General features: G+C 34.1%; 41 protein-coding genes (1 of these 41 running past the window's edge). 18 read left to right on the top strand and 23 right to left on the bottom strand.

What is annotated here, in order from left to right; genetic code table 11:
* Positions 1–217: 217 nt before the first annotated feature.
* Positions 218–1,759, bottom strand: a complete 1,542-nt coding sequence (locus ACGK9U_RS10260) for a glycine--tRNA ligase (protein WP_394466283.1) — start codon at positions 1,757–1,759, stop codon at positions 218–220.
* 189 nt (positions 1,760–1,948) lie between these two features.
* Here ACGK9U_RS10260 and ACGK9U_RS10255 point away from each other — a divergent pair, with 189 nt between their 5' ends.
* Together ACGK9U_RS10255 and ACGK9U_RS10250 are read left to right on the top strand one after the other, a co-directional pair.
* Entirely contained in the window at positions 1,949–2,626 is a 678-nt protein-coding gene (locus tag ACGK9U_RS10255; protein WP_394466282.1) for a ComF family protein, read from the top strand.
* Positions 2,627–2,684: 58 nt separating this feature from the next.
* Positions 2,685–4,292 (top strand): Ig-like domain-containing protein, encoded by a 1,608-nt coding sequence (locus tag ACGK9U_RS10250; protein ID WP_394466281.1) that lies wholly within the window; start codon positions 2,685–2,687, stop codon positions 4,290–4,292.
* Here ACGK9U_RS10250 and ACGK9U_RS10245 read toward each other — a convergent pair.
* The 7 genes from ACGK9U_RS10245 to ACGK9U_RS10215 all read right to left on the bottom strand — a co-directional run bounded on the left by ACGK9U_RS10245 (position 4,279) and on the right by ACGK9U_RS10215 (position 10,744).
* Positions 4,279–5,058: an amidohydrolase gene (locus tag ACGK9U_RS10245; RefSeq protein ID WP_394466280.1), complete on the bottom strand. Its 780-nt coding sequence runs from the start codon at positions 5,056–5,058 to the stop codon at positions 4,279–4,281. The two genes, ACGK9U_RS10250 and ACGK9U_RS10245, sit on opposite strands and share 14 nt — an antisense overlap.
* Before the next feature lie 14 nt (positions 5,059–5,072).
* On the bottom strand, positions 5,073–5,540 hold the full coding sequence (locus tag ACGK9U_RS10240) for a hypothetical protein (RefSeq protein WP_394466279.1): 468 nt from the start codon (positions 5,538–5,540) through the stop codon (positions 5,073–5,075).
* 7 nt (positions 5,541–5,547) lie between these two features.
* Entirely contained in the window at positions 5,548–6,066 is a 519-nt protein-coding gene (locus ACGK9U_RS10235; RefSeq protein ID WP_394466278.1) for a hypothetical protein, read from the bottom strand.
* Positions 6,067–6,149: 83 nt separating this feature from the next.
* A complete protein-coding gene (locus ACGK9U_RS10230; protein ID WP_394466277.1) occupies positions 6,150–7,295 on the bottom strand; it encodes a methionine aminotransferase in 1,146 nt (381 codons plus the stop codon).
* 88 nt (positions 7,296–7,383) lie between these two features.
* A complete protein-coding gene (locus tag ACGK9U_RS10225; RefSeq protein WP_394466276.1) occupies positions 7,384–9,153 on the bottom strand; it encodes a DNA mismatch repair protein MutS in 1,770 nt (589 codons plus the stop codon).
* Between the two features lie 81 nt (positions 9,154–9,234).
* The gene (locus ACGK9U_RS10220) at positions 9,235–9,939 is read right to left on the bottom strand and encodes a Bax inhibitor-1 family protein (protein WP_394466275.1); all 705 of its coding nucleotides are present in this window, start codon (positions 9,937–9,939) and stop codon (positions 9,235–9,237) included.
* 106 nt (positions 9,940–10,045) lie between these two features.
* Positions 10,046–10,744: a zinc metallopeptidase gene (locus ACGK9U_RS10215; protein WP_394466274.1), complete on the bottom strand. Its 699-nt coding sequence runs from the start codon at positions 10,742–10,744 to the stop codon at positions 10,046–10,048.
* A 484-nt stretch (positions 10,745–11,228) separates the two neighbouring features.
* Between ACGK9U_RS10215 and ACGK9U_RS10210 the strand changes: the two genes are divergently transcribed.
* Genes ACGK9U_RS10210 through ACGK9U_RS10200 form a run of 3 tightly spaced genes read left to right on the top strand, consistent with a single transcriptional unit; the run spans position 11,229 to position 13,691 of the window.
* Positions 11,229–12,200: a hypothetical protein gene (locus ACGK9U_RS10210; RefSeq protein WP_394466273.1), complete on the top strand. Its 972-nt coding sequence runs from the start codon at positions 11,229–11,231 to the stop codon at positions 12,198–12,200.
* A gap of 55 nt (positions 12,201–12,255) precedes the next feature.
* Entirely contained in the window at positions 12,256–12,951 is a 696-nt protein-coding gene (locus ACGK9U_RS10205) for a glycosyltransferase family 2 protein (RefSeq protein WP_394466272.1), read from the top strand.
* Positions 12,948–13,691 (top strand): class I SAM-dependent methyltransferase, encoded by a 744-nt coding sequence (locus ACGK9U_RS10200; RefSeq protein ID WP_394466271.1) that lies wholly within the window; start codon positions 12,948–12,950, stop codon positions 13,689–13,691. The genes ACGK9U_RS10205 and ACGK9U_RS10200 overlap by 4 nt, the downstream gene beginning before the upstream one ends.
* Positions 13,692–13,700: 9 nt before the next feature.
* Here the strand turns inward: ACGK9U_RS10200 and ald are convergent, their stop codons facing one another.
* The 3 genes from ald to ACGK9U_RS10185 all read right to left on the bottom strand — a co-directional run bounded on the left by ald (position 13,701) and on the right by ACGK9U_RS10185 (position 18,887).
* Entirely contained in the window at positions 13,701–14,804 is a 1,104-nt protein-coding gene (gene ald, locus ACGK9U_RS10195; RefSeq protein ID WP_394466270.1) for an alanine dehydrogenase, read from the bottom strand.
* 204 nt (positions 14,805–15,008) lie between these two features.
* On the bottom strand, positions 15,009–15,269 hold the full coding sequence (locus ACGK9U_RS10190) for a SemiSWEET family sugar transporter (protein ID WP_394466269.1): 261 nt from the start codon (positions 15,267–15,269) through the stop codon (positions 15,009–15,011).
* A gap of 132 nt (positions 15,270–15,401) precedes the next feature.
* The gene (locus ACGK9U_RS10185) at positions 15,402–18,887 is read right to left on the bottom strand and encodes a leucine--tRNA ligase (protein ID WP_394466268.1); all 3,486 of its coding nucleotides are present in this window, start codon (positions 18,885–18,887) and stop codon (positions 15,402–15,404) included.
* 111 nt (positions 18,888–18,998) lie between these two features.
* Here ACGK9U_RS10185 and ACGK9U_RS10180 point away from each other — a divergent pair, with 111 nt between their 5' ends.
* The 3 genes from ACGK9U_RS10180 to ACGK9U_RS10170 all read left to right on the top strand — a co-directional run bounded on the left by ACGK9U_RS10180 (position 18,999) and on the right by ACGK9U_RS10170 (position 21,352).
* Complete coding sequence (locus tag ACGK9U_RS10180; RefSeq protein ID WP_394466267.1) at positions 18,999–19,946, top strand: DMT family transporter; 948 nt, start codon at positions 18,999–19,001, stop codon at positions 19,944–19,946.
* 102 nt (positions 19,947–20,048) lie between these two features.
* Positions 20,049–20,927: a cell division protein FtsX gene (locus tag ACGK9U_RS10175; protein ID WP_394466266.1), complete on the top strand. Its 879-nt coding sequence runs from the start codon at positions 20,049–20,051 to the stop codon at positions 20,925–20,927.
* Positions 20,928–21,094: 167 nt separating this feature from the next.
* Positions 21,095–21,352 (top strand): DUF3098 domain-containing protein, encoded by a 258-nt coding sequence (locus tag ACGK9U_RS10170; RefSeq protein ID WP_394466265.1) that lies wholly within the window; start codon positions 21,095–21,097, stop codon positions 21,350–21,352.
* Here the strand turns inward: ACGK9U_RS10170 and ACGK9U_RS10165 are convergent.
* Complete coding sequence (locus ACGK9U_RS10165; protein WP_394466264.1) at positions 21,349–22,473, bottom strand: glycerate kinase; 1,125 nt, start codon at positions 22,471–22,473, stop codon at positions 21,349–21,351. The two genes, ACGK9U_RS10170 and ACGK9U_RS10165, sit on opposite strands and share 4 nt — an antisense overlap.
* A gap of 121 nt (positions 22,474–22,594) precedes the next feature.
* Between ACGK9U_RS10165 and ACGK9U_RS10160 the strand changes: the two genes are divergently transcribed.
* From ACGK9U_RS10160 to ACGK9U_RS10145, 4 genes are read left to right on the top strand one after another with little or no spacing between them, the layout of a single operon-like run.
* On the top strand, positions 22,595–23,407 hold the full coding sequence (locus ACGK9U_RS10160) for an undecaprenyl-diphosphate phosphatase (RefSeq protein WP_394466263.1): 813 nt from the start codon (positions 22,595–22,597) through the stop codon (positions 23,405–23,407).
* Entirely contained in the window at positions 23,407–24,096 is a 690-nt protein-coding gene (truB, locus tag ACGK9U_RS10155; RefSeq protein ID WP_394466262.1) for a tRNA pseudouridine(55) synthase TruB, read from the top strand. Before ACGK9U_RS10160 ends, truB begins: the two co-directional genes overlap by 1 nt.
* Positions 24,097–24,140: 44 nt before the next feature.
* Entirely contained in the window at positions 24,141–24,701 is a 561-nt protein-coding gene (locus tag ACGK9U_RS10150; protein ID WP_394466261.1) for a hypothetical protein, read from the top strand.
* Between the two features lie 58 nt (positions 24,702–24,759).
* The gene (locus tag ACGK9U_RS10145) at positions 24,760–25,482 is read left to right on the top strand and encodes a hypothetical protein (RefSeq protein ID WP_394466260.1); all 723 of its coding nucleotides are present in this window, start codon (positions 24,760–24,762) and stop codon (positions 25,480–25,482) included.
* Here the strand turns inward: ACGK9U_RS10145 and ACGK9U_RS10140 are convergent.
* A complete protein-coding gene (locus ACGK9U_RS10140) occupies positions 25,466–26,083 on the bottom strand; it encodes a thioredoxin family protein (RefSeq protein WP_394466259.1) in 618 nt (205 codons plus the stop codon). The two genes, ACGK9U_RS10145 and ACGK9U_RS10140, sit on opposite strands and share 17 nt — an antisense overlap.
* A 94-nt stretch (positions 26,084–26,177) precedes the next feature.
* Between ACGK9U_RS10140 and ACGK9U_RS10135 the strand changes: the two genes are divergently transcribed.
* Positions 26,178–26,744 (top strand): DNA-3-methyladenine glycosylase I, encoded by a 567-nt coding sequence (locus ACGK9U_RS10135; RefSeq protein ID WP_394466258.1) that lies wholly within the window; start codon positions 26,178–26,180, stop codon positions 26,742–26,744.
* A 2-nt stretch (positions 26,745–26,746) separates the two neighbouring features.
* Here ACGK9U_RS10135 and aat read toward each other — a convergent pair whose 3' ends face one another.
* From aat to ACGK9U_RS10120, 3 genes are all read right to left on the bottom strand, one after another.
* Positions 26,747–27,376 (bottom strand): leucyl/phenylalanyl-tRNA--protein transferase, encoded by a 630-nt coding sequence (gene aat / locus ACGK9U_RS10130; protein WP_394466257.1) that lies wholly within the window; start codon positions 27,374–27,376, stop codon positions 26,747–26,749.
* A gap of 134 nt (positions 27,377–27,510) precedes the next feature.
* Complete coding sequence (locus ACGK9U_RS10125) at positions 27,511–27,888, bottom strand: DUF3127 domain-containing protein (protein WP_394466256.1); 378 nt, start codon at positions 27,886–27,888, stop codon at positions 27,511–27,513.
* A gap of 38 nt (positions 27,889–27,926) precedes the next feature.
* Complete coding sequence (locus ACGK9U_RS10120; protein ID WP_394466255.1) at positions 27,927–28,796, bottom strand: flavin reductase family protein; 870 nt, start codon at positions 28,794–28,796, stop codon at positions 27,927–27,929.
* Between the two features lie 121 nt (positions 28,797–28,917).
* Between ACGK9U_RS10120 and ACGK9U_RS10115 the strand changes: the two genes are divergently transcribed.
* Both ACGK9U_RS10115 and ACGK9U_RS10110 read left to right on the top strand, forming a co-directional pair.
* Positions 28,918–30,066 (top strand): sensor histidine kinase, encoded by a 1,149-nt coding sequence (locus ACGK9U_RS10115; protein ID WP_394466254.1) that lies wholly within the window; start codon positions 28,918–28,920, stop codon positions 30,064–30,066.
* A gap of 3 nt (positions 30,067–30,069) precedes the next feature.
* Complete coding sequence (locus ACGK9U_RS10110) at positions 30,070–30,420, top strand: hypothetical protein (protein WP_394466253.1); 351 nt, start codon at positions 30,070–30,072, stop codon at positions 30,418–30,420.
* Here the strand turns inward: ACGK9U_RS10110 and ACGK9U_RS10105 are convergent.
* Both ACGK9U_RS10105 and greA read right to left on the bottom strand, forming a co-directional pair.
* Positions 30,415–30,804, bottom strand: a complete 390-nt coding sequence (locus tag ACGK9U_RS10105; protein WP_394466252.1) for an HIT family protein — start codon at positions 30,802–30,804, stop codon at positions 30,415–30,417. The two genes, ACGK9U_RS10110 and ACGK9U_RS10105, sit on opposite strands and share 6 nt — an antisense overlap.
* Before the next feature lie 90 nt (positions 30,805–30,894).
* Positions 30,895–31,368: a transcription elongation factor GreA gene (gene greA / locus ACGK9U_RS10100; RefSeq protein WP_394466251.1), complete on the bottom strand. Its 474-nt coding sequence runs from the start codon at positions 31,366–31,368 to the stop codon at positions 30,895–30,897.
* Positions 31,369–31,537: 169 nt separating this feature from the next.
* Between greA and ACGK9U_RS10095 the strand changes: the two genes are divergently transcribed.
* Complete coding sequence (locus ACGK9U_RS10095; RefSeq protein WP_394466250.1) at positions 31,538–31,975, top strand: hypothetical protein; 438 nt, start codon at positions 31,538–31,540, stop codon at positions 31,973–31,975.
* A 54-nt stretch (positions 31,976–32,029) separates the two neighbouring features.
* Here the strand turns inward: ACGK9U_RS10095 and ACGK9U_RS10090 are convergent, their stop codons facing one another.
* From ACGK9U_RS10090 to pnuC, 5 genes are all read right to left on the bottom strand, one after another.
* Positions 32,030–34,207: a TonB-dependent receptor gene (locus ACGK9U_RS10090; protein WP_394466249.1), complete on the bottom strand. Its 2,178-nt coding sequence runs from the start codon at positions 34,205–34,207 to the stop codon at positions 32,030–32,032.
* 333 nt (positions 34,208–34,540) lie between these two features.
* On the bottom strand, positions 34,541–34,948 hold the full coding sequence (arfB, locus tag ACGK9U_RS10085) for an alternative ribosome rescue aminoacyl-tRNA hydrolase ArfB (RefSeq protein ID WP_394466248.1): 408 nt from the start codon (positions 34,946–34,948) through the stop codon (positions 34,541–34,543).
* 2 nt (positions 34,949–34,950) lie between these two features.
* Positions 34,951–36,492, bottom strand: a complete 1,542-nt coding sequence (locus ACGK9U_RS10080; RefSeq protein ID WP_394466247.1) for a DUF4301 family protein — start codon at positions 36,490–36,492, stop codon at positions 34,951–34,953.
* Complete coding sequence (locus tag ACGK9U_RS10075; protein WP_394466246.1) at positions 36,492–37,061, bottom strand: AAA family ATPase; 570 nt, start codon at positions 37,059–37,061, stop codon at positions 36,492–36,494. Before ACGK9U_RS10075 ends, ACGK9U_RS10080 begins: the two co-directional genes overlap by 1 nt.
* Complete coding sequence (gene pnuC / locus ACGK9U_RS10070; protein ID WP_394466245.1) at positions 37,022–37,654, bottom strand: nicotinamide riboside transporter PnuC; 633 nt, start codon at positions 37,652–37,654, stop codon at positions 37,022–37,024. Before pnuC ends, ACGK9U_RS10075 begins: the two co-directional genes overlap by 40 nt.
* A 419-nt stretch (positions 37,655–38,073) precedes the next feature.
* Between pnuC and ACGK9U_RS10065 the strand changes: the two genes are divergently transcribed.
* Together ACGK9U_RS10065 and ACGK9U_RS10060 are read left to right on the top strand one after the other, a co-directional pair.
* Positions 38,074–40,245 (top strand): T9SS type A sorting domain-containing protein, encoded by a 2,172-nt coding sequence (locus ACGK9U_RS10065; protein WP_394466244.1) that lies wholly within the window; start codon positions 38,074–38,076, stop codon positions 40,243–40,245.
* A gap of 111 nt (positions 40,246–40,356) precedes the next feature.
* Positions 40,357–40,687 carry the beginning of a rhamnogalacturonan lyase gene (locus tag ACGK9U_RS10060; protein ID WP_394466243.1) on the top strand. 1,496 nt of this gene lie beyond the right edge of the window, so the window shows 331 of its 1,827 coding nt (coding positions 1–331); the start codon lies at positions 40,357–40,359; its stop codon lies beyond the right edge, outside the window.

Genomic DNA, 40,687 nt, shown 5'->3' with positions numbered 1-40,687 from the left:
TTAACACCAGTACAAATGCACGAACAAAATCAATTGAAAAGAAAACAATACAAATCAAAAAAGCTGAACAATGATAATATTGTTCAGCTTTAATTTATAAATTTAATCCTTTAATAATCTGTATCGGTTATTTAGGACTAGACAGAAATGAGATGTTAAAAACAATCTTTCGACTGCGCTCAAGGTGACACATCAAGCATGACAAACTCTGCGTTCGTTACATTTTCATTAACCAAGAGCGTACATCCACTTCTTGTTTGATAATGTCTCTTAAATCTTCAATTTTCACACGTTCTTGCTCCATAGAATCTCTATGACGAATGGTAACGGTATTGTTTTCTAAAGTATCATGATCTACAGTAATACAAAACGGCGTTCCGTTGGCATCTTGCCTTCTGTAACGACGCCCCACGGCATCTTTTTCATCATAATCTACGCTGAAATCCCACTTTAAATCATCCACAATTTGTTTTGCTATTTCTGGCAAACCATCTTTTTTAACCAATGGTAACACCGCTGCTTTTATTGGTGCTAAAACTGCTGGTAATTTTAAAACGGTACGTGTGGTGTTGTTTTCTAATTCTTCTTCAACCAAAGAGTTTGAGAAAACCGCTAAAAACATACGGTCTAAACCAATAGACGTTTCTAATACATACGGGGTGTAACTCGCATTGTCTTCATGGTCAAAATACTGTAATTTTTTACCTGAATATTTTTCGTGTTGGCTTAAATCAAAATCGGTTCTAGAGTGAATTCCTTCCAATTCTTTAAACCCGAATGGGAATTTAAACTCAATATCGGTAGCAGCATCCGCGTAATGTGCTAATTTTTCGTGGTCGTGAAAACGGTAATTATCGGTACCCATGCCCAAGCTTAAATGCCATTTCATTCTGGTTTCTTTCCAGTGCTCAAACCATTCTTTTTGGGTTCCTGGTTTAATGAAAAATTGCATTTCCATTTGTTCAAACTCACGCATTCTGAAAATGAATTGTCTTGCTACAATTTCATTTCTAAAGGCTTTACCTGTTTGTGCAATTCCGAAAGGAATTTTTAAACGGCTTGTTTTTTGAACGTTTAAAAAGTTAACAAAAATACCTTGAGCCGTTTCAGGACGCAGATATAAATCCATTGCATTTTCAGCAGACGCCCCTAGTTTTGTTCCAAACATAAGGTTGAATTGCTTTACATCGGTCCAGTTTCTAGAGCCCGTAAGCGGGTCGGCAATTTCCAATTCTTCTATTAAGGCTTTAACATCGGCTAAATCTTCGTTTTCCAAGGATTTTGCCATACGTGAAAGCGTTGCGTTTATTTTTTCTTGATATTCTACAACACGGGTGTTTGTAGTAACAAACTCTTCTTTATTGAAAGCATCGCCAAAACGTTTGGCAGCTTTTTCAACTTCTTTGTCAATTTTAGCTTCAATTTTAGCACAATAGTCTTCAATTAACACATCGGCTCTGTAGCGTTTTTTGGAATCTTTATTGTCAATTAATGGGTCGTTAAACGCATCAACGTGCCCTGAAGCTTTCCAAGTGGTTGGATGCATAAAAATGGCTGCATCTATACCTACAATATTATCGTTCATTTGCACCATGGCCTTCCACCAGTAGTCGCGAATGTTTTTCTTTAGTTCTGCACCGTTTTGTGCGTAGTCGTAAACTGCACTTAATCCATCGTAGATTTCACTACTTTGAAACACGTAACCATACTCCTTTGCGTGAGAGATTACTTTTTTAAATTGATCGTCGTTATTTGCCATGGTGCAAAAATAAAAAACCGCACCAAACTAAATGCGTTCTTTAGTAAAAATTACCTGTGAATTTGCTTATTTTTAAATGCGTTAGGGATTGAAGCATTTGTTTGAGCTCTTTTTGCGACGGTAGGAGCAAAAAAGCGAGTGCGGAAAGCCCGACCCTTGTGGTAACGCCCAAATAATAATTGTTATATTATGCTTAAATATGTCATTGATTTGCTATTCCCAAAAGTATGTTATGCGTGCCTTAACCTATTGCATGACCATGAAGATACGATTTGTGTGAGTTGCAGACATGATTTGCCCGTTACCAATTTTCATTTTGACGGTGACGATGCGGTTAAAAAAGTGCTTTATGGACGTGCTGAAATTGAAAACGGCACGGCGCTTTTTAGGTTTGAAAAAAAGGGATTGGTACAGCAGCTTGTGCATAATTTGAAGTATAAAGGCTACGAAACAATTGGATATGCCTTAGGAAATTGGCTTGGTGGTGAACTAAAATCTTTAGATGGCTATAAATCTATTGATATGGTTATCCCGGTGCCGTTACATAAAAAGAAGCTTAAAAAGCGGGGGTACAACCAGGTTGCCAAATTCGGACAACAAATTGCTAAAGCTTTGGATGCTGATTATGTAGACGATGTACTTATAAAAGTGACCAATACCCAATCTCAAACCATTAAAAGCAGGTTGTCACGTTGGAACAATACCGATGAATTGTTCGCTATAAAAAATCCTGAAACCATAGAAAACAAACACATTTTGTTGGTTGATGATATTATTACCACGGGCGCTACTTTAGAAGCTTGCATAAGCATATTGAACCATGCTAAAAACATAAAAATAAGTGTTGCCACCATAGCAATAGCCTAAAGAGTTAACCGTTATATCTTTAAAATTATGTAGGTTTGTACAAAATTTAAAATTGGCGATGAACAAAACCCTTTCAAGTTTTATTTTATTGATTTTTTTAGGCCTTGTTTTCGTAAACTGTGCCAATAGAGGAACGCCCGATGGAGGTCCAAAAGACGAAACGCCTCCTAAAATTGTAGACGAGATTCCTGAAAATTTTAATACAAACTTTAATGGCAAGGTGATTAAAATTTATTTTGATGAGTATGTAAAAATTAAAGACGTACAGAAGCAGCTTATTATTTCGCCACCCATGAACACCCAACCCGAAATTACGCCACTTGGTGGTGCTAGTAAATACATTACCATTAAAATTTTTGACACCCTGCAACCTAATACAACGTATGCGTTCAATTTTGGAAATAGCATTACCGATAACAACGAAGGAAATCCATATCCATATTACAGATATGTATTTTCCACAGGAAGTTATATTGACTCGCTAAGTGTAAAAGGGAATATTGTTGACGCTTTAAAAAGGCAACCTGAAACGTTTGTAAATGTGGCACTTTATGAGGTAGACTCCACCTTTACCGATTCTATTATTTACAAAGAAAAACCGAAATACATTACCAACACTTTAGATAGTGTTACCACCTTTTCTATTGATAATATTAAAGCTGGAAGATACATGCTTATGGCATTGAAAGATGGCAATGGCGATAATAAATTTCAGCAAAAAACCGACCAAATAGGTTTTTACAAAAGCTTTATTACGGTTCCTACCGACTCGAGCTATACACTTAGATTATTTAATGAAGAGCTGGATTTTAAAGCCAACAGACCACAAATAGCTGCTACACAAAAAATAGCTATTGGTTATGAAGGCGATTTTAGCAAAATGAAGGTGAACATTAAATCTGAAATCCCTGCAGATTTTAATGCGCGTATTACCAAAGATGTAAAAACGGACACGCTTTATTATTGGTATAAACCTAAACTAGAAGTGGATTCGCTTATTTTAAACATAACGCATAGCAATTTTGATAAAGATTACACTGTAAAAATTAGAAAACAGAAAAAAGACTCGTTAACCATTAACGCGATGCCTTCTGGAACTATTGGTTTGGAAGAACCTTTTAAAATACGAGGAAGCATTCCTTTTGTTCATTTTGATGCTTCAAAGGTGAATCTTATCAATAAAGATTCTACAAAAGTTGATTTCACTACCGTTTTTGATTCTATAAATAATTCATATGTTTTCAACTTTAAAAAAACGGATGACAATAGCTATAAAATGATGGTTTTACCAGAAGCTTTTACCGATTTTTTTGACAACAAAAACGATACTTTAAAATATTCTTTAAGTACCAGAAAAGCATCTGATTTTGGCTTTGTGCGTTTCACTTTGGTGAATGCAAATTATCCGCTTATTATTCAGTTAACTACAGAAAAAGGTGATATAAAAGCCGAAAGGTACACGACAAAACAAGAAACTGTCGATTTTTTAAACTTGCAACCCAGCACGTATTACATAAGAGTTATACACGATACTAATGGCAATGGTAAATATGATACGGGTAGCTATCTTAAAAAAATACAACCCGAGCGCGTAAGCCATTTTAAAGAAATAGAAGTGCGTGCCGATTGGGGGTACCCCGAAACTTTGGAGTTTACTTCAGAGTAAATACATCTTTATCGTCTAAAAACTTGAGTTTATTACGGTAAAAATTGATGTGGTTGCGCTCTAAAGTAACCACATCAGTTTGTTCTTTATTTGGTTTAATAGCAGAAATATCTGTGCCTAAAACATCATACACCGCCGAATTTCCTGAATATTCGTTTTGGGCTTCATCTAAACCTACACGATTTACGCCCACTACGTAACTCATATTCTCTATAGCACGTGCTTTTAATAAGGTATCCCAAGCTAAAATTCTTGCTTTTGGCCAATTGGCCACGTACAATAATACATCGTAATTCTCTACGTTTCTTGCCCAAACGGGAAAACGCAAATCATAACAAACCATGGGGCAAATTTTCCAACCTTTATAGTCTACAATAACTTTCTGTTTGCCTGCCGCATAAACTTTATCTTCTCCTGCCAAGGTAAACGTATGTCTCTTATCGTAAATTGAAATACTACCTGAAGGTTCTACAAAAAGCAGTCTGTTATAATAATTTCCATCTTCCGAAATAACAAGACTTCCAACAATGGCTGCGCCTGTTTTTAAAGCTTGGTTTTGCATCCAAACAACCGTTTTTCCATCCATGGTTTCTGCTACACGCTCTGGTTTCATTGTAAACCCAGATGAAAACATTTCTGGCAATATAATAACATCTACGCCGTTGGAAATACTTTCCATTTTTTCTGCAAAGTTTTTTCGGTTTTGCTTCGGGTTTTCCCAAACCAAATTGGACTGTATTAAGGTTACTTTAAGTTGGTCTTGCATATTTTAACTAAAAACTAAAGCTTACGTTTTGCTTTTTCAATATCTTCTTTTAAATCTTTTATTTTCTCAAGGTGTTTTTCTTCGTCGTTAGGCGATAATTTACCCTTCTTTTTTAGCTTTTCATATTTTTTTACAGCATCGGCATGATCATCATTTGCATCTTCAAATTTAGACTGTGCTTTTTCTTTGGCTTTTAATTCTTTTTCGGCCTTTTTCTGCTTCTTCTCTGCTGCTTTTTGTTCCTTTTCAGCCTTTTTTATAGCTTTTTCACCATCTTTTCGTTCTTTATCCAACGCTTTTTCCTTATTAAATGCCTCCCAAACGCCTGCTTGGTCTTCAACAGAAAGTGTTGTTGTTACATCTACCCCATCTTGTAAAATGGTTTTTCCCTTAATTTTATAAGTGGTGTCTTTAAAATTAACTTCTTGTGCATTTAAACTAATGCTAAATATAAATAATAAAATGGTGGTAAAAATTTTCATTGCTGTGTTATTTTAAGTTTTTAAGTATTTGATTGGCTTCTTCTATATCTGCTTCTAAATCTAAGAATCTGGCTTTCCATTTTTCTTCATCCAATGGTGATAGCTTTCCCTTATCTTTTAGCCTTTGATATTTTTCTTGTTTGCTCTGTAAACGTTCTTTAGCTTCTAAAAAATCATTTCGAGCATCTTCTTTTGCTTCCAATTTTTCTTCCAACAACTCTTGCTCTTTTTCTAATACTTTTTGTCTTCTCTTTGCTTCTTCTTGTATGGTTTCAAGCCGTTGTTGCTCAGCTTCAATAGTTTCTTGTTTTTCATTGGCAATTTTCTCAGCCTCCAAACGCTTTTGCAAATTTGTTTTTATAATTTCTTTCTCATTGGCTGTTAACTGCTCAGTTACATTTACACCATTGCTAAAAAACTTGCTGCCTTTAACCTCGTAAACCCTTCCATCTTCCATAATGACTTTTTCACTGCTTCCGCAAGCCATTAAAAGCACTAATGACAATATTGATATTATTTTTTTCATTCTCATATATTACGTTTATAATTCTATTATTTTAGACTTATAAAAGTTAGGGAAGTCACTAATATTAAGACTAATTTAACACTCTAGATACTATTTAAAACATCTGCAGCTCTTTTTAATGTGTCGTCTTTTTTAGCGAAACAAAATCGAAGTACTTTATTATCTAAATTATTGCTATTGAAAACAGATAAAGGAATTGAGGCAATTCCAGATTCCATGGTTAGTCTTTTAGCAAAATCCACATCGTATTCTTGGGTTATTCCTGAATAATCTAGCACTTGAAAATAGGTACCTTTTGATGCTGTAAATTTAAACTTGGAATCTTTGATTAAATTAAGAAATAAATTCCGTTTTTTCTGGTAAAATCCTGATAATTCCAAATAATATTTTGGCTCTTGCATATAATCGGCAATCCCTTTTTGAGTGGGATGGTGAATGCAAAACACATTAAACTGGTGCACTTTTACAAATTCCTGCATAAGTTCCTTTGGCGCACAACAATACCCAATGCGCCAACCCGTATTGTGAAAGGTTTTACAAAACGATGCCACTACAAAACTTCTTGCTTTTAAACCAGGGAACAAACAAGCACTTTGGTGTGATTCGTGATCGTAAATCATATGTTCGTAAACCTCATCACTTAACACCATGATGTTAGTGTTTTTGGTTAGATTTTCCAACTGAAGCATATCGTCTTTTGAAAAAACGGTTCCCGTTGGATTATGGGGCGTATTAATAATAATCATTTTAGTTTGATTATTGATTTTCTCTTTCACTTCATGCCAATCTACCTTAAAATCATTGGATGCTTGCAATTGTATAGGCACTACCACACCACCGTTTAATTCCACATTGGGCTGGTAACTATCATAGGCTGGTTTAAAAATAATAACCTCATCACCTGGTTTTATATACGTTGAAATGATGGTAAAAATGGCTTGTGTTGCACCTGCTGTGACCGTTATTTCATTTTCTGGATGGTACGTTGTACCATAAAGCGAATCGATTTTTTTAGAGATGGCTTCGCGAAGCTCTAAATTACCTGACATAGGCGCATAGTGGTTATAACCAGAATTCATAGCACGATTTACCAAATCAATTAATTTTTGGTCGCTATCAAAATCTGGAAAACCCTGCGACAAATTAATGGCATTGTGCTTGGTTGCCAAAGCACTCATTACCGAAAAAATGGTGGTGCCCACATTAGGAAGTTTAGATTTAAAGTTCAATGTTTCAAGTTTAAGGTTAAAAGTTTCTCACAAAGTCGCAGACACATCCTCCTGTCTTCCATCTTCGGTCTCCTTCCTGCCCCCTAAATTAAACAATATTCATCTTTTTCAATAAAAAAGAGGCATTCATATTTTTACAAACACCTTCTTTTAAGGTATAATCAAAATGAAGTTCGTCGTTAATTATTTCGGCATCAAAATAATAGTTTTTAACGTCGTCCAACTCCTTTTCAATCTCACACAAACTTAAATCGTGTGTTGCTATAATGCCCGTGGCATTTGAAGCTACTAATTTTTCAACAAACTTTCTAGAACCAATGGCTTTATCGGTACTGTTGGTGCCTTTTAAAATTTCATCTAAAACAATAAAATGAGGTTCTTTTTCAATGGCATCTACAATATACTTTAAACGCGTTAATTCTGAAAAGAAATATGAACTCTCATCGGTTAACGAATCGGTGGTACGCATGCTGGTAATCAATTTTACTGGTGAATAGCGGCTCGATGTTGCACAAACGGGCAAGCCAACATTTGCCATAACAATATGCAAAGATACAGTTCGTAAAAAAGTACTTTTCCCAGCCATATTGGCGCCTGTAACTATAAAAAATTGTTCATGTTCTATGGTTAAATTACTGTCCACACGTTTGTTTTTTTTCAATAACGGATGCCCTAAGTTTTCAGCTTTAATCACGACTTCACTTGCTTCAATACTTGGAAAAACAAATTCGGGATGATTAAACACAAAATTTCCTAAGGAATTATAGGCATCAAAAAACGACACCACTTCAAACCAATCCGCTACTTTACTTGCATGTTCTTTAATCCACTGTTCAATAAAAAAACTGTTTTTGATATCTAATAAAAAGTAACCATTTCCGAAGATAATCGATATTAAATTAATTCGGTTATCTAAAGCATCCATCGCCTTTGAAAGTTCTTTGAAAATGTCTGAAGCTTTTTTTCCTTCCTGTTGAATTTGTTCTTCTTTTTGTTTTAGAATATCTGATGAAAACGATTCATTTTCAATCAATTTTAAAAGTGCTGCGTATTGGCGAAACGTTTCTTTCACCTTATCGGTATTGGATGCCAACTCATTTATTTTCTTTAAGTAAACCCCTGAAATCCCCAAACCTAAAACCAACCAGGACCCCATAAAAACAGCGTTTAATATATTGAAAACACCTAATACAATAACACTTATAGACCCCAAGGCAAAAACTAAAGGCAACCATTTGAAAATTCTTGGCAAAAAGGACTTGTAACCGTGTAACCAATTAATAATTTGTTTAGCAGGGGTTTCAACTGATACCAAATTTGATGTTGCCGAATAATGTTGATGCCATTGGGGTTTTGAACTTAATTCTTTAATGGCTTCTTGACGTGAAACAATATCCTTAATATGATTTGCTTTTAAAGCATTGGCAAGGTTTTGGGTGCCTTCGTTGATAGTGGTTCTATTTATAAATTGAAAAAATGAACCACGCCCAAACAAATCGATATCCAAACTATAAAAATGATTGGGGTCTTGAAACTGCAAACCAGCATCTCTGTTGTGAAAATTACCTGAAGCGATTTCAATTTCATCTTCATTAATGATTGTTAAAGCTTCATTAAACTGCTTTTTCATTTTAACATCGTTGTATTTTGACAATAAATACAGAAAAACAGCAATACCAACAACACCAATAACTACTGCTACTTGCCAAATTCCATACATGACATAAATGCCAAAACCTGTTAGTACAAAAACCAAAAGACGATAAACACTTAACATAGTCATGTCTTTATATCGTTTTTGAACCTCTGCTTTATAGATTTTTGAATGCTTATTATAATATTCTAAAGGATTGTTCATTATTGAAATTTAATAGAAAAAGTAAAGAAACAAAAAAGCCCTGAAACATATCAGAGCTTTAAAGTTATAATTTATCTGGTTTTAGTCTCTAGACATAAAAATACTAAGCACATACCAAAACAGAAGCATCAACGAAGCAAACAAGCCCAACGCTGCTGGAATATATTGATCGTTTGAATATTTATTCACCAAGTTTGAAGTTTGATATAAAATAGAACCCGCAGCCAATACACACATACCAACCGAGAACCAAAGCCCTAAATTAAACCCGAATAATGAGCCTGCTAAAATTAGCCCAATAGCTATAAAAAACCCAACAGTTAAACCTGCTTTTAAAAAGGAAAAATCTTTTTTAGTTACAAAAACGATGGCTGACAAACCTGTGAATAATGCCAAAGTTACAATAGCTGCTTGGTTTAAAATTTCCGGACCCGATTCCATATAAAATGCAGCAATATAAATAAGCGGTACAAAAATAAAGGCTTCAGCAAGGATATAAAGACCATACGCAAGGTACTGCTTGTTTTTATCGGGTGTTTTCAAGGTCATTCTTTCAGCGTAATTGGTTATAAACATAAAACCACCTAACATAATTAACCAACGCCACCCTTGGGTCATAGATAGCGCAAAGCTCACAACCGCTTCGCTTTGAAGCAGTAGGTATTCAAAAAGAATAAACACCAAAACACCACCCGCCACATGCGAATAGGTTTTCTTATAAAAAGCAACCTTATCAGCTTCTGAAAGTTCGCTTACCATTAATTTGTTTTCAACTAAGTTTTCCATAAATACTTATTTAGTTAAGATTTCTAAATTAAAGATATAAAAAAGAACCGAATTCTTACATTAAAATTAAGAATTCGGTTCTTTTTAATTATTTGTATAAAATTATTTAGTCTCTAGAGCCTCCAAATACCTGAAGCGCCCAATAGATTAATGATGCCAAAGCACCAATAGCGGCCACTAAATAAGTTCTTGCTGCCCATTTAAGTGCATCTTCCGAACCTGCGTATTCTTGTTGGGATACCATATTTTTATTTTTTAACCAAGCAAGGGCACGATTACTGGCATCGTACTCAACAGGTAATGTTATAAAACTAAAAGCCGTTGCAAATCCCATCATGATCAAACCAGCAACCGCTACATAATAACCAATTCCTATTCCTGCAGCAGCACCTAACAGCAAGCCTCCAATAACCACCCATTGCGACATTCCTGAAGTTACACTAACTACAGGCACCAATGCAGATCGCATTTTTAACCACTCGTACGCCTGCGCATGTTGCACAGCATGTCCACATTCGTGTGCTGCAACCGCTGCCGCAGCTGCGTTGCGTTGGTTATAAACCGATTCACTTAAGTTTACGGTTTTATTTTTTGGATTGTAATGGTCCGTTAACTGTCCTGGGGTTGAAATAACCTCAACATCGGTAATACCATGGTCTGCCAACATTTTTTCGGCAATTTCGGCACCACTCATTCCATTTCGTAATTGTACTTTAGAATACTGCTCAAACTTACGCTTCAACTTACTGCTAACCAACCAGCTTACAAGCGCAATAGCTCCTATTAATATATAATATCCTATCATTATTTTCTTTTTTAAATTTTAATAATCCTAAAACCAATATAGCAAAAATAACGCCAAATTGGTATATATGATATTATGTCAGTTATTTAAACGAAAATTTAATACTTTTGAATTTTATAAGAAAATGAGCTTTTTAAAAAACAACCGTTCCGTATTAATTTTTCTAATTGTTATACACCTCATTTTTTTTATTACAAAAGTTTTTCTTAGCAATTTTTTTCTTGAAGATTCTTACGATTACTGCAACCTAGTTGAAAATATAAAAAATCAGTTTATATTTTATTGTGGTAACTTAAACGAGCCTATTGTATTTGAAAACTTTACAAAAAGGCCACCCGTTTATGGACTCTTTATACTACTTTTTTCTTTTTTTACTAAATCTAAAATATTGGTGCTACTTGTTCAAAATGCACTTTCAATATTTAGTGTTTTATTGACTATTCGTATTTTTAACAAACACTTCAACATTGCTAACAAGCATAAAATGTTTGTAGTATTAATAGCAGTATCTATAAGCCAGTTTATTTACGCAAATTATTTAATGAGCGAGATGCTTTTACAATTTTTAATTATTCTTTTGTGCTATGCCTTTCAAAATTCAATTGCAAAAAAATCTTTGGGGTGGCTATTAGGTTTTCAATTTATCATTGTACTATTGTTTTTAACCAAGCCCGTATTTTATTTGTTTGTTATCCCTAATATTTTTATTTGCATATGGCTTTCTAAACATATATCAAAAGCATCTTTTTTTAGTTTAATTCCAATTTTAGCTTTAGTAATGTATATGTCTTGGAACAAGCATAGGACAGGGCATTTTGAATTTTCCAGTATCCAAAATTTGGCTTTAAAAAACTACAATTTATTGTATTTTCAAACCAACAAATATAATGAAGATTATGCCTATAAAGTAAATGACAAAATAAACAAAGAGATAGCTCAATTAGATTCTTACAAAGAAAAACAACAAGCAATAAAATCGCTTTCTATGCAGTATATTAAAAAAGATTTTTTAAGCTACACTTGGTTTCATCTTAAAGGCTGCTTTAGAATGTTTATAGACCCGGGCAGATTTGATTTGTATAACTTTTTTAATTTTAACAGCAAAAGTGAAGTAGGTTTTTTGGAGCATCTTAACAGCAACGGCGTAACTGGAGCGTTCAATTACTTCAAGAAACAACCAATAATAATCATATTGTTTTTACCAATAATTCTTATCTTTAATTTACTTAAATTATACGGTTTTAGTAAATTTTGGATTACTAATTACAAAACTGCTCCCCCTGTTTTATGGCTTTCTTTTTTTATAATAATTTACATCACATTATTAACAGGTCCATTATCAGCATCTCGTTTTTTAGTCCCACTACTTCCACTTTATTGTATGTTTGCATCTCTAGGGCTTTTAAGTCATTTTAATAATTTTAAATCCCTAAATAAATTGAGCCTTACTGTTTAATTTATAATTGTTAAATTCTAAACTTGTACTTGTGAATAAAAAATTATCTATAATAATGCCCACTTTCAATGAGCAGAATACGATTGAATTGATTCTTGAAAAAATAAAACAAGTAAAACTTATTGAAAATGTAGATAAAGAAATCATTATTATTGATGATTGCTCAAGCGATAATACACTTGCTTACATTAACAACTTTCAAGTAAAGAACCCAGACATAGCATTAAAAATTTTAAGCCATGAAAAAAACAAAGGCAAAGGAGCCGCTATACATACGGGTATTTTTGAAGCTCATGGCGATTTTATAATCATTCAAGATGCCGATACCGAATACAACCCAAAGGAATACAACCTTCTATTAGAACCCATGCTAGCCGGTTTTGCCGATGTTGTTTACGGCTCTCGTTTTGTTGGCGGAAAACCCCATAGAGTTCTTTTCTTTTTCCATACCATAGGAAACAAATTCCTAACATTTATTTCAAATTTATTTACAGGAATAAATATTACAGATATGGAAACCTGCTACAAACTCTTCAAAAAAGAAGTTATTAAACCTTTGGTTTTAAAAGAAAAACGCTTTGGTTTTGAACCAGAAGTTACAGCTAAAATTTCAAAAATAAAGAATATTAGAATTTATGAAGTAGGCATATCTTACTACGGAAGAACCTACGAAGAAGGAAAAAAAATAGGCTGGAAAGATGGTGTACGTGCCATTTACTGTATTTTAAAGTATAACATATTTAAAGCATGACAGAAAAAATAAAGTTTGAAGAAGAAGATGTGTTTGGGGCTATGACACTTGATGTTATTTCTAAAGCAAACAAGTTTAACCAATGGATGTATCAAACTATTAAACCTTTCTGTAAAGGAAATATATTAGAAATAGGAAGCGGTATTGGCAATATTTCCAATTTCTTTATACATGACAATTTCAACATTTTCCTAAGCGATATTAGAGCGAATTATTGTTTAGAATTAGAGAGGAAATTCCATACGTTTGAAAATTTTTCAGGAACAGAAATGATAAATTTAACCGATCCTGATTTTGAAAAAAATTACGCAAAACATCTGCAAAAATACGACACTGTATTTGCCCTTAATGTGGTAGAACACATACATAATGATGAACTTGCCATACAAAATTGCCATAAATTACTTGCGCAAAACGGACATGTAATAATACTTGTTCCTTCATATCAAAGCCTTTTTAACCAATTTGACAAAGAACTGGGACATTACAGAAGGTACAATAAAACTTCTCTTACCAATGTATTTTCAAAATCGAGTTTTGAAATAATGCACAAACAGTATTTTAATTTTATAGGCATATTTGGATGGTATATTAGCGGAAAAATTTTAAAGAATAAAACAATCCCTAAAGAACAAATGAAACTTTATAACACACTTGTACCCATTATAAAAATTATAGACAAATCCATCTTTAACCTCATGGGTTTATCTACCATAATAGTTGGTAAAAAAACATTGTAAACTTAAAGCTTACAATGTTTCAGCAAACTCTAAATCAAAGGCTTCCGCTATTTCTTTGTAAACAATATCTCCTTTTACAATGTTTAGTCCTTTTGCTAAAGACGGATTGTTTTCACAGGCTTTTTCCCAACCTTCATTTGCCAATTTAATAACATAAGGCAACGTCACATTGGTTAACGCCATGGTTGACGTATAGGGTACAGCTCCCGGCATATTGGCAACACTGTAATGTACTACATCATCAATAATATATGTTGGGTCTTGGTGGGTTGTAGGTCTGGTAGTTTCAAAACAACCACCTTGATCTACCGCCACATCAACCATTACGGTTCCAGGACGCATGTCCTTAAGCATGTCTTTAGTGATTAATTTTGGTGCTTTGGCGCCTTTTATAAGTACACCGCCAATAATTAAATCAGAATCTACAATATGCTTTCTAATGTTATATTCACTTGAAAATTCGCTAACTACGTTATTTGGCATCGAATCGCTCACATAACGTAAGGCTTTCATATTAATATCCAAAATATGAACGCTAGCCCCTAAACCTGCAGCCATTTTTGCAGCTTGGTAGCCGACCACACCAGCACCTAAAATAAGCACTTTTGCTGGTGGTACTCCCGGAACACCACCCAATAAAATACCACGTCCCATAATAGGTTTTTCTAAATATTTGGCACCTTGCTGTACAGACATTCTTCCTGCTACTTCAGACATAGGTATTAAAAGTGGCAATGTACCATCAGCATCTTCTACCGTTTCATAAGCAATGCAAATAGACTTACTTTTTATCATGGCATTGGTTAGCGTTTCGCTAGATGCAAAATGAAAATATGTAAAAACTACTTGGTTTGGTTTTATAAAAGTATATTCTTGTTCAATAGGCTCTTTTACCTTAACAATCATCTCCGCAACCTCATAAACTTCTTCAATAGTATCTAATATAGTTGCACCAGCACCTACGTAATCTACATCTAAAAAACCACTGTTATAACCCGCATTTTTCTGTACGTAAACTGAATGATTTCTTTTAGTTAATTCGAACACTCCAGAGGGCGTCATCCCCACTCTGTTTTCATTGTTTTTAATTTCTATTGGAACACCAATTCTCATAGTATTTTTATTTTAAGTTAGTCTAAAAACCTTTGCAATATTAAAACAATAGATTGAATATAATATATAAAAAGCTATTTTTGATGAATAATTATCATCAAATTTAACTTTTTATTAGGAATAAAATAAAACACATCAATTTAATAGGAAATACCAAACTACTCTGAAAAACAAAAACAGAGCACCAAAAGAATTGTTTTCTAACTATTTTTTACCGTATTTAATTTTGAAGTAGACTAAGAAAAAAGCAGATACTACAGTTACTGCATTGGCGGAAATCATAGACGGACTTTCTTTGTAAACACCATAAACAAGCCACAAAAAAACACCAATAAAAAACATGAATAGCATGGGCAAGGATAAACCTGAAACATCTTTGGTTTTCCATGTTTTATAAACTTGAGGCAAAAATGCCGCTGTTGTTAATGTTGCTGCTGAAAAACCAATGATTTCTATATAGTCCATTTAATGTGATTTTTTGTTGAAAAGCCAATTATTTATCATGTCGAAATGAAGAACGATTGAGACATCACATCATGAATTAAAAGATTCTTGTTATGTGATGTCTCCTATCGTCGACATGACCAGTAGCTAACGTTAGCCTACGATATTTACAATTTTACCAGGAACAATAATGACTTTTTTAGGGGTTCTACCTTGCAATTGTTCTTGGGTTTTTTCGTTTGCCATAACCGCTTCTTCAATTTGCTGCGCGTTAAAATCCATAGGTAATTCTAAAGTAAAACGCATTTTTCCGTTAAAAGAAATTGGGTAATTTTTGCTGCTTTCTACTAAATGGCTGGCATCAAATTTTGGGAAAGGTGCCGTTGAAATGGATTCGTTATGCCCTAATTGATTCCATAATTCTTCGGCAATGTGTGGTGCATAGGGCGATAATAACACCAATAAAGGTTCTAAAATTTCTTTTGAAGTACATTTCTGAGCCGTTAATTCATTTACAGCAATCATAAACGTTGAAACCGAAGTATTGAATGAGAAATTCTCGATATCTTCCTGTACTTTTTTAATGGTTTTATGAAGCGTTTTTAATGCCTCTTTTGATGGTTCTGCATCATTAACAAGCAATCCGTTTTCGCCAACATACAATTTCCATAGTTTTTTAAGGAAACCATGCACGCCTGTAATACCAGCGGTATTCCAAGGTTTATATTGTTCTAATGGCCCTAAAAACATTTCGTAAAGACGTAAACTGTCAGCACCATAATCAACACAAATTTGGTCTGGATTGACTACGTTGTATTTGGATTTGGACATTTTTTCGACTTCGCGTTTTACTTTATAAACACCTTCCTCTAATACAAATTCAGTATCTCTAAAATCTTCACGCCAATTTTTAAATGCTTCAATATCTAATTCGTCCGATGAATTTACAAAAGCAACATCTGAATGTATTTCAGAAATATCAAACATAACCCCTCTTAGTATTTCTTCATAACCAGAACCTTTAAAAGTTTCTTTTAATCCTTCGTAAACATTGGGATAATGAGTGTGTAAAATCCCTTTACCATCTTTAGGAATTATATTTTTCAAAGGATGATCCTTCAAAAATCCATAAGAAACAAAAACTTTTCTACTATATTTTGCTATAAATTCTTCAATTTTTTCTTTTTGTTCTTCACCGAAAATAAGACCTTCAAATTGATTTATAATATCATCTGATACATTTTCAAATGTCAACAAGTATACAAAAGCACTAGTCCCCAAAATCATGCCTTGGTTAATCAGCTTTTTAGCATATTCATCTACAGGCACCAATCCTTTATCAAACAAGAATTTTTGCCAAAAACGAGAATACAGTAAATGCCCTGTGGCGTGCTCGCTTCCGCCAATGTATAAATCGATATCTTTCCAATAATCCAAGGCTTCTTGACTAGCAAATGCTTCGGTATTATCCGGATCCATGTAACGGTTAAAATACCAAGAACTTCCTGCCCACCCTGGCATGGTGTTCAACTCTAGTGGGTGAATGGTTTTATTGTCTATTAAATCGTTGGAAACAACTTCATTTTTATTGGTGTCCCAAGCCCAAACTGTGGCGTTACCTAAAGGGGGTTCGCCGGTTTCGGTTGGTAAATATTTTTCAACTTCGGGCAAACGTATTGGCAAATGTTTCGCATCAATCATTTGTGGCATGCCGTTTACATAATACACCGGGAATGGTTCACCCCAATAACGTTGTCGAGAAAAAACAGCATCGCGCAAACGGTAATTTGTTTTTCCTTGTCCTTGACCTAATTTTTCAAGCTCTTGAATGGCTTTTTTGGTGGCTTCTTTATAGTTTAATCCGTTAAGGAAATCGCTATTGGCAATTACCACATTGTCTTTTGAAGCGTATGCTTCTTTTGAAATATCAACCCCTTCAAAAATATTTGGAATTGGGATATTAAAATGTTTTGCAAAATCGTAATCGCGTTGGTCGCCACATGGAACGGACATCACCGCACCTGTTCCGTAACCCGCTAAAACATAATCGCCAATCCAAACCGGAATAGGTTGTTTGGTAAAAGGATGTTCGGCATACGCCCCTGTAAACGCTCCTGAAATGGTTTTTACATCGGCCATTCTATCGCGCTCACTACGTTTTGCGGTTGCTAAAACATAGGCTTCAACCTCCGCTTTTTGTGCTGGGGTGGTAATTTGTGATACTAACTCGTGTTCTGGAGCCAATGTCATAAAACTTACACCGAAAATGGTATCGGGTCTTGTGGTGAATACCTCAATCCCCCTAACCCCCGAAGGGGGAATTTGCTCACTCAAATGCGAATCATTTTTAACAGATTCTCTTTGAGATAATTCCTCTTTTATTTCATTTAAAACCCTATCAATATTTCCTAAAACCTCTTCATTTGAAAAACGAATGACTTTGAAATAATCATTTTCAAGAATTTCAGTTCGCTTTGCATCCTCTTCCAATTGATTTTCATGGATTTTGCCATCTACTTCAACAATCAATTTTTTATCCAAACAAACAAAATCAACAATATAATCACCAATTAAATGCTGTTGTCTAAATTTTGCATCTAAGTTTTTATTCCTTAGCTGTTCCCACAATGCAGCTTCTGCCTGAGTTGGATTTGCTCGCATTTCTTTAGCGCGTTCCAATAACAAATGCGAATTATTTCCACCTGTCATATACCCCGCATGAGTAAGCGAACCTGCTTTCTCTTCCCCTTTGGGGAAGGATAGGATGGGGAAAAACACCGATGCTCCAACCGATTTCCCTATCCAATTTCGTTGGCTTTCCTTTAAAGAATCGGTCCAATCTATTTTCTCTAAACCTTGAAGCAAACGTTCGGCATACGCCGAAATACGCATACTCCATTGGGTCATTTTTTTTCTAATTACAGGATGTCCACCACGTTCGGATACACCATTTACAATTTCATCATTTGCCAATACAGTTCCTAATGCAGGACACCAGTTCACTTCAGTTTCGGCTAAATACGTTAATCTATATTGTAATAAAATTTGTTGTTGTTTTTTGGAATCAAAAGCGTTCCAATCTTCAGCAGAAAATGAAATTATATCAGCATCGCAAACCGCATTTACTTTTGAATTTCCTTCCGAAGCAAATATTTTTATCAATTCTGAAATATCTTCCGCTTTATCAGCATCTTTATTATACCAAGAATTAAACAATTGAATGAAAATCCACTGTGTCCATTTGTAATAACTTGGGTCGGATGTACGAACCTCACGCGACCAATCGAATGAAAACCCGATTTGATCTAACTGTCTGCGGTAGGTTTTGATGTTTTCAGCAGTTGTAATTGCAGGATGTTGCCCTGTTTGAATGGCATATTGTTCTGCCGGTAACCCGAAAGAATCATAGCCTTGCGGATGCAATACATTAAACCCTTGATGACGTTTGTAACGCGCATAAATATCAGAGGCGATATAACCCAACGGATGCCCAACGTGCAAGCCCGCACCACTGGGGTACGGAAACATATCCAACACATAAAATTTTGGTTTTTCTGAATTATTCTCTGCTTTAAACGTTTGGTTTTCCGCCCAATATTTTTGCCATTTGGCTTCTATATCGTTGAAATTGTATGTCATCTCTCTGTATTTCTGCTTTTGAAAGCGCAAATTTACGCTTTCTACAGAAAACTGAAAGCGTTTCCCTTTTTATATCTATAAATATAACAGCTATTTAAGGTTTTGTTTAAAATGCAATTTGTAATTTCGCCGCTTAAACCGCATATCAGATTGATTAAAGATACCACCAAAGCACATTTAGCATTGCTAGGGGCCAACATAATTTATGGGGCCAACTACATTATTGCTAAGGGCATTATGCCTGATAAAATTGGTCCGACTGCTTTTGTTATTATTAGGCTTTCATGTTGTGTACTTCTTTTTTGGGCCATCAAACTATTATTTGTTAAAGAGAAAGTCGAAAAGAAAGATTTTTTAATGTTGGCCCTTTGTGGTTTGTTTGGTGGTGCCGCCAATCAATTGTTGTTTTTTCATGGTATTAATTTAACATCGCCTATTGATGCCTCTATAATTACAACCACAACCCCTGTAATTGTTTTAATTTTTAGCTACCTAATTTTAAAAGAACGCATTACCCAAAACAAAATATTGGGCATCACTTTGGGCGCTATTGGCGCTATACTTTTAATTATATATGGTAACAAAACCGTTGGAACAAGTTCTTTTTTAGGCAATTTGTTTGTGCTTTTAAACGCCTCTAGTTATGGATTGTACCTGGTATTGGCTAAAACCTTAATGAAAAAATACCATGCCATAACCGTAGTGAGCTGGATATTTTTGTTTGGTTTTCTTTATGTGTTTCCGTTTGGAATTTCAGATTTTTTAAACACCGATTTTAAAGCCTTTACCACCAGCACCTATTTAACTATTGGTTATGTGGTTTTGTTTACCACGTTTTTTGCTTACTTATTCAACATATATGCGCTTAACCATTTGGCGCCTTCGGTAACCAGCAGTTATACCTACCTGCAACCAGCAGTTAGTTTTATTTTGGTAAGCTTATTGGCGTATGTTTTTGTACAAAGCCAATATGCCCAAGACATTAATTTAATTAAAATAGCAAGCTGTATTTTGGTGGGTGTAGGCGTTTATATAACCAGCAAACCACAAAAAAATTAGGCGTATATTTATTTATTGTAAAACAATCTTAAAACTTTAAACGTTGTAATACTTAGCATAATAGAATACTTTACTATTTTTACACCGTTAATCCTATACTTTATGAGTTCATCTTTTGAAAAAGACCAAAAACGACGACTGATTTCCTCTTATTTTTCAGTGGTACTAAGCATTGCACTGGTACTGTTTTTATTGGGTTTATTGGGCATGCTGGTTTTAAACGCTAAAAAAGTATCCGACCATTTTAAAGAACAAGTTGTTGTTACCATATACTTAAAAGAAACTGCCAAAGAAGTTGAAATAAAACAACTTGAAAAAAGTTTGGCAATGGCCGATTATGTAAAAAGCATTGAATATGTTTCAAAAGAACAAGCTGCCGAATTTTTAAAAGCCGAAAACGGTGAAGATTTTATGGATTTTGTAGGCTACAATCCGCTACAAAACTCGATTGATGTACACTTAAAAGCCGATTTTGTAACTTCAGAACATCTTGAAAAAATATCGGAAGAAGCTACTTCAAAAAACTTTGTAGATGAGGTAACTTATGACAACGACCTTGTAAACCTTATGAACGAGAATGTTAGAAGAATCAGTTTCTGGGTATTGGTTATCAGTGGTATTTTCACAATAATAGCCGTTTTATTAATCAATAGTTCCATAAGGCTTGCCGTATATTCAAAACGTTTCACCATAAAAACCATGCAAATGGTAGGTGCCACAAAACAATTTATTCGCAGACCGTTTGTTTGGAAAAGCATCCGTTTAGGCATTATAGGTGCCATTATCGCTTTAATAGGCATGGCTATTGTGTTGTATTACATCAACAAAACATTCCCAGAACTAGGCTTGCTAAACGCGCCAGTTTTAGTCGTGCTGCTTTTCGCTACTATATTTGCCTTAGGCATTTTAATTACTTGGATAAGTACACACATAGCCACACAACGTTTCTTAAATTTAAAAACGGACGCGTTGTATTATTAATTTGGGCGTTACCCTAAGGGGTCGGGTTTTCCGCTATATCTTTTTTGCTTTTAATGGCAAAAAAGGATGCCGCTGCAACCCCTAACGCAAAAACCAACAATTTATAATTGCCTTAACGTATCGTATTTAAATAATTATGTTAATTTGCAGTATTACTTTTAACAATCATGGGAGAACAAAAACAAAAAGAAGCTAAAAAGGCTGTTTTTATATTCGGAAAGAAAAACTATAAATTCATGTTTATAGGTTTAGCGTGTATTGCACTAGGATTTATTTTAATGTCTGGTGGCGGTAGCGACGACCCGAACGTTTTTAACCCAGAAATTTTTAGTTGGAGACGCATCAGGCTAGCACCTATGTTAGTGCTTTTAGGTTTTGGTATTGAAATTTATGCGATTCTTTTAAATCCGGATAAGAAATCTTAAGCAATAGTCTCTGCAAACTTTACTGCCATTTTCTTTACATAATCATATCCATTTTGCAAAGCATCATCCAACGATTTTGCTTGTTCCATAACGGCATCTATATAAGAAATACCGAATTTTTCAGCATCTGTTTTAGAAAGCGAAATACTGCCACATAAAGTAGCTACTGGAATATTTTGTTTTTTAGCAGATGTAATAACCCCGTCAATCGTTTTTCCGGAAAGTGTTTGCAAATCCAATTTCCCCTCACCAGTAACAACCCAATCGACTCCTTTTATTTTAGTATCAAACCCTACTAAATCTTTTACCAAATCAATACCCGATTTCAATTCAGCATTTAAAAACACAAAAGTTCCCGCGCCCATACCGCCTGCAGCACCAGCTCCTTTTATATTTTGAACATCTATATTGAATTGTTTTTTAAAAATGGACGCCATGTTTCTTAAGCCTTTATCTAACTGCTCAATTTCATCACCCGACGCTCCCTTTTGTGGTCCATAAACATGAGCCGCACCATTTTTTCCGTATAATGGATTTGTAACATCGCAAGCAACTTTAAATTCAATCGATTCTAAATAGCCTACAGCACTACTACTATTAATCAACTTTACTTTTGATAAATTTTTCCCAATCGGCTGCAACTCCTTACCATGTGCATCTTCAAATTTATAACCCAATGCCGTTACCATACCCATACCACAATCGTTGGTGGCGCTACCTCCAATTCCTAAAATAATGGTTTTAGCACCTTTATGAATGGCATCTAAAATAAGTTCACCTGTACCCAAGGTTGTGGTATTAAAACAATTCTGTTCTTCTTTTTTTAAAAGGTGCATACCAGAAGCCTCTGCCATTTCAATAAATGCCGTTTGTATGGATTCCATATAAAGGTAAGACGCTTCAATATCCCTAAAAAGTGGGTCGTTTACTTTTACTTTAACACGCTTTCCTTGTAAATGGTAATCCAGAATATCAATAGTACCATCGCCACCATCAGCCAATGGCATTTTGATAATTTCCGCCTTAGGCAAAACTTCCTTAATACCTTCTTCAACAGCATTACAAAATTGCAACCCTGTTAAAGAGCCTTTAAATTTATCGGGTGCGAGAACAATTTTCATTATTAAAAAGTAGAATATACTGCTAAGATATAAACTTCCACAACGCTTAGGCCGTCTATATTTACAATAAATTCAAACAGTATTTCGCTATTTGATTTATGTATTTTAATACATTTGCCCCATGAATTACATTGAAGCCATTATTTTAGCTATTATTGAAGGGATTACCGAGTATTTACCCGTATCATCCACAGGTCACATGATTATAGCATCGTCCTTTATGAAAATAGCCTCAGACGATTTTACAAAGCTTTTCACCATTGTTATTCAGCTTGGTGCTATTTTATCGGTAGTTATTTTATATTGGAAACGCTTTTTTCAAAGTTTAGATTTCTATTTCAAATTACTGGTTGCTTTTATTCCCGCTGTCGTTCTAGGATTGTTATTGAATGATGTGATTGACGAATTATTGGAAAGTCCCGTAGTGGTTGCCATTACCTTAATTTTAGGTGGATTTATTTTATTGAAAGTTGATGATTGGTTTAAAGCCAACGAAGTATATGATGAAGCAAACCCTGACGCACATACGAAGATAACGTATGCAACTGCTTTAAAAATTGGCTTTTTTCAATGTCTTGCCATGATTCCTGGAACCTCCCGTAGTGGTGCTAGTATTGTTGGTGGTATGACCCAAAAATTAAACAGAAAAACAGCCGCCGAATTTTCGTTTTTCTTAGCTGTTCCAACCATGTTTGGAGCGACCGCAAAAAAACTTTACGATTATTATAAAGCTGGATTTGAATTGAGCAGCGACCAAATAAACTATCTAATTATCGGGAATGTTTTGGCATTTATTGTGGCGCTTATCGCTATAAAATCGTTTATCGATTATTTAAGCAAAAAAGGATTTAAACTTTTTGGCTACTACCGTATTATACTTGGTATTGCTTTGTTAATCATTCACTTTTTTATTTATAAATTAACTATTGTTTAATGCTTAAAGTTGAAGATTATCAATCTGGTCAAGTTCTTTTAATAGACAAACCACTGCATTGGACCTCGTTTCAAGTAGTTAACAAACTGCGTTGGGAAATTCGTCAAGCCTTCCATATTAAAAAAATAAAAGTAGGGCATGCAGGCACTTTAGATCCGTTGGCAACAGGCCTATTAGTGCTGTGTACAGGAAAAATGACCAAACAAATCGATTCCTTTCAAGCACAAATAAAAGAATATACAGGCACCATTGTTTTAGGCAGCACGACGCCTTCATTTGACTTGGAAACTGAAATTGATGAAACCTTCTCCACTAATCATATTACTGAAGCTTTAATAAAGGAAACTACCAAGCAATTTATTGGAGAAATCCAGCAGTTCCCTCCTGTGTTTTCGGCTATAAAAAAAGATGGCAAACGCTTATACGAATTTGCTAGAGCTGGCGAAGATGTAGAAATTAATGCAAGAACTGTAAATATTTCAGAGTTTGAAATTACCAACATTGATGGTTTAGAAGTTGATTTTAGAGTGGTTTGCAGCAAAGGGACTTACATCCGTTCCTTAGCTAACGATTTTGGTAAAGCATTGCAATCTGGCGCACATCTTTCAGTTTTAAGACGTACAAAAATTGGCGATTTCCATGTAGACAATGCTGTAACTATTGAAAGTTTTATCGAAGGTTTAAAATAGATATTGGAATATATACTATATTTACCTTAATAAACATATCTACTATGAAGCAAGTACGCCTGTTTCTGATATTGGTTTTATCCACTTTTCACCTCGGTTTTGCTCAACAACCTGAAGCTCCAAAACCAGAAAAAACAAGTGGCATTTTTTACAAATTTTCACTTGCCACTTCATTAACAATCAATGGAGATTACACCATTGGAAATGATGAAGAAGAAACATTCTTTGAATCTAGTGCTTTATTCGTAAATAATACAGTGGGATATCAATTTGACAAACGCACATCTATTGGTCTTAATTTTGAATACAATTGGCATTCCAAACAAGGACTTCACTTTTTTCCAGCATATTTAAGTTTACAACACAACGTTATTGCAAAAGACACCAATCTATTTATACGCGGTGGTTATGGTACACTTTTAGGCATGGGGAAATCTTTTGAAAAAGGCAATATGTATAAACTAGGAATTGGTTTTCAGGGAGACATAGATGATAAAAACAACTCCATTTTAATTGGATTGGATTTTACCAGAAAACGTTTTGGCTACAAAACACTAGAAGGTTTATCAAGTGTAACTATTTTTTTAGAATTCATGTTATTTTAAACTTTTTATGTTATTTTGCCGTATATAGTATGTATTCTACATAAAACAAACTATTTGCTTGCGCCTAACAGATCAACATAAAGCCCTACTCATTACCTTTCTAATTTCCGGAACGGTGGTTTTGTCTGTTTTTAACTTAAGCATTAAAAACCAAGAAGAAGCCATTGCCGAAAGTTACTACGAGTTAGAACCCGAAAAAGAACTGACCGAAGAAGATAAAAAATTAATTGAGGCTTTGGAAAAACTCAATAATAGCAAAGCCGAAACCAATAGTGCTTATAACGAAGCCGATAATAACAAGCATTTTGCACAAGCTTACAAGCAAATTGCACCGCCTGAAGATTATGTACCTGCTAATAGCGAAGAAAACGATGGTGAAGGTGATGAATCTAACAGTTTAGGCGAAAACAAGCCTTTAAAACCTGCTGTGAACAAAGAAGAGTTATCTTCTTATAGCAAAGTAAACGATTTATTAAAACAACAACAAAATACCGGTGTTAACACCAAAAGTACTGTTAGTTTTTCGTTGGTAGATAGAAAAAAAGTTTCCATTCCTATACCCGTGTATTTATGTGAAGTTGATGGGAAAATAGTTATAAATATTACGGTTAACGCCAATGGCAACGTTACAGATGCTTATTTTAACAATGCATCTTCTACAAAAAACGACTGTTTAGTTCAACATGCTTTAGAGTATGCTAAAAGTTCACGTTTTAGTGCTGATGCTTCTAAAAAAACCCAATTAGGGTCTATTACCTTTCATTTTATTGGCAAACTGTAGGTTGTAATTCACAAAGTATATTGGTAACATCATCAATAATATTTTGCCCTTTATTACTATTGTACCAATGTTGCAAATCTTCTTTAAATTCTGGACTTAAAGCCCCATGTTTCGCTTTGTAAGCGTTTACAAGACTAGAAGCTTCGCTTGGTCTAGGCCCGTAACTGTTTAAAACCGCTCCCGTTTCATCATCAATCATAATCAGTTTGGGTATGGAACGACTTCCATTGGTTAAAAACGCATCCATAAGTTCAGGATTTTTGTCTCTCAACACAATTTTTAAATCAATGTGATTATTTAATTCAGCAATTTTATTCAATACAGGCAACACATGTGCTGCATCGCCACACCAACTTTCGGTAATAACCAACCAAGTAACATTTTGGTCAAATTCACATATTTCTTGTTGTGCTGCTTCAGTAATTTTTAAGGTTTTATCCCAGCGGTTCATGCGCCTCTCGTTCAGCTTGGTGTAATTTACCAAAGCCTCGGTCTTATCATTTCCAGTTGTTGAGTTTTGCTCAGATAATTCCTTAACTAATTCTCTATAAACTTGATAAGTTGAACTATTCTTTAAACTATTTTTTATAATTGAATCCATAATACCATGCTGTTAAAACACAAAAATAGTGCCTTCATATTTTAATTTAAATGACTTTTGTCATACATTTACCTTAATCCTTACAATAAGTTTTATGGTTGAAAAACACAAATGCGGTTGGTGCTTAGGCGATGCGTTATATGAAGCATACCACGACCAAGAATGGGGCGTTCCGGTTTACGATGATGCTACCATTTTTGAATTTTTAATATTAGAAACTTTCCAAGCAGGCTTAAGTTGGATTACCATTTTGCGCAAACGCGAAAACTTTAGGGCAGCATTTGATAATTTTGATTACAAAAAAATAGCAACCTACAGCCAAGATAAAATAGATGCTTTACTACAAGACGCTGGCATTATTAGAAATAAGCTGAAGATGAATGCCACCGTTACCAATGCCCAATTATTTATAAAGGTCCAAGAGGAATTTGGCAGTTTCAGTAAATACATTTGGGGATTTGTTGATGGTAAACCTATAAAAAACAAGCTAAAAAGTTATAAAGAAGCTCCTCCTACCACCGCCATTAGCGATGCTCTAAGTAAAGACTTAAAAAAGCGTGGGTTTAAATTTGTGGGTTCTACCGTTATGTATGCCCACATGCAAGCTACGGGTATGGTGAACGACCATGAAGCTGGTTGCTTTAGATACAATGAGGTCTGAAATCAAACCCTTAAATACTCCATAAAAATCTCCCTAGAAATCTCTTCAGCACCCAAACTTTCCAAATGGTTTGTGTAAACTTGGCAATCTATAAGCTTATAATTGGTGTTTTGAATAAAGGTGATAAAAGCCACTTTACTGGCATTGCTTTTTTTAGCAAACATGCTTTCGCCACAAAATACGCCATTTTCTAAATCTACGCCATAAAACCCGCCAATTAAATCATTTCTATCCCAAACCTCAACCGATGTTGCATAACCTAATTGATGTAATTGTACGTAGGCTTCAATCATATCATTTGTTATCCAAGTACCTGCTTGTCCGTTGCGTTTGGCTTTAGAACATTCTGTAATTACCGCCCTAAAATCTTTGTTTAAAGTAACTACATAGTCTTTGTTTCTTAATACTTGTTTCATACTTTTTGAAACCTTTAGCTTTTCTGGAAATAGTACAAAGCGTGGATTGGGCGACCACCATAAAATAGGTTCCCCTTCACTAAACCATGGAAAAATACCGTGTTTATAAGCATATACCAAGCGTTCTACCGATAAATCGCCACCTATAGCCAGCAAACCATCTTCAGTGGCTTTGGAGACATCTGGGAACTTTATATTTTGATTTAGTAAATGCATTTAAAAACAGCTTGTTGTTTTTGAGCTATGCTTCTTTAGCAAGTATGTAAAAGTAAAAAACCTCCATGTTATTGCAAACATGAAGGTTGTTATTATAAGCCCTTCGACTTAGCTCAGGGCAACAAACGGTTTGATTAGAATGGTAAATCGTCGTGATCGTCTTCATTCAAATCACCTGCTGGTTCAAAAGCATCCATTGGTGGTACTGGTGGCAAACTTCCATCAGCCGCTGCTGCTTGTAATGCCTCAATTCTCCAACCTTGAATGGAGTTGAAATATTTAGTTTCACCTTGTGGATTCACCCATTCTCTACCTCGCAAATTGATGCTTATTTTTACTTGCTGACCTACTTTATAACTGTTAAGTAAATCGCATTTATCTTGCACGAATTCCACCATAATGTGTTGTGGATATTGCTCTTCAGTCGTTACTACAATTTCTCTTTTTCTAAACCCATTACCTCCAAAAGTTTGAGTTTCGCCTACCATTTTAATTCTTCCTTGAACTTCCATTTAATCTATTTTTATTCTTATTAATATTTTCAATTCGTTTAAGACAACAATACTTTCCAAGCACTTTCTACATCACCAAAACTTAAATAATTACGTGCCAACTTATGCTTTTGTCTATGGGGCATGTTCTTCATGTCTGGATACCTTTCACTAACATCTGCAATAAAAGCAGTTACTTCAGCTTCTGTAGGTAAACTTTCAACATTACCCAACATACCCAAATCATTTCCTGTTAAAACCATACTGTTTTTAACCTTTTCGGGAAAACTATCAACCCCAATACCCAATGTTGTTAAAGGTTTCGGTATTTCAAAAAAGCCTTTTTTTACTCTGCTATAATAACTGCCTCCTGCTCTGGCAACCAAATCTAATTTTACTTGGTTTATGGAGCCATCTTCATTTAAAACATCTTCATCTATATGAAGTTTTACCACTTCACAAATGACCAAATTTCCTGCGCCACCTTCGTTTCCTAAAGCAATAATATCGGTTACCTTACACTCTAATTGTACGGGTGATTCGGCGACACGAAATGGTTTTACCAAATCAGACTTCAACATAGTAAAACCTGCCTTTTCAAACTCGTTAACACCTTCGGGATACTCGGTACTACTTAACGATGCTTGGTGAACCATATCAAAACTCACCACATTAATAACTACTTCCTTGGTTGCTGTTACATTTTGAAGCGTGTGCTTAATGGTATTATCTTTTACGCGTCGCGAAGGTGAAAAAACCAATATAGGTGGATTCGCACTGAACACATTAAAAAAGCTAAATGGCGATAAATTAGCATGTCCATCGGCATCAACCGTACTTGCAAAAGCTATAGGTCTTGGCGCTACAGCACTTAACAAATAACTATGTAATTTACTGGTAGATAAGCTTTTTGGATTTATCGAAAGCATTAAACTTTTTTAATTTCAACAAAAGTAACTAAACTAAAGTACAACAAAAAACCATTTTACTAACAACTTGAACAATAATATTAACAGATTTGCATTATATTACAAGTTATTTAATTTAAGAATGATTTTTACAAAATACAGCAACACGTTACGTTGGGTTATTATAATAGCATCGTTTGCTATTGTATCGCTTATTTTATGGAAAACCTATGAGTTTTTCCAGCATTTTAAGGAAGAAGAACGTACCAAGATGGAAAATTGGTCGTTCGCACAAACCGACATTATAAATTCGGAACCCAATGCCAATTTAGATTTAACTTTAAAAATACTTAGCAGTAACAAAACTACCCCTATGCTTGTTATAAATGAAGATGGCAGTTTGAGTAGTTACAACAACATCAACGAGAAAAAAATTTCAGATTCACTCTACTTAAAAAAATTAATTGTCAAGTTTGAACAAGAGAACAAACCTATTCCTGTAAAATTAGATGATAGTATTGTTGGCACTATCTATTATGGAAATTCAGAATTGCTGAACAAATTAAAATACTATCCGTTAGCCTTATTACTCATTGTTTTCTTGTTTGGTGCCGTTGTTTTCTTTTTTTACCGAAGCAATAAAAATGCCACTCAAAACAAACTCTGGTCTGGTATGGCTAAAGAAACGGCGCATCAAATAGGCACACCTTTATCGTCTTTAATTGGTTGGACAGAAATTTTAAAATCCGAAAACACAAACCCCGATTATATTGTCGAAATTGAAAAAGATATTGACAGATTACAAACCATTACTGAGCGTTTTAGCAAAATAGGCTCCGTTCCTACCTTAGAAGTTGCTGATATTGTAAAAGAAACCATCGATTCATATGATTACTTAAAGGCACGTTCTTCAAACCTAATAGATTTTGATATTATTATTCCTAAAGGAAAAATTTTAGTAAACCTAAACAAACAACTGTACAGTTGGTGTATCGAAAATTTGGTAAAAAATGCCATAGACGCTATGAAAGGGCGCGGAAAACTTACCGTTGAAATTTCACAATTGGAAAACACCATAATGATTTGTGTAACCGATACGGGAAAAGGCATAAGCAAAAAGAATTTCAATAAAATATTTGAACCCGGTTTCACCACTAAAAAACGTGGCTGGGGATTGGGCTTATCGCTTACAAAACGTATTATTGAAGATTTCCATGATGGAAAAATAAAAGTATCACATTCTGAAATAGGCAAAGGAACCACCTTTCAAATCACGCTTAAACGTGCATAAATTATGACTGAGCAATTTATATTTATAAAAAAAGTAGATCTAAATAACAACTGCCCTATTTGCTACAATAACGATGGCTTACATTTAACCTGCAGCCAAAAAGTTGTAGAAAACAATTTTTATAAATCTGTTACATCTGAAATTAAGTACGATATGGCCTGCGATAATTGTAAAAGCATCATTTACCCTGTAAATTGGACAGATGATATTGAACGCGTTTTTGAATATCACAAAAAAGCGTTTAACCCAAGAAACCCATCTATGCATCTAAAAAAAGCATCTTGGTTGGCTATTATTTCTGGTGTTATTATAGCTGTTTGTATTGTGTCCGTTTTAGTATATAGCCAACTATAATTGCGCCTTAATACTGTTTGCAACTTCTTGAAATTCTTCTGGAGTTAGTTTTGTTTTTTGAATAAAACGAGCATCTTCCATACTGTGCAGCGGAATTAAATGAACATGGGCATGTGGCACTTCCAAACCAATAACGGTAATCCCCACGCGTTTACATGGAATGGCTTTTTCTATAGCTTTGGCTACACGTCTTGAAAACTGCATCAGCCCTAGGTATGAAGCTTCGTCTAAATCGAAAATTTTATCAACTTCCTTTTTAGGAATGCAGAGAGTGTGCCCTTTTGCATTGGGATTTACATCTAAAAATGCCAAAAACTCATCGGTTTCTGCTATTTTATAACAAGGAATTTCTCCGTTAACTATTTTAGTAAAAATTGAAGCCATATTATTGAGAGTTGATGTGAATAATTGTAAATATAAAAGATTCCTAATTTAGTTTAACTAGGAATCTTTTATAAATATTTTTTTTAAGAATTATCTGGATATTTCGATAATATCAAATTTCATTACACCATTAGGTACTTGTATTTCGGCAACATCGCCTACCGATTTGCCCAACAATCCTTTTCCGATAGGTGAATTTACGGATATTTTTCCCGAAGCTAAATCTGCTTCACCATCGGCCACCAAGGTGTAAACCATCTCCATACCATTGGTTTGGTTTTTTATTTTCACTTTAGATAATACCAATATTTTAGAATTATCTAATTGCGATTCATCAATAATACGTGCTCCTGCCAACGCATCTTCCAATTTGGAAATACGCATTTCCAGCATGCCTTGTGCTTCTTTAGCAGCATCATATTCTGCATTTTCACTTAAATCGCCTTTATCTCTAGCTTCAGCAATGGCTTTAGATGCTTTTACGCGTTCCACATCTTTTAATTGCTTAAGTTCTTCTCTTAATTTTTTTAACCCTTCTGGTGTATAGTATGATACTTTACTCATAACTTCATCGTTTTATTAATTATAAAATGCTGAAACCTACTTCAACATCTCTAAGTATAGGCGTTCAGCATAAAAAAATCTCGTATATACGAGATTGAGTAACAAATATACAAAATATTTAGCGCATTTTGCTTAATGTTGTAAATTGAAAATTATGATATACTTAAATATGAAGTCCTTTTTATATATAATTTGTTTTGTGTTATTGACAGCTTGCAGCTCGGATAACGTAACCAAAAACCCTTATTTACCAAATTATGAATTTAACACAGGAAGCTTAATTAACACGAATTTACCGCAATACAGCCATTTAAAATTCCCTAACAATTCTATTGTTTTGAACAGTCCGTATGGTATTAATGGCGTGGTGCTTTTTTACGCAGGCGGCAGTAATTATAATGCTTTTGAAATTACAGACCCAAACCACCAAATAAGCACCTGTTCCAAACTAAGCGTTGAAGGTTTTATTGCCTCTTGTAATTGCGATGACGGCAATTCTTATGATTTGCTTAATGGCGTTAAAAGGGAAGGCACAACAGGCTCATACCCTTTAATTCGCTATAGGGTTGAAGTTTCGGGTTCTATTATTAGAATTTATAACAATTAAAAAAAGCGGTACTAATTAGGACCGCTTTTTTATACTTGAATTTGAGACAAAAATTTAAAACATCAAAGTAATACCTGCTAAAAAGTTGGTTTTTGCTTGTGGGTAATACACATAATATCCTCCTCCATAATCAAAACCATTAGAATTATACTCAGCGCCCCATATATTATTTATAATTCCATTTATTATAATAGACTTAAAGATTGCTTTAGGCTTCAACTCGTAATTCACATTAAAATCCACGGTATTATAAGCATCTATTTTAGAATCTTTGTCCCCAATATTATTCATAAGTTGTTTGCCAACATATTTACTAATAAATGCTAATTGTAAATTTTTAACAGGAGCATAATTAATAACTGTACTGCTTACAGTACTTGGGGAATATGCTATTTCGGTCTCTCCCAAAGCTTCGCCATTTAAAAATTGTCCTTTATTTAAATTTCTGTTTCTACTTAAAGTAGCATTAGCTTGTAAAGAAACTTTATCATTCAACACTAAAAATCCCTCAAGCTCCACCCCTGCTCGGTATCCTTCACCTGCATTAGCTCTAATAGGTGCTCCAACATCATCAATAGCTCCTGTTAGCACCAACTGATCATTATAATACATAAAATAACCATTAGCATTGAATTTTAAGTTTTTGGTATTATATCTATACCCTAACTCAAAATCATTAAGCTGTTCTGGCTTTACATCTGGACCATTTTCAAAATCTGTTCTACTAGGCTCTCTATTGGCTCTAGCATACGATGCGTATAAATTATTTTCCTTGTCAAGGTTTACACTAATTCCAACTTTTGGATTGATGAAATTATAGGCTTTATCAACTTCAAATGCGGTACGATTAGAGGCCATTCCTGAAGTTTTATAATCTACACGTCTATACTGCATATCTCCATATAAGCTCAATTTATCATTAAGTTGATAAGTAGCTTTAGCAAAACCACTGGCATCACTTTTGCGAGAGCTGGCAAAGTAGTAACGATGGTCTTTATCAATATCTACAGCATATTGTGCCCAAATTATTTCACCAAAATGATCACCTTCATATAAATTGAATGATCCTCCGGCAATTAAATCTAACTTATTGTTTTTATAATTTAAACTAATGTTTGCAACGTAGTAATCGTTATCCAACCATTTTCTGCGTGCATAATCCATACTTTCTACCGTATTTCCATCTACATTTATTGGATTTAATCCTAAGAACGAAAATTTTGAGTCATCAGAAAAGAAAACGTTTTGATAAAAGTAATCATCCACATACTCTTCATAAAACCCTCTTCCGTAAGTGTAATTCAAACCTACATTTAAAGATAATGTATTGTTAAATCGTTCATTCCAATGTAACTGATAATGATCTTGTTTATAATCATCTACTTGATTATCATAGTATCCAGTAATATTTCCTGCATCATCCATTTGGGTTCCTGCTATATTTACCGTTCTATCTGTATCAATTGTAAAAATATCCACACCGTACCAAGCTTGATAGGTAACCTCTTCTCCTCCAAATGCTATGGCTTTAATAAGTCGGTTACTATCTTTGTAAGCTGCTTGTAAAAAGTAAGATTTCAAATCTGAACTTGCTCTATCGATAAAACCATCTGATTTAATTTTAGATAAACGACCAGAAATTTCAACTTTATCATTTAGCAAACCGGTGCTAAATTTCACGTTGTTTCTTAAAGTATTAAAACTTCCAAAACTAGTTGATATTGAAGCCGAAGCATCATTATTTACAGCATCTGTTAAGATATTAATACTGGCTCCAAATGCACCCGAACCATTGGTAGATGTACCTACACCACGCTGCACTTGTAAATTCTCAATGGAAGAAGAAAAGTCTTGTAAATTTACCCAGAATGCACCTAAACTTTCGGCATCGTTATAAGGTATTCCATTAATGGTAACATTGGTAGACCCTCCGCTAACACCTCTTACTCGAATTCCAGTATAACCAATACCTGCTCCAGCATCACTCGTGGTAACAACTGATGGCAAATAATTTAACAAAACAGGAAGGTCTTGCCCCAAATTGCGTTTAGACAATTGCTCTTTTGTCACATTTGAATGCGTTATTGGCGAATCTGCATTTACCCTAACGGCGTTTACTAAAACTTCATCTAGCTTTTGTGTTTTAGTGGAATCTTGTAAAATTTGATTGTTTTGTGCACTTGCACTGACTGATAACACAAATAGTGTTAAAAAAAGAAATAAATTTTTCATATCGATTAAATATATAATCGAATAAAAAGAGGTAATTATTCTTTATGGTTAATAATTATTGTTTTATTGAATTTTGCAAAATATTACCACGTTCGTAATACTTTGAATTTTCAATTTTAATCCCTAAACAGCATTACCTGTTCTAGGTTCATTGGGTATGATCTCAGCCAAATGGATTTACGATTTTGGATTATGGATTTTAGATTTTTGAACGTTTTATTCATTAATCTTCAATCGTTAATCGTCAATCATCAATCAATCGAGCACCCCTTTATGAGAACGGTGCAAATGTAGTAACCAATTATCAATTGGCAATTAACAATTGTACTTTTTTTAATCTAAGTCTGGTTTTTGCCTATTTGCCTTTTTATCAGACAGTTTACGCTTACTTTTTAAGCGTTTTTTAATAACGGCTCTTGGAATTTTTGTAGGAATTCGTTTTTTAGGAATGACCAAACTGCGCTCGATAAGTTCAAAAAAACGTTTTATTACAAGTTCTTTGTTTTTATGCTGACTTCTACTCTCATCGCATTGGAGCATTAAAGCCCCTTCTTTTGTTAATCTGTTTTGAAGTTTATTAATGAGTCTTTCTTTTAAATCTTCATTAAGAATTTCGGATTCAAATAAATTAAAAACAAGCTCTACTTTTGAAGACACTTTATTTACATGCTGTCCACCAGCACCAGAACTTCTAACGGCTTTAAAAGTTAATTCTTGCAATAAGGCGTCTCTATCAAACATGGTTAAACTTGATGTGCAGGTTTTAGTAAATCGTTTACTGTTTTTACTGGATTGAAAGTTGATACTGGAATTTCAACAAATATAGAATTCCAATGAGCCATACTTCCGTTCCACAATCCAGGAAGTTCCAAGGCCTTTATATCAACTCCGTTTTGAGATTTCATGGTTATAAAAGCAGCTTTGGGATCGACATATTTAGTTAAATCAAATTTATTCCCATTATAGTCTTTTACCCCACAAACCAAATCGGTCGGGTTGAAATGGGTTGCGTTATCTACAATACTTTTTTGTGATTGATTTTCAATATCAATTTGGGCAAACTCAACAATTTGCAATGAAACAACACCATTTTCATCCTTTACCCAAAATGGTCCGCCTCCTGGCTCCCCTTCATTTTTAACCATACCGCAAACCCTCATTGGCCTATTAAGTTTACTATGTAAATAAGTTCTTTTTTCTTTTAAGGTATAGTTTTGATAAGCTTCGTCTAACTCAACATTTATACGATTTATCACAAACAGTTCAATGTTATTAACCTCATCTTCCGATATGTCGTCATCGTCTAAATTGTTCAAATATTTAAACACTTGTCTTTGTATTTGCAACAAAATTCCAGCTAACATTTTTTTATAGTTTGAAATCTCTATATTTTGTTCTAACACAACAATATTATCGATGTTTTTTATAAAAACAAGATCGAAATCTAACCTGTTTAAGTTTTCAATTAAAGCGCCGTGACCCGATGGTCTAAATAGTAATTTACCATCTTCTGTCCTGTAAAGTTCATCTTTTGATGTGATAGCAATAGTATCGGTAGAGTTGCCTTGGTATGAAAAAGACACATCAAACTGCGTGTTGTTTTCTTTTTCAAGTCTTTCTTTTATAAGCTTTAATTCTCCTTCAAACATTTCTTTATGTGCTTCCGATATGGTAAAATGCAAATGCGTAGCATCTCCCAAAGTTACATACATGGTAGCTTCTAATAAATGTTCTTGAAAAGCAGTTGAAACGTGATTTTCGTATTTATGAAATGGCAATAATCCCTTTGGAAAAAAACTATAGTTTAATTGATTGGCATCCAGCATGGTTTTTACAAACAAAACATATTGTTCGGCTAATGGTAAGCTATCTATATTTGGATTTGCCTCTTCCATTTTGCTTCTAACTATTTCATAAAAAGGAAGCTTTTCTAAACCGTTTAAAAACTCGTTAAAGAGTTTGTTTTTTTCAGAATAAGCTTCAATAGTATCTTTGGTTTCATCAAATTCATTTAAAAACTGAAACAAAAATTTAAACATACGTGTTGCAGCACCTGAAGCTGGCACAAACTTTACAATGGATAACTCGTGTCGTTTGCTTTCAAAAAAATCGATACAACCTTGTTGTTGCTCATCATTTTTTCTTAGAACACCATTGCCAATAGTTGCAGCATCTACCAAATTTGAATAGCTCACTCCAGACTTAATAAGTTCTATTTGGGCTTTTACTTTTTCAACCGTTAATCCGTGATTTTCTATTTGTTGAATATCCTCTTCTCTAAACATTACTTGTTTTTACTTAGTAATTCATCAATACATTTAACTGCCATTTCTAAGCGTGCTTTTTTATCACCTTTTAATAAAACATAAGGACGATTGTTTTCAATTAAAGCATTTTCAAAAGCTTCAAACATGGCTTCTCGTTCTTCTGGTTTGTCCCTTAAATCGTCCGCTTCCCAAGGGATATCAATATAGGTCAAAAAATACAAATCGTAAGTGTTTTCTAACGCATATTTTTCAAGGATTGGGTCGCAATAACCTAGGTAATAGGCTTCGGAATATACTTTGGTTTCAAGCAAATCGGTATCGCAAATTAAAACTGTATTGGTTTTTTGAGCCAATTTGTTTTCTAATTTAACCTGACCTTCAGCAATAGGCAATAAATCGTTTGGCTCACAGGTTTTTCGTTCATCGTTCCATTTATTTTGAAGGTATTCGCGAGCATATTCTGGCACCCAAACCGAATTGTAATATCTCGCCAATTGAACTGATAAAGTTGTTTTTCCAGTTGATTCTGGGCCAAATAAGACTACTTTTATGCAGTTTGAAGGTTGTTGTTTAAATTTTTCTTCCATAAAAAATAAGCTTGTACCGCTAAAACCGTAAATATAAGGTATTGAAATGAAAGCATACCCCAACCTCTGTAGGCATAGAGTGGAATGGTAACAATATCGGCTATAATCCAAAGTGTCCAATTCTCAATTTTCTTTTTTGCCATATACCACATAGCTGTAAAAAACAGACCGGATGTAAACATATCTACGTAATTTGAAGTTGTTATTTCGTTCCCGAAAATGCTATAAACTATGTATGTAAATACTATGGTAAAAACAAACAAACCAAAACCAATGACTTTCTCCTTAGTGTTTGTTATTGAAATTTCAACTACCTTTTTATTGTTTTTAGTTCTAGACCAATTCCACCAACCGTATATGCTCATTATGGAAAAATAAAAATTCATCATCATATCTCCATATAATTTATCATTTAACAATAAATAAACCGAAATTACGGTAGCAATTAATCCTGTAGGATATACTAAAATATTTTCCTTTTTGGCACACCAAACACTTATAATACCTGTAACCATAACAATAGCTTCCAGTATAATTACGAAAGTGTCTTTATCTTGATATGAATTTAAGAAAAAATCAAAAATTTGATTCATAGTTGCATATGCTTTACTTCTCTATTTTCAATAATAATTAAAACTTTTAAATATACTATGTTTTCATTCTGTATTAATTTCCCTTTACATATAATGAAATTAATTCAGTAAATCTAAATGATTTACAAATGTCAATTAAAGCAAGCTTGTAATACAATAAATACACTAATGAACATCAATGCTTTATTTGTCTATTATCCTATAATTAAATAGTTTATAACAGGATGGAACAGGATAGTATCCTTAAATGTAAAATTTACATTTGTTATTCACAATTAACAAAAAACGGTTAATTACATAAATAACATTTTCGATTTGTTTTTACTAAACACATGTTAAACATAACATGTTAGAAAAAAGGTGACAAATATAATTTACCTATATATCTTTTCTAAAAACAACTATACTAAACCACTTTTATGACAAGAAAACTACTAAAAATTAAGACAATAAAAAGTAGGCTTAGCCCTTATTTAAAAAACAATCTGTGCATTTTAGCTTTTATAATAACAATTCCTGTTATAGCCCAAAAGCAAATGGAAAACTTAGACCGTGGTGTATTGGCGGTACGCACAACCTCTAGCCAAGTATTGGTAAGTTGGCGAATTTTCGGTCATGAATTTGAAAATGCATCTTATAATGTATACAGGGGTTCTACTAAATTAAATGCAACACCTATAACTGGCGCAAGCAATTATGTAGACAACACTTCAATTAACGGTACATATAGCGTATCTGCCATTATAAACGGTAATGAACAAGAGGGTTCTAAACCCATAGATGTATGGAATAAAATATACAAGAAAATACCAATAACAGCACCTACAGGCGGTACAACTCCAGACAATGTAAGTTATATATATGAAGCCAATGATGCTTCTGTAGGTGATTTAGATGGCGATGGCGAATATGAAATAATTTTAAAATGGATGCCAACCAACTCCAAAGACAATTCTCAAAGTGGTTATACAGGAAATACCATTTTACAAGGATTAAAAATGGATGGCACTGTTCTATGGACTATAGATTTAGGAAAAAACATTCGTTCTGGCGCGCATTACACACAATTTATGGTGTACGACTTAGATGGCGATGGAAAAGCTGAAATTGCCTGTAAAACTGCCGATGGAACCGTTGATGGTGTTGGAACCGTTTTAGGCGATGCCAACGCTGATTACCGAACTTCAAATGGTTACATCTTAACTGGTCCAGAATATCTAAGTCTTTTTAATGGTGAAACGGGAGCTTTTATTACTACACATGACTATATTCCTGCCAGAGGGTCTGTTTCTAGTTGGGGAGATAATTATGGTAATAGGGTCGATAGATTTTTAGCCTGTGTTGCTTACTTAGATGGAGAACGCCCTAGCTTAGTATTTTCTAGAGGCTATTACACGCGAGTTGTTATAGCTGCCTTTGATTACAGAAATGGCCAATTAACAAGTCGTTGGGTATTTGACACCAACGATGGCGGCGGTAAAGAAGTTGTTTATGGGCAAGGAAACCACAGTATAACTGTTGGTGATGTAGATGGTGATGGAAAAGACGAAATACAGTTTGGATCGGCAGCCATAGATGATGATGGCACAGTACTATACTCTACCGGCTTTGGACATGGTGATGCGAGTCATTTAGGTGATTTTGATCCTGCCCGTGAAGGTTTAGAATACTTTATGGTACACGAAGAAGCTAATAGACCTGAAGTACCACAAATAGATTATAGAGACCCGAAAACGGGACAAGTATTTTGGTCTATTCCTGGAAGTGGAGATATAGGCAGAGGAGTTATTGCTGATATTGACCCCAATCATCTTGGAGCTGAAATGTGGGCCTCTAATGGATCGGGTATACACAATATTAATGGCGATGTCATTTCTACAACATATCCAACAACAGCTGGTAATGGAACAACTTTCAACATGCTTGCTTGGTACGACGGAGACTTATTAAGAGAGTTAGTAGATAGAACAGTTATTACCAAATGGAATGCTACTAGAGTAAGTACAGATAGAGTTTTAACCGCTTATAATTATGACAATGTTTCTGTTACAAGCAACAATGGTTCAAAATCAAACCCATGCTTAATTGCGGACATTTTAGGTGATTGGCGTGAAGAAATTATTTGGAGAAAGTCTGACAATACGGAATTGGTCATCTTTTCAACACCTAACACTACAACCGAAAGAATTTTTACATTAATGCACGATCCTCTTTATCGCACAAGCATTGCATGGCAAAATGTAGCGTATAACCAACCTGCCCATACCGGTTTTTATTTAGGGGTTGGTATGCCAACACCGGCAGCTCCTAATATCTATTTAGCAAACAGCGGTACACTTTCTGATACGGATATAAACATAAAAAACAGTTCATCAATAAAAATTTATCCAAATCCAACCACCGGTAAATTATATATTTCAGGAGTAAATACTGGCACTATTGAAGTATATGATAGTATGGGTAAATCTTTAATTAAGACAGACGCTATTAGCACTAAAAATATAGACTTAAGTAATTACCCTAAAGGATTATATTTAGTAAAAATATCGCAAGAAACAGGAATAAAGGTATTTAAGACCGTAGTTAAATAATTTCATTTTCTCATGAAAACGCATAAATTTCAAACTATTAAAACTACAAAAAAAGTCTGTTTTTCATTTTGTAAAAACCTATTGCTTCTTTGCGCATTTATACTAACATTTATGCCAATGTCAGCTCAAAAACAAATGGAAAATTTGGATAGAGGTGTATTGGCAGTTAGAAAAAACAGCAACGAAGTTTTAGTAAGTTGGCGAATTTTAGCTTCAGAGTTTGAAAATGCTTCATACAATATATACAGAGGCTCTACCCTATTAAATACAATACCTATTACTGGTGCGAGCAACTTTATCGATACTATAGATTCGAACGAAACATACAGCGTATCTGCAATTATAAATAGTAAAGAGCAAGAAATCTCAAAGCCAGTAAATGTTTGGAACAATATTTACAAAACTATCCCTATTAAAGCTCCAAAAGGAGGAACAACTCCTG

Source organism: Mariniflexile sp. HNIBRBA6329 (assembly GCF_043558645.1).
Lineage (GTDB): Bacteria > Bacteroidota > Bacteroidia > Flavobacteriales > Flavobacteriaceae > Mariniflexile.
The sequence above is the reverse complement of the archived record's forward strand: the minus strand, read 5'-3'. Positions and strand labels throughout refer to the sequence as shown.

Coding starts and splice junctions, on each gene's coding strand:
- ACGK9U_RS10150 (WP_394466261.1), top strand. CDS start 24,141: ATGAAGCAAGTACGCCTGTTTCTGATATTGGTTTTATCCACTTTTCAC.
- ACGK9U_RS10240 (WP_394466279.1), bottom strand. CDS start 5,540: ATGAAAATTTTTACCACCATTTTATTATTTATATTTAGCATTAGTTTA.
- arfB (WP_394466248.1), bottom strand. CDS start 34,948: ATGTTTGATAGAGACGCCTTATTGCAAGAATTAACTTTTAAAGCCGTT.
- ACGK9U_RS10165 (WP_394466264.1), bottom strand. CDS start 22,473: ATGAAAATTGTTCTCGCACCCGATAAATTTAAAGGCTCTTTAACAGGG.
- ACGK9U_RS10075 (WP_394466246.1), bottom strand. CDS start 37,061: ATGGAAGAAAAATTTAAACAACAACCTTCAAACTGCATAAAAGTAGTC.
- ACGK9U_RS10105 (WP_394466252.1), bottom strand. CDS start 30,804: ATGGCTTCAATTTTTACTAAAATAGTTAACGGAGAAATTCCTTGTTAT.
- ACGK9U_RS10135 (WP_394466258.1), top strand. CDS start 26,178: ATGGTTGAAAAACACAAATGCGGTTGGTGCTTAGGCGATGCGTTATAT.
- ACGK9U_RS10205 (WP_394466272.1), top strand. CDS start 12,256: ATGCCCACTTTCAATGAGCAGAATACGATTGAATTGATTCTTGAAAAA.
- ACGK9U_RS10095 (WP_394466250.1), top strand. CDS start 31,538: ATGAAGTCCTTTTTATATATAATTTGTTTTGTGTTATTGACAGCTTGC.
- ald (WP_394466270.1), bottom strand. CDS start 14,804: ATGAGAATTGGTGTTCCAATAGAAATTAAAAACAATGAAAACAGAGTG.
- ACGK9U_RS10220 (WP_394466275.1), bottom strand. CDS start 9,939: ATGGAAAACTTAGTTGAAAACAAATTAATGGTAAGCGAACTTTCAGAA.
- ACGK9U_RS10235 (WP_394466278.1), bottom strand. CDS start 6,066: ATGAAAAAAATAATATCAATATTGTCATTAGTGCTTTTAATGGCTTGC.
- ACGK9U_RS10260 (WP_394466283.1), bottom strand. CDS start 1,759: ATGGCAAATAACGACGATCAATTTAAAAAAGTAATCTCTCACGCAAAG.
- ACGK9U_RS10180 (WP_394466267.1), top strand. CDS start 18,999: ATGCAATTTGTAATTTCGCCGCTTAAACCGCATATCAGATTGATTAAA.
- ACGK9U_RS10170 (WP_394466265.1), top strand. CDS start 21,095: ATGGGAGAACAAAAACAAAAAGAAGCTAAAAAGGCTGTTTTTATATTC.
- ACGK9U_RS10255 (WP_394466282.1), top strand. CDS start 1,949: ATGCTTAAATATGTCATTGATTTGCTATTCCCAAAAGTATGTTATGCG.
- ACGK9U_RS10160 (WP_394466263.1), top strand. CDS start 22,595: ATGAATTACATTGAAGCCATTATTTTAGCTATTATTGAAGGGATTACC.
- ACGK9U_RS10125 (WP_394466256.1), bottom strand. CDS start 27,888: ATGGAAGTTCAAGGAAGAATTAAAATGGTAGGCGAAACTCAAACTTTT.
- ACGK9U_RS10200 (WP_394466271.1), top strand. CDS start 12,948: ATGACAGAAAAAATAAAGTTTGAAGAAGAAGATGTGTTTGGGGCTATG.
- aat (WP_394466257.1), bottom strand. CDS start 27,376: ATGCATTTACTAAATCAAAATATAAAGTTCCCAGATGTCTCCAAAGCC.
- ACGK9U_RS10250 (WP_394466281.1), top strand. CDS start 2,685: ATGAACAAAACCCTTTCAAGTTTTATTTTATTGATTTTTTTAGGCCTT.
- ACGK9U_RS10110 (WP_394466253.1), top strand. CDS start 30,070: ATGACTGAGCAATTTATATTTATAAAAAAAGTAGATCTAAATAACAAC.
- ACGK9U_RS10115 (WP_394466254.1), top strand. CDS start 28,918: ATGATTTTTACAAAATACAGCAACACGTTACGTTGGGTTATTATAATA.
- ACGK9U_RS10090 (WP_394466249.1), bottom strand. CDS start 34,207: ATGAAAAATTTATTTCTTTTTTTAACACTATTTGTGTTATCAGTCAGT.
- ACGK9U_RS10120 (WP_394466255.1), bottom strand. CDS start 28,796: ATGCTTTCGATAAATCCAAAAAGCTTATCTACCAGTAAATTACATAGT.
- ACGK9U_RS10190 (WP_394466269.1), bottom strand. CDS start 15,269: ATGGACTATATAGAAATCATTGGTTTTTCAGCAGCAACATTAACAACA.
- truB (WP_394466262.1), top strand. CDS start 23,407: ATGCTTAAAGTTGAAGATTATCAATCTGGTCAAGTTCTTTTAATAGAC.
- ACGK9U_RS10080 (WP_394466247.1), bottom strand. CDS start 36,492: ATGTTTAGAGAAGAGGATATTCAACAAATAGAAAATCACGGATTAACG.
- greA (WP_394466251.1), bottom strand. CDS start 31,368: ATGAGTAAAGTATCATACTATACACCAGAAGGGTTAAAAAAATTAAGA.
- ACGK9U_RS10225 (WP_394466276.1), bottom strand. CDS start 9,153: ATGAACAATCCTTTAGAATATTATAATAAGCATTCAAAAATCTATAAA.
- ACGK9U_RS10065 (WP_394466244.1), top strand. CDS start 38,074: ATGACAAGAAAACTACTAAAAATTAAGACAATAAAAAGTAGGCTTAGC.
- ACGK9U_RS10245 (WP_394466280.1), bottom strand. CDS start 5,058: ATGCAAGACCAACTTAAAGTAACCTTAATACAGTCCAATTTGGTTTGG.
- ACGK9U_RS10185 (WP_394466268.1), bottom strand. CDS start 18,887: ATGACATACAATTTCAACGATATAGAAGCCAAATGGCAAAAATATTGG.
- ACGK9U_RS10140 (WP_394466259.1), bottom strand. CDS start 26,083: ATGGATTCAATTATAAAAAATAGTTTAAAGAATAGTTCAACTTATCAA.
- ACGK9U_RS10210 (WP_394466273.1), top strand. CDS start 11,229: ATGTTTGTAGTATTAATAGCAGTATCTATAAGCCAGTTTATTTACGCA.
- ACGK9U_RS10215 (WP_394466274.1), bottom strand. CDS start 10,744: ATGATAGGATATTATATATTAATAGGAGCTATTGCGCTTGTAAGCTGG.
- ACGK9U_RS10175 (WP_394466266.1), top strand. CDS start 20,049: ATGAGTTCATCTTTTGAAAAAGACCAAAAACGACGACTGATTTCCTCT.
- pnuC (WP_394466245.1), bottom strand. CDS start 37,654: ATGAATCAAATTTTTGATTTTTTCTTAAATTCATATCAAGATAAAGAC.